The sequence below is a fragment of the Pseudomonas sp. PS1(2021) genome, assembly GCF_020405165.1.
Taxonomy (GTDB): Bacteria; Pseudomonadota; Gammaproteobacteria; order Pseudomonadales; family Pseudomonadaceae; genus Pseudomonas; species Pseudomonas aeruginosa.
This window is the reverse complement of sequence record NZ_CP084484.1, coordinates 4,049,399-4,106,361: the sequence shown is the minus strand read 5'-3', so window position 1 is coordinate 4,106,361 and position 56,963 is coordinate 4,049,399. Positions and strand designations below refer to the sequence as shown.

Below are 56,963 nucleotides of genomic sequence, written 5' to 3'. Positions count from 1 at the left end.
GGCGGTCAGGCTCAGCTCGGCGATGCCGCCGGGCATCATGCCGAGCATCAGCGACTGGTGGTCGAGGGTGGTCAGCCAGCCGAGCAACTCGGCGGCGAGCGCCGCGGCGAACATCATCCACAGCGTGCAGACCAGGGTACGACTGACGAAGGCTGGAGCGCTGCGGAAGAAACTGCGGTTGAAATGGCAACCCAGGGCGCTGCCGATCAGCCATTGGCCGACGCCGCTGGAACCGGCCGGCAGGCCGATATGCAGGTCGAAGCCGAGGCTGACGCCGGCCGCCAGCAACAGCGGGCCGAGCAGCCAGGGATTGGGTTGGCGCAACTTCTGCCAGCCCAGCGCGACCAGCGCCCCGGCCGGGAACAGCAGGGCCAGCCAGTGCCAGTCCACCGGCGCGGCCTGGTGCGGGCCTGGCTGGCCGCCGCCGAGCAGGTACTGGAACGCCGCCGGCACCAGCAGCACTACCAGCAACAGGCGCAGGCTCTGCGCTGCGGCGACGCGGCTGAGCACCGCGCCGTGGCGCTGCCCGAGGTTGACCATCTCGCTGGCACCACCGGGCATGCTGGCGAAGAACGCGGTGGCGCGGTCCTCGCCGCTGCGGCGCATGAAGGCGATCGCCAGCACGCTGGAAAGCGTGGTGGCCACGGCGCCGAAGACGATGATCACGCTATGCGCCAGCACTTGCTCGATCACTGCCGGGGTGAAGTGCAGGCCGATGCCGATGCCGACGATCCATTGCCCGCACTTGCGTGCCCCCGGCACTTCGGCCAGCGGCAGGTCGGCCAGGCAACGCACCAGCATCACCGCAAGCAGCGAGCCGATCATCCACGGCAGCGGCCAGCCGACCAGGCTTGCCAGCCAGCCGCCAAGGGCGCCCACCAGCGGCGTCGCCCAGTACAGCCTCCAGGTGACGCGCTCAGGCATCGGCCAGCCCTGTCGCGCGACGGGCCGCGCGGCGGCGCCAGGCGCGGACCAGCGGCAACAGCAGCATTACCACCACCAGCGCCCAGGTTACCAGGCTGATCGGGCTCGACCAGAGGATGCCCAGTTCACCGTTGGAGATCGACAGCGCGCGGCGCAGGTTCTGCTCCATCAGTCCACCGAGGATGAAGCCCAGCAGCAGCGGCGAGAGCGGGAAGTCGAGCTTGCGCAGGATATAGCCGATCACGCCGATGCCGACCATCAGGAACAGGTCGAAAGTGGTCGCATGCACGCCGTACACGCCGATCCCGGTGATGATCGCGATGGCCGGCACCAGGGCCCAGTTCGGCACCGCGAGGATGCGGGTGAATACGCGGACCATCGGCACGTTGAGGATGATCAGCATGACGTTGGCGATGAACAGCGAGGCGATCAGGCCCCAGACGATGTCCGGTTGCTGCTGGAACAGCAGCGGGCCGGGAGTGATGTTGTACAGGGTCAGGGCGCCGATCATCACCGCAGTGGTACCCGAGCCGGGCACGCCGAGGGTCAGCATCGGCACCATGGCGCCGCAGGCGGAGGCGCCGATGGCGGTCTCGGGAGCGGCCAGGCCGCGCATGTCGCCCTTGCCGAACTCGCCCTTGGCACCGGCCAGCTTCTTCTCGGTCATATAGGCCACCGCGCTTGCCAGGGTCGCGCCGGCGCCGGGCAGTACGCCCATGACGAAACCGAGCAGACCGCAGCGCAGGTTGACCAGGAATACGCTGGCGGCCTCCTTGAAGTTGAACAGCATGCGTCCGGTGGCTTTCACCGCCTCCTGGCCGTGGTGGGTCTTCTCCAGCAGCAGGAGGATCTCGCTGACCGAGAACAGGCCCAGCACCAGGACCACGAACTGGATGCCGTCGGCGAGGTGGATGCTGTCCCCGGTGAAGCGGTACACGCCGCTGTTGGCGTCGATCCCGACGCTCGACAGGAACAGCCCGAGCAGCGCCGCCAGCAGGGTCTTCAGCGGGCGGTCGCCGGCCATCCCGCCGAGGCAGACGATGGCGAACACCATCAGCACGAAATATTCCGCCGGACCGAAGGCGATCGCCCACTTGGCCAGCAGCGGGGCGAACAGGACCATCCCGCAGGTGGCGATGAAAGCGCCAATGAACGAACTCCAGGCCGACAGCGACAGGGCCACGCCGGCCAGGCCCTTGCGTGCCATCGGGTAGCCGTCGAGGGTGGTCATCACGGTCGAGGCTTCGCCGGGGATGTTGAGCAGGATCGAGCTGATCCGCCCGCCGTATTCGCAGCCCAGGTATACGGCGGCGAGCAGGATCAGCGCGGTTTCCGGCGGCAGGCCGAGGGCGAAGGCCACCGGGATCAGCAGTGCCACGCCGTTGATCGGACCGAGGCCTGGCAGCAGGCCTACGATGGTGCCGATCAGGGTGCCGATCAGCGCGGTGATCAGGTTGGTCGGCGTCATCGCGACGCCGAAGCCCTGGCCGAGGTAGTTCAAGGTTTCCATCACGAAGTCCTCACAGCGGCAGGAAGTCGAGAACGCCCAGCGGCAGCGGGACGTCCAGGGCGCGGTCGAACAGCCAGTAGAGGCCGATCCCGAGCAGGCTCGCGGTGACCACCGCAGGGATTGGCCGGGCGCCGTAGAGAATGGCCATGCAGGAGCCGACCAGGGCGGCGCTGAGGATGAAGCCGAGCGTTTCGAACAGGCCGGCGAACACCAGCAGCAGGGCGATGCAGGCGAGCACCTTGAGCAGCACGGCGCCGCCCAGCGGTTGTTCGTCCTCGGCGTGGCGGATCGGCGTCGGCCGCGCGATCAGCCACGCCAGGCCGGCGCCCATCAGCGCCAGGCAGAGCAGCGGGTAGGCGCGCGGGCCGACCGGTTCGTAGGAAAACGGCGCCTGGTAACGCCAGCCGGCGACCGCCAGGCCGACGCAGGCGAGCAGCCAGAGCCCGGCGAACAGGCGCTGGTACAGGTTGGAACGGGTCATGGGACGATCCTCGTGGCGCGGCCGGGGTCCGGCCGCGCGCGGGCTGGCTTACTGGATCAGGCCGAAGTCCTTGGCCAGTTGCTTGTACTGCTGGACCTGCTGCTTCACGTAGCCGTCGAGTTCCTCGCCGGTCATGGCGAAGGGGAACAGCTCGCGCTGGTCGCGCAGCTTGGCGAAGTCCTCGGAGGCCAGCAGTTGGTCGAAGGCGTTCTTCCACCAGGCGTAGTCTTCGTCGCTGACCTTCGGCCCGAGGTAGAACCCGCGAACCACCGGCCAGACGATGTCGTAGCCCTGTTCCTTGGCGGTGGGGATGTTGGCCATCGCCGCCTCTGGCAGGCGTTCTTCGGAGAACACCGCGAGCAGGCGCATGTCGCCGCTGAGGATGTGCGGCATGGAGTCGGAAATGTCGGTGCTGCCGACCTGGATGTGCCCGCCGAGCAGCGCGGTGGCGATCTCGCCGCCGCCTTCCAGGGCCACGTAGCGCAGGTCGCGCGGATTGATCCCGGCGGCCTTGGCGATCAGCGCGGTCTGCATCCAGTCCTGGCTGCCGACGGTGCCGCCGGAGCCGATCACCACCTTGCTCGGGTCGGCCTTGAGCGCCTTCACCAGGTCGTCGAGGTTCTTGTAGGGCGAGTCGGTGCGCACTGCGATGGCGCCGTAGCTGGTGCCGATGGCGGCCAGCCATTTCACCGCGTTCTCGTCGAAGCGGCCGAACTTGCCCTGGGCCAGGTTCAGCAGCGAGCCGCTGGAGAAGGCGGTGATGGTGCCGGCGTCGCCCGGGCGTTGGGCGACCACCGCGTTATAGGCGACCGCGCCGACGCCGCCGGGCATGTAGGTGACGCGCATCGGCTTGCTCAGCAGCTTGGCCTCGACCAGGGCGCTCTGGGCCAGCTTGCAGGTGAGGTCGAAACCGCCGCCGGGGGACGCCGGGGCGATGCATTCGGGACGCTTGGGTTCGGCCACGGCGGCGCCGGCCAGCAGCAGGCCGGCGGCAACCAAGGCGAGGGGACGAAAAGACAGTTTCATCATCATCGGTGCTCCTGTGGAGTTCTTGTTCTGGCTTACCAGATCGGCAGGGTATAGCTGACGATCAGGCGGTTCTCATCGATGTCGCGGGTGAAATTGGAACGGAAGGTCGCGTTGCGCCAGCGGATTCCGAGGTTCTTCAGCGCGCCGCTCTGGAACACGTACTGCAGTTCGGTGTTGCGTTCCCATTCGCGGCCTTCGCCGCTCTGCCCGGCGAGTTCGACATTGTCGCCCTTGACGTAGCGGGTCATGAAGGTCAGGCCGGGAATGCCGAGGCCGACGAAGTCGTAGTCGTAGCGCAGTTGCCAGGAACGCTCCTTGGGGCCGGCGAAGTCGTTGACCTGGACGAAGTTGACCAGGTACGGGTTGCTGCCTTCCAGGTAGGGGAAGGCGTCGTCGCCGTTCATTCGCTGCCAGGCCGCACCGAAGGCATGGTTGCCAAGGCTGTAGGTGAACATGCCGTTGAGCGACTTGTTGTCGATGCCGCCGGCCTTGGCCGAGCCGCTGTCGGTGCTGCGGGCGAAGCGCAGGTCGCTGGTCAGTTCGCCGGGACCGATCGGCCAGCTGTGCAGCAGGCCGACGAAGTGCTGGCGGTAGACGTCCTGCAGGTTGCTGTAGTGATAGCTGGCGGTGAGTTGGTCGGTGAGCTTGTAGTCCAGTCCGCCGAGGTCGAAGTGATCGGCGCTGACCCCGGCGAAGCGGCCGTTCTTGTCGTTCAGCGCGAGGTCCTCGGAGTCGCTGGAGTCGCGGATCTTGGTCTTTTCCAGGCGCCCGGCGGTGAAGCCGAGGTCCTTGATCTCCTTCGAGGTGAGCAGCGCGCCTTCGAATATCTGCGGGAAGATCCGCCCGTTGTTCGGTTGTACCGATGGCAGCTTCGGAATCAGCGTGCCGACCTTCAGCTCGCTCTGCGAGACCTTGACCTTGGCGGTCAGGCCCAGTTTCGAGTAGGTGTCCGGCGCGCGGCCGTCGGAATCCTTCGGCAGCAGTCCGGTACCGCTGCGGCCGCGGCCGGAGTCGAGCTTGACGCCGAGCATGCCCATGGCGTCGAGGCCGAAGCCGACGGTGCCCTGGGTGTAGCCGGACTGCAGGTTGAGGATGAAGCCTTGCGCCCACTCCTCGCGCTTGGACTGGCCGGGGCCGTCGCGGAAGTCGCGGTTCATGTAGAAGTTGCGGGTTTCCAGGCTGGCCTTGCTGTCTTCGAGGAAGCCGGCGGCGTTGCCCAGGGGCGCGATGCCGGCGAGCACGACGGCGGTGGTGGTCAGGGTGGTGCTGCGGGACGAACGTACAGACCTTGCGGCCTGCGGCAGGGAAGTCGACATGCAGTGGTCTCCGATTCTTGTTCTTGTACGCCGAGCACCACGCTGCAGGGCGTTTTGGCGGACGATCTGCGCCGTCCATCGACTGATCCTAAGACGCCAAGCTTTCGCCAGGCTTTCAGCAATCCCCGGTGGCAGAGAAGCCATTTACCGGAGGGTTTTCCCCGGTACACTTCGCCTCTTGTGCCCTCATCCGGTGGTGGAGAACCGTCCATGCGCATCCTTCTGGTGGAAGATCATCCGCAGCTCGCCGAAAGCGTGGTCCAGGCGCTCAAGGGCGCCGGCTGGACGGTAGACCTGCTGCAGGACGGGGTGGCCGCCGACCTGGCCCTGGCCAGCGAGGAGTACGCCCTGGCGATCCTCGACGTCGGCCTGCCGCGGATGGACGGCTTCGAGGTGCTGGCGCGCCTGCGCGGGCGCGGCAAGACCCTGCCGGTGCTGATGCTGACTGCGCGCGGCGAGGTGAAGGACCGGGTGCACGGCCTCAATCTCGGCGCCGACGACTACCTGGCAAAGCCTTTCGAACTGTCCGAGCTGGAGGCGCGGGTCAAGGCCCTGCTGCGCCGCAGCGTGCTCGGTGGCGAACAGTTGCAGCGCTGCGGCGCCCTGGTCTACGACCTCGGCACCCGGCGCTTCAGCCTCGACGAGCAGCCGCTGACCCTGACCTCGCGGGAACAGGCGGTGCTGGAAGCGATGATCGCCCGTCCGGGGCGGGTGATGAGCAAGGAGCAACTGGCCGCCCAGGTCTTCGGCCTGGACGAGGAGGCCAGCGCCGACGCCATCGAGATCTACGTCCACCGCCTGCGCAAGAAGCTGGAAGGCGGCGCCGTGCGCATCGTCACCTTCCGCGGCCTCGGCTACCTGCTGGAGGCGCAGGGTGACTGATGCCGGCAGCCTGCGCGGAAGGCTGCTGCTGTGGCTGGCCCTGCTCCTGCTGCTGGTGCTCCTGGCGAGCGGCCTGAGCGCCTACTGGAACGGTCGCGAGGTGGCCGACACCGCCTACGACCGGACCTTGCTGGCCTCGGCGCGGGCGATCGCCGACGGGCTCTACGAGAAGGACGGCACCCTGCGCGCCGACGTCCCCTACGTGGCACTGGATACCTTCGCCTACGACAGCGCCGGGCGGATCTTCTACCAGGTCAACGACATCCACGGACGGATGATCTCCGGCTACGAGAATCTTCCGGCGGCACCCGCCGATACCCTGCGCACCGACGACTACCCGGCCCTGGCCAAGTTCTATGACGGCGTCTACCAGGGCGTCGACGTACGCGTGGTGAGCCTGCTGCAACCGGTCAGCGAACCGAGCATGAGCGGCATGGCGGAGATCCGCGTGGCGGAGACCGAAGGCGCCCGCGAGCGCATGGCGCGCAGCCTGATGACCGATACCCTGCTGCGCCTGGGCGTCCTCGGCGTCGGCGCGCTGGTGCTGGTGTGGCTGGCGGTGAGCGCCGCGCTGCGTCCGCTGGATCGCCTGCGCCGCGAGGTGGAAGAGCGCCAGCCGGACGACCTGCGGCCGTTGCCGATGCTCGAGGTCCAGCATGAATTGCGGCCGCTGGTGGAGTCGCTGAACCACTTCACCCAGCGCCTGCGCAGCCTGTTCGAGCGGCAGTCGCAGTTCATCGCCGATGCCGCCCACGAGTTGCGCACCCCGCTGGCGGCGCTCAAGGCGCGCCTGGAACTGGGCCTGCGCGAGCAGGAGCCGGAAGCCTGGCGTTCGACCCTGGAGACCACGGCGAAGAACACCGACCGCCTGATCCACCTGGCCAACCAGCTGCTCTCCCTGGCGCGCATCGAAAGCGGCGCCCAGGCCATCGCCGAGGGTGGCGCCGAGCGTATCGACCTGACCGCCCTGGCCCGGGAGCTGGGCCTGGCGCTGGCGCCGCTGGCCTATGCGCGGGGAGCCTCGCTGGCGCTGGAAAGCGCCGGGCCGGTGTGGATCCAGGGTGAACCGACGCTGCTCAACGAATTGCTCAGCAACCTCCTGGACAACGCGCTGGCGCACACCCCGCAGGGCGGCAACGTGATCCTCAGGGTGCTGGAGGGGGGCGTGCTGGAAGTGGAAGACGATGGTCCGGGAATTCCCGCCGCCGACCGCGAGCGGGTCTTCCAGCGCTTCTACCGGCGCGGCGACAGCCCCGGCAGCGGCCTGGGGCTGGCGATCGTCGGCGAGGTCTGCCGGGCGCACCGGGCGCAGATCCAGCTCGACCAGGGCGAACTGGGTGGCTTGCTGGTGCGGGTGCGCTTCCCGGCGGAGTAGAGCGGGCCTATTGCAGCATGCTGGTGGCGGCTTCCAGGGCGCTGGAGAGGTCCTCGTCTTCCTTCATGTCGACGGTCGGCTCGAGGCCGAGCTTGGCGAACGCCGGGATCTGGCTCCAGTCCAGGCGGGTATAGGGATGCTCGCTGCCAAGGTAGCTCTGCAGGGTGGCGACCTGGACCAGGTCGGTATAGTCGGCGCGCGGCGAGTTGCGGGTGAAGTCCAGGTGCTGGCGCGGGACCTCGGCGATCGGCGCGGGGAAATCCCAGGCCTTGAGGATGCGCTCGCCGATCAGCGGATGGATGCGCTCGATCACGTGGCTCAGGCTGATGGAGTCCGACAGCAGCTCGTTGTGATCCTCGGCGTAGGTGAGGATCGGCAGCACGCCGATCTGGTGCACCAGCCCGGCCAGGGTCGCCTGGTCCGGCGCCAGGCGGGTGTAGTGACGGGCCAGCACGTGGCAGATGCCGGCGATCTCGGTGCTCTTGTTCCAGACTTCGCGCATCTTGCGGTCGACCACGTCGGTGGTGGCCTGGAACATCTGCTCCATGGCCAGGCCGGTGGCCAGGTTGCAGGTGTAGTTGATGCCCAACCGGCTGATCGCCATCTGCAGGTCGGTGATTTCCTTCGGGCTGCGCAGCAGCGGACTGTTCACCACGCGGATGATGCGCGCGGTCAGCGCCGCGTCGTTGCCGATCACCTTGCTCAGGGCCTGGATGCTGACATCCGGGTCCTCCGCCGCCTCGCGGACCTGCAGGGCCACTTCGGGCAGGGTCGGCAGCACCAGTTCATCCTGATCGATGGCGCGGATCAGGTCCTGTTGGACTTTGTCGGCAAGCTTGCTCATGGCATTTCCTTTGAAAACGCAATGGCCGGAGCACGCTGTACGTGCACCGGCCATGGGAATACTGGCGGGCCGTCCGCGGACGGCGAGGCACAGTTTACGGTCAGCGCTGGATTTCGCGGTCGCTGTCCAGCGTGTAAGGCAGATTGAGGAGGACGAGCGGCGCTCCTTCGGCGCTTCCGAGGCTGATCCGGCCGTCGGCGACGGCGTCGTCCTGCAGCACGGCGAGCAATTCCACGCTGTTCTCCGGCGTACGGGCGGCCAGTACCACTTCGCCGACGCTGGTGGAATGGACTGGCGAGAACAGCCCGGTGCCGGGCGCCGGCACCTCGTCTGCGTCCAGCGCCAGGCGATACAGGCGGCGCTTGAGGCGGCCGAGATACTGCATGCGGGCGACGATTTCCTGGCCGGTATAGCAGCCCTTCTTGAAGCTGACCCCGCCGACCGCCTGCAGGTTGATCATCTGTGGGATGAACAGCTCGCGGGTAGCGCCGAACACCTGGCCGATGCCTGCGCGCACCTGGCCGAGCAGCCAATCGTCGAGCGGCGCCTCGCGGCTGTGCTCGCGGAGCGTGGCAAGCACCGCCTCGGCGCGCTGCGCCGGAACCCATAGCTCGACGCGGGCGTCGCCCAGGGCGACGGCGAGCAGGTCGCCGTGGCGGGCGATCCTGCCGCTCTCCGCCGGGGTGTCTATCCCCAGGGCGCGCAGTGCCTCGCTGGCGTCGCGCAAGCCTATGCGGAGCCAGGCTGCGCTCTCGTCGGCAAGGCTGGCCTTGGAGAATACGGCGTATTTCTTCAGGTCCGCCAACTGGGCCTCGAGCAGCTCGCCGGCCATCGCCAGCAGCAGGCCGTCGCCCTCGGGCAGGATGCGGAAGCTCGATAGCAGGCGGCCCTTGATGTTGCAGCGGCCGCCGAGGCTGGAGGTCTCGTCGTTGAGGTAGGCGAGGTTGCAGGTCAGCTGGCCCTGGAGGAACTTGGCGGCGTCAGGGCCGCGGACGGCGAGGATGCCTTCATGGACTAGCGGGGTGTGGAAAGCGGGGTCGGCCATTGCGATGCTGCGCGGTCAGTCAGTCAGGACCGTCATCATAGAACTCGGTCCGAGGCTTGTCAGCGGGCAAGAATGCCTGGCGCATCCGCCTTGACGGTTGTCGGACACTTCCGAGGCCGCCGTCGGCATGGGCCTGCGGCCCGCGCGGATACCCTTGGTTTGCCGGGCAATACGACCAAGGGCGGACGCCGGCAGAGCGACGCCTCGTCATCGGGCCGCGCCATTCGAGCGCAACCGCCCTATAATGCCGGGCGTTTTCGAGGAGCCCGAACATGGCAGATGAAACCGAACTGAAACGACTCTACTGGCACAGCCGTCGCGGCATGCTGGAACTGGATGTGCTGCTGGTGCCTTTCGTGCAGGAGGTTTACCCGGGCCTGGACGCCGAGGACCAGGCGCGCTTCCGCAGGCTGCTGGAGTGCGAGGACCAGGACATGTTCGGTTGGTTCATGCAGCGCGGCGAGCCGGAAGACGCCGACCTGCGGCGGATGGTGCGGATGATCCTGGACCGTGTCCAGCCGGATTGAGCCGTTCGAATGCCGCTGGCGGGTCTCTCCGATCCTGCTGGCGGCGAGCCTGGCACTGTGGGCCCTGGCGCTGCTGTCGATCCTGCTGGCGGCGCTGCCGGTCTGGCTGAAGCCGCCGCTTGCGCTGGTCTGCCTGGCCTACGGTGCCTGGGGGCTGTACCGCCAGGTACTGCTGCGCGGCTCGCGGGCCTTCCGCGGCGTGCGCCATGACGAGCGGGGCTGGCAGCTGTGGAGCGCCGGAAGCGGCTGGCAAGCGGTGCAATTGCGCCCTGACAGCCTGGCGTTGCCCTGGCTGATCGTACTGCGCGTGCGCCTGCCGGGCCGCTGGCGCATCCTTGGCTGCTGTATCCCGGCCGATGCATTGGGCGCCGACAGCCATCGGCGCCTGCGTGTCCGCCTGCGCTTCAGTCGCCGTAGATGGGCGGCACCAGGATAGTGTCGCGGGCTTCGGGCAGCAGGTCCGGATAATCCAGCGTGTAGTGCAGGCCCCGGCTTTCGCGGCGCTGCATGGCCGAGCGGATGATCAGTTCGGCGACCAGTGCCAGGTTGCGCAACTCGATCAGGTCGCGGCTGACCTTGTAGTTGCTGTAGAACTCGTCGATCTCGCTGAGCAGCAGGCGTACCCGGTGCTGGGCGCGCTGAAGGCGCTTGTTGGTGCGCACGATACCGACGTAGTCCCACATGAAACGCCGCAGTTCGTCCCAGTTGTGCGCGATGATCACGTCCTCGTCGGAGTCGGTGACCTGGCTGGCGTCCCAGCTCGGCAGGCTTTCCGGCACGGGCGTGCCGGGCAGGCGCTGGAGCATGTCGGCGGCGGCAGAGCGGGCATAGACGAAGCATTCCAGCAGCGAATTGCTGGCCATGCGGTTGGCGCCGTGCAGGCCGGTGAAGGTGGTTTCGCCGATGGCGTAGAGGCCCGGCACGTCGGTATGCCCGTGCTGGTCGACGAGCACGCCGCCGCAGGTATAGTGAGCGGCCGGCACTACCGGGATCGGTTGCTGGGTAATGTCGATGCCGAAGTCCAGGCAGCGCTCGTAGACGGTGGGGAAGTGCGCCTTGATGAACTCGGCCGGCTTGTGGCTGATGTCCAGGTAGACACAGTCGATCCCCAGACGCTTCATTTCATGGTCGATGGCGCGGGCCACGATGTCTCGGGGCGCCAGCTCGCCACGCGGGTCGAAGCGCGGCATGAAACGCTCGCCATTGGGCAGGCGGAGCAGGGCGCCTTCGCCGCGCAATGCCTCGGTGATGAGGAAACTCTTGGCCTGCGGGTGGTACAGGCAGGTCGGGTGGAACTGGTTGAACTCCAGGTTGCCGACCCGGCAGCCGGCGCGCCAGGCCATGGCGATGCCGTCGCCGGAGTTGCCGTCGGGATTGCTGGTATAAAGGTAGACCTTGCTCGCGCCACCGGAGGCCAGCACGGTGAAGCGGGCACGGAAGGTATCGACTTCGCCGCTTTCCCGATTCAGCACGTAGGCGCCCAGGCAGCGCTTGCTCGGCAGGCCTAGCTTGCGCTCGGTGATCAGGTCGACCGCCACCCGCTGCGACAGCAACTCGATGTTCGGTCGCCGCCGGGCCTGGGCCAGCAAGGTATTGAAGATCGCGGCGCCGGTGGCGTCGGCGGCATGGATGATGCGCCGGTGGCTGTGCCCGCCTTCGCGGGTCAGGTGGTATTCGAAGCTGCCTTCCTCGTGGTTGTGCTGCTCGTCGCGGGTGAAGGGCACCCCCTGTTCGATCAGCCACTGGATCGCTTCGCGGCTATGCTCCACGGTGAAGCGCACCGCATCCTCGCGGCACAGGCCGCCACCGGCGACCAGGGTGTCCTCGACGTGGGATTCCACGGTGTCGGTATCGTCCAGCACGGCGGCCACGCCGCCCTGGGCCCAGTAGGTCGAGCCCTGCGACAGTTCGCCCTTGCTGAGGACGGCGATGCGCAGGTGTTCCGGAAGGGTCAAGGCCAGACTCAGGCCGGCGGCGCCGCTGCCGATGACCAGTACATCGTGTTGATAATGTTGGCTCATGCCCGCATTTCCCCGTGGTGGAGCCCTAGTATATAGAAGGGCCTGGCGGCACAATAGCGCACCCCCGCTGCCGGTCCGGCGGATGAGCTGCGGGCCTGTCATCGGCAGGCGTCATCAGAGCGGGGCGATGTAGTGCTGGAACTTTCTTAGACGCATCGGTTCCAAAGCAGGATGCCTGAAGACCTCGTCCGGTTGGCCTACCCAGCGGCACAGAGGCCGGGCCCTGAGCCCGATGCAATCCATTTTCGCGGGGCCCGGACACGATGTCCGGGGCCGCACGTCACGAGCGAGGAAAAAACTCGTGACGCATGCTTGGAGGGGAGAACTTTTGCAAGAAGCCCGAGTCTATCTTGGCAAGACGATTCGCTGGGACGCTCGAAGCTCCTCCAGGTTCGAAGAGGAGCTTTCATGCTAACCCAGGAACAGGATCAGCAACTGGTTGAACGGGTACAGCGCGGAGACAAGCGGGCTTTCGATCTGCTGGTACTGAAATACCAGCACAAGATACTGGGATTGATCGTGCGGTTCGTGCACGACGCCCAGGAAGCCCAGGACGTAGCGCAGGAAGCCTTCATCAAGGCATACCGTGCGCTCGGCAATTTCCGCGGCGATAGTGCTTTTTATACCTGGCTGTATCGGATCGCCATCAACACCGCGAAGAACCATCTGGTCGCTCGCGGGCGTCGGCCACCGGACAGCGATGTGACCGCAGAGGATGCGGAGTTCTTCGAGGGCGACCACGCCCTGAAGGACATCGAATCGCCGGAACGGGCGATGTTGCGGGATGAGATCGAGGCCACCGTGCACCAGACCATCCAGCAGTTGCCCGAGGATTTGCGCACGGCCCTGACCCTGCGCGAGTTCGAAGGTTTGAGTTACGAAGATATCGCCACCGTGATGCAGTGTCCGGTGGGGACGGTACGGTCGCGGATCTTCCGCGCTCGTGAAGCAATCGACAAAGCTCTGCAGCCTTTGTTGCGAGAAGCCTGACACAGCGGCAAATGCCAAGAGAGGTATCGCTATGAGTCGTGAAGCCCTGCAGGAAACTCTGTCCGCTGTGATGGATAACGAAGCGGATGAACTCGAGTTGCGGCGGGTGCTCGCAGCTTGCGGCGAGGATGCCGAGCTGCGTTCCACCTGGTCGCGTTACCAGTTGGCGCGGTCCGTCATGCACCGCGAGCCTACCCTGCCGAAGCTGGATATCGCTGCGGCGGTCTCTGCTGCCCTGGCCGACGAGGCCGCTCCGCCGAAAGCGGAGAAGGGACCGTGGCGGATGGTCGGTCGCCTGGCGGTCGCTGCCTCGGTGACCCTGGCGGTGCTGGCCGGCGTGCGTCTGTACAACCAGAACGACGCCCTGCCGCAGATGGCGCAACAGGGGACCACCCCGCAGATCGCCCTGCCTCAGGTGAAAGGCCCGGCCGTGCTGGCCGGCTACAGCGAAGAGCAGGGGGCGCCGCAGGTGATCACCAACTCCTCGTCCAGCGATACCCGCTGGCATGAGCAGCGTCTGCCGATCTACCTGCGTCAGCACGTGCAACAATCCGCCGTCAGTGGTACAGAGAGCGCGCTGCCCTACGCTCGGGCAGCCAGCCTGGAAAACCGCTGAGGAGAGACATGCGCACCACCTCCCTGTTGCTTTTGCTTGGCAGCCTGATGGCGGTTCCCGCCACTCAGGCTGCCGACGCTTCCGACTGGCTGAATCGTCTCGCCGAGGCCGATCGCCAGAACAGTTTCCAAGGCACCTTCGTCTACGAGCGCAATGGCAGCTTCTCCACCCATGAGATCTGGCATCGCGTGGAGAGCGATGGTGCGGTTCGCGAGCGCCTGCTCCAGCTCGACGGCGCGCGCCAGGAAGTGGTCCGGGTCGACGGGCGCACCCAGTGCATCAGCGGCGGCCTTGCCGACCAACTGGCCGATGCCCAGCTGTGGCCGGTGCGCAAGTTCGATCCCTCCCAGCTGGCTTCCTGGTACGACCTGCGCCTGGTCGGCGAATCCCGTGTCGCCGGCCGCCCGGCAGTGGTCCTTGCGGTGACTCCGCGCGACCAGCATCGCTACGGCTTCGAGCTGCACCTGGACCGCGACACCGGCCTGCCGTTGAAGTCGCTGCTGCTGAACGAGAAGGGGCAGTTGCTCGAGCGCTTCCAGTTCACCCAGTTGAATACCGGCGCGGCACCTGCCGAAGACCAGTTGCAGGCGGGCGCCGAATGCCAGGTCGTCGGCCCGGCCAAGGCCGACGGCGAGAAGACCGTGGCCTGGCGCTCGGAATGGCTGCCGCCAGGTTTCACCCTGACCCGCAGTTTCATGCGTCGCAGTCCGGTCACCCCCGATCCGGTCGCCTGCCTGACCTATGGCGATGGCCTGGCACGATTCTCGGTGTTCATCGAGCCGCTGCACGGTGCCATGGTTGGCGACGCGCGCAGCCAGCTCGGCCCGACCGTGGTGGTTTCCAAGCGCCTGCAGACCGATGACGGCGGCCAGATGGTGACCGTCGTCGGCGAAGTGCCGCTGGGCACCGCCGAGCGGGTGGCGCTGTCCATCCGGCCCGAGGCCGCCGCCCAGAAATGATCGAGGAGCAGGGGCGAGTGGTGGCGACCGAGCCGGGAGCGGTATGGGTCGAGACCGTGCGCCGCAGTACCTGCTCGTCCTGCTCGGCCAATGCCGGTTGCGGCCAGGGGCTGATGCAGCGCCTGGGCGTCGGCGCGGGGCGTGCCCGGGTGCGCGCGTTGAGCGACCTGAGCCTGCGGGTCGGCGATGCGGTCGTCCTAGGAATTCATGAAGACCTGTTGTTGCGCGCCTCCGTCCTCTTCTATCTTTTCCCTCTGCTCGGGTTTTTCGTGGCAGCATTGCTGGCGACCCGGGCGGGCCTTGTCGAACCTCTGATCATCGTGTCCGGGCTGGCGGGTTTGCTGGCGGCCTGGCTATTGGTGCGTCGGCATGCTCGTCGTCATGCCGATGATCCAGCCTCGCAGCCGGTGGTTCTGCGAGCGCTGATTTCCGGGCCGTCCGATTCGGCCTGAGTCTTTCTCTTCCCTCGAACATCACGGGAGCTGTAGTCGATGCATACCCTAAAACGCTGTATGGCTGCGATGGTGGCCTTGCTGGCCTTGAGCCTGGCGATGACGGCCCGGGCAGAACTGCCGGACTTCACGCCTTTGGTCGAACAGGCGTCGCCGGCGGTGGTGAATATCAGTACGCGGCAGAAGCTGCCGGATCGCGCCATGGCGCGCGGGCAGCTGTCTATCCCCGACCTCGAAGGGCTGCCGCCGATGTTCCGCGACTTCCTCGAGCGCAGCATCCCGCAGGTTCCGCGCAATCCGCGCGGCCAGCAGCGCGAGGCGCAATCGCTGGGTTCCGGCTTCATCATCTCCAACGACGGCTACATCCTCACCAACAATCACGTCGTGGCCGATGCCGACGAGATCCTGGTGCGCCTGTCCGACCGTAGCGAGCACAAGGCCAAGTTGATCGGCGCGGACCCGCGCAGCGACGTGGCGGTGCTGAAGATCGAGGCGAAGAACCTGCCGACCCTGAAACTGGGCGATTCGAACAAGCTGAAAGTGGGCGAATGGGTCCTGGCCATCGGTTCGCCGTTCGGCTTCGATCACTCGGTCACCGCCGGTATCGTCAGTGCCAAGGGGCGTAGCCTGCCGAACGAGAGCTACGTACCCTTCATCCAGACCGACGTGGCGATCAACCCGGGTAACTCCGGCGGTCCGCTGCTGAACCTGCAGGGCGAAGTGGTCGGCATCAACTCGCAGATCTTCACCCGTTCCGGCGGCTTCATGGGCCTGTCCTTCGCCATTCCGATCGATGTCGCGCTGAACGTCGCCGACCAGTTGAAGAAAGCCGGCAAGGTCAGTCGCGGCTGGCTGGGCGTGGTGATCCAGGAAGTGAACAAGGATCTCGCCGAGTCCTTCGGCCTCGACAAGCCGTCCGGCGCGCTGGTGGCGCAACTGGTGGAAGACGGCCCGGCGGCCAAGGGTGGCCTGCAGGTGGGCGATGTGATCCTCAGCCTGAACGGCCAGTCGATCAACGAGTCCGCCGACCTGCCGCACCTGGTGGGCAACATGAAGCCGGGCGACAAGATCAACCTGGACGTGATTCGCAACGGCCAGCGCAAGTCCCTGAGCATGGCGGTAGGCAGCCTTCCGGACGACGACGAGGAAATCGCCTCGATGGGCGCTCCGGGCGCCGAGCGCAGCAGCAACCGCCTGGGCGTGACCGTCGCCGACCTGACCGCCGAGCAGCGCAAGAGCCTGGATATCCAGGGCGGCGTGGTGATCAAGGAAGTCCAGGACGGTCCGGCCGCGGTCATCGGCCTGCGTCCGGGCGATGTCATCACCCACCTGGACAACAAGGCGGTGACCTCGACCAAGGTCTTCGCCGACGTGGCCAAGGCCCTGCCGAAGAACCGTTCGGTTTCGATGCGGGTGCTGCGCCAGGGACGCGCCAGCTTCATTACCTTCAAGCTGGCCGAATAAGCCGGCTGGCGAAAAAAGGGCGGTTTCCACCGCCCTTTTTCATGCCCGTCAATCCGTTACCTGCGTGACGCCTTGCCCGAGCATCAGGTAAACTCCCCGGCTATTTTTCGGCGGATTGCCGCCCTTGCCCTTTTCGAGTGTGTTGAGCCGTGAGCGACCTGAGCCATATCCGCAATTTCTCCATCATTGCCCATATCGACCATGGCAAGTCGACGCTGGCCGATCGCTTCATCCAGATGTGCGGCGGCCTCTCCGATCGCGAAATGGAGGCCCAGGTCCTGGACTCCATGGACCTGGAGCGCGAGCGCGGGATCACCATCAAGGCCCACAGCGTGACCCTGCACTACAAGGCGCAGGACGGTAAGACCTACCAGCTCAACTTCATCGATACCCCCGGCCACGTCGACTTCACCTACGAAGTCAGCCGCTCGCTGGCCGCCTGCGAGGGCGCGTTGCTGGTAGTGGACGCCGGCCAGGGCGTCGAGGCGCAGTCCGTCGCCAACTGCTACACCGCCATCGAGCAGGGGCTGGAAGTGATGCCCGTGCTGAACAAGATGGACCTGCCCCAGGCCGAGCCGGAGCGGGTGAAAGAGGAAATCGAGAGCATCATCGGCATCGACGCCACCGACGCCGTGGCCTGCAGCGCCAAGAGCGGGATGGGCGTGCTGGAGGTGCTGGAGCGCCTGGTGACCGCCATCCCCGCCCCGGAAGGCGAGATCGAGGCGCCGCTGCAGGCGCTGATCATCGACTCCTGGTTCGACAACTACCTCGGCGTGGTCTCGCTGGTACGGGTGAAGAACGGCCGGGTGAAGAAGGGCGACAAGATCCTGGTGAAGTCCACCGGCAAGGTCCACCAGGTGGACAGCGTCGGGGTATTCACTCCGAAGCACACCGAGACCGTCGACCTGAAGGCGGGCGAGGTGGGCTTCATCATCGCCGGTATCAAGGATATCCACGGCGCGCCGGTGGGCGATACACTGACCCTGAACAACACGCCGGACGTCGAGGTCCTGCCGGGCTTCAAGCGGGTCAAGCCGCAGGTCTACGCGGGCCTGTTCCCGGTCAGCTCGGACGATTTCGAGGACTTCCGCGACGCCCTGCAGAAACTGACCCTCAACGACTCGTCGCTGCAATACGAGCCGGAAAGCTCCGAAGCCCTGGGCTTCGGCTTCCGTTGCGGCTTCCTCGGCATGCTGCACATGGAGATCATCCAGGAGCGCCTGGAGCGCGAATACGACCTGGACCTGATCACCACCGCGCCCACGGTGGTCTTCGAGATCGTGCAGAAGAACGGCGAGATCATCTACGTCGACAACCCGTCCAAGCTCCCGGACCTGGCGTCGATCCAGGAAATGCGCGAACCGATCTGCCGCGCCACCATCCTGGTGCCCAAGGACCACCTGGGCAACGTGATCACCCTGTGCATCGAGAAGCGCGGCGTGCAGCGCGACATGCACTTCCTCAGCGGCCAGGTGCAGGTGGTCTACGACCTGCCGATGAACGAGGTGGTGCTCGACTTCTTCGATCGCCTCAAGTCCACCAGCCGCGGCTATGCTTCCCTGGACTACAGCTTCGATCGTTTCGAGCCGTCCAACCTGGTTCGTCTCGACGTGCTGATCAATGGCGAGAAGGTCGACGCCCTCGCCCTGATCGTCCACCGCGACAACGCCCCCTACAAGGGCCGCCAGCTGGTGGAGAAAATGAAGGAACTGATCCCGCGGCAGATGTTCGACGTGGCGATCCAGGCAGCCATCGGTGGGCAGATCATCGCCCGCTCGACGGTCAAGGCGCTCAGGAAGAACGTGCTGGCCAAGTGTTACGGTGGCGACGTGAGCCGTAAACGCAAGCTGCTGGAGAAGCAGAAGGCTGGTAAGAAAAGGATGAAGCAGGTCGGTAGCGTGGAAATTCCCCAGGAAGCCTTCCTCGCCGTGCTCAAAGTGGATAGCTAGAACCCATGACACTCAATTTCCCGTTGTTGCTGGTCATCGCCGTGGCTGTATGCGGCGCCCTGGCCCTGGTCGACCTGGTGCTGTTCGCGCCGCGTCGGCGGGCCGCGATCTCTTCCTACGAAGGGCAGGTGAACGAGCCCGATCCGGCGGTGCTGGAGAAGCTCAACAAGGAACCGCTGCTGGTGGAGTACGGCAAGTCGTTCTTCCCGGTGCTGTTCATCGTGCTGGTGCTGCGTTCCTTCCTGGTCGAACCGTTCCAGATTCCCTCGGGGTCGATGAAACCTACCCTCGAGGTCGGCGATTTCATCCTGGTCAACAAGTTCGCCTACGGTATCCGCCTGCCGGTGCTGGACACCAAGGTGATCCCGATCGGCGACCCGCAGCGCGGCGATGTCATGGTGTTCCGCTATCCCAGCGAACCTAACATCAACTACATCAAGCGCGTGGTCGGCCTGCCCGGCGACACCGTGCGCTATACCAAGGAAAAGCGCCTGTACGTCAACGGCGAGCTGGTGGCGGAGAAACTGGTCGGCGAGGAACCGGGCACCCTGGGCAGCGTGACCCTGTACCAGGAGAAGCTGGGCCAGGCCGAGCACCTGATCCGCAAGGAAATGAGCCGCTATCGCATTGAGCCCGACCGCCAGTGGACCATTCCCGCCGGCCACTACTTCATGATGGGCGACAACCGCGACAACTCCAACGACAGCCGCTACTGGAACGATCCGAAGATCCCCAAGGATCTGCTGGGCATGGTTCCGGACCGCAATATCGTCGGCAAGGCCTTCGCTGTATGGATGAGCTGGCCCGATCCGAAGATGAGCAACCTGCCGAACTTCTCCCGGGTCGGCGTGATTCACTGACCTGTGCGCAGGTTCGCCACGCGGAAGGGCGCTCCTGCTGAATAATCGCGAAGCGGGGCTGCTCCCGAGGGCAGCCCCGCTTTCACTTCCGCGAACGCCGCCGCAGGGCCCTGCCCGATGGCGTTACCGCTCGCTGGACGGAATAACTACACTGACATGAGGTCCGACATGAGGTTCGCGCGTTCGCAGAAGGGGATGTCCCTGCTGGGGTGGCTGGTGGTGCTGGGCGTGGTGGCGTTCTTCGCCAGCGCCGCGTTCAAGATCATCCCGCACTACATGGATTACTACTCGCTGGAGAAGGTGATCACTTCCGTGGAGACCGACAAGGCGGCCGAGGTGCGTTCCGTGCCGGAGTTCTACAGCTACGTCGGCAAGGGGATGCAGATCAACGGCATCCGCAACCTGGACCTGGAGAAGGCCCTGGAGGTGCAACTGGAAGACAACCAATTCCGGGCGCACCTGAAATATGAAAAACGCGAGCCACTGATCAGCAACATCGACCTGGTGGTCCACTTCGACAAAGAATTCCGTGTACGCATGCCGTGAGTAATTCGCTGGACCGACTCGAGCGCAAGCTCGGCTATACCTTCAAAGACCGGGACCTGATGGTCCTGGCCCTGACCCATCGCAGCTACGCCGGGCGCAACAACGAGCGCCTGGAGTTCCTCGGTGACGCCATTCTCAACTTCGTCATCGGCGAGGCGCTGTTCCACCACTTCCCGCAGGCTCGCGAAGGCCAGCTTTCGCGCCTGCGCGCGCGATTGGTCAAGGGCGAGACCCTGGCCCTGCTGGCGCGCGGCTTCGAGGTGGGCGACTACCTGCGGCTGGGCTCGGGCGAGCTGAAGAGCGGCGGGTTCCGCCGCGAGTCGATCCTTGCCGATGCGATGGAAGCCCTGATCGGCGCCATCTACCTGGATACCGGCATGGACTCCGCGCGCGAGCGGATCATCGCCTGGCTCGGACCGCAACTGCGCGAGCTGACCCCGGTGGACACCAACAAGGACCCCAAGACCCGCCTGCAGGAGTTCCTGCAGTCGCGTGGCTGCGACCTGCCGCGCTACGAGGTGGTGGATATCCAGGGCGAACCCCATTGCCGGACCTTCTTCGTCGATTGCGAAGTGGCCCTGCTGAGCGACAAGACCCACGGGCACGGCGGCAGCCGCCGCATCGCCGAGCAGGTGGCCGCGGCCGCCGCGCTGGTGGCCCTGGGCGTGGAGAATGGCCATGACTGACATGCACGACGACATCCCCGCCGGCAGCCGTTGCGGCTACGTGGCGATCGTGGGCCGCCCCAACGTGGGCAAGTCCACCCTGCTCAACCACATCCTCGGGCAGAAGCTGGCGATCACCTCGCGCAAGCCGCAGACCACCCGCCACAACATGCTCGGGATCAAGACCGAGGGCGAGGTGCAGGCCGTCTACGTCGATACGCCCGGCCTGCACAAGAGCGGCGAGAAGGCCCTCAACCGCTACATGAACCGTACCGCCAGCGCGGCATTGAAGGATGTCGACGTGGTGATCTTCGTGGTCGACCGCACCCGCTGGACCGAAGAGGACCAGATGGTCCTGGAGCGCGTGCAGTACGTCAGTTGCCCGGTGCTGATCGCGGTGAACAAGACCGACCGCATCGAGGAAAAGGCCGACCTGCTGCCGCACCTCGAATGGCTCACCCAGCAGTTGCCGAAGGCCGAGGTAGTACCGATCTCGGCGCAGCACGGGACCAACCTGGACGTGCTGGAGAAGCTGGTCGCCGAGCGTCTGCCGGAAAGCGAGCACTTCTTCCCCGAAGACCAGATCACCGACCGCAGCAGCCGCTTCCTGGCCGCCGAGCTGGTCCGCGAGAAGATCATGCGCCAGCTCGGCGCCGAGCTGCCCTACCAGATCACCGTGGAGATCGAGGAGTTCAAGCAGGAAGGTCGCATCCTGCATATCCATGCGCTGATCCTGGTGGAGCGCGAGGGGCAGAAGAAGATCATCATCGGCGACAAGGGCGAGCGGATCAAAAGCATCGGCCAGAACGCGCGCAAAGACATGGAAGTGCTGTTCGACTCCAAGGTCATGCTCAACCTCTGGGTCAAGGTCAAGGGCGGCTGGTCCGACGACGAGCGCGCCCTGCGCTCGCTGGGCTACGGCGACCTCTGACCGTTCCCGGCAGCCCGGCGCCAGCCGGGCGCCATCCCTCTCGCGCCCGGTCGACCCGCCATGTCCTTCGCCGCCGCCCAAGCCACCTACGTGCTGCATAGCCGGCCGTACAAGGAAACCAGCGCCCTGGTGGACTTCTTCACCCCGCTGGGTCGCCTGCGCGCGGTCCTGCGCGGCGCCCGCGGCAAGGCTGGCGCCCTGGCGCGGCCATTCGTGCCGCTGGAAGCGGAGTGGCGCGGGCGCGGCGAACTGAAGACCGTGGCCCGCCTGGAAAGCGCCGGTGTTCCCAACCTGCTCAATGGCCAGGCGCTGTTCAGCGGTCTCTACCTCAACGAGCTGTTGATCCGCCTGTTGCCGGCGGAAGACCCGCAGCCGGAAATCTTCGCCCACTACGCCGCGACCCTGCCGCTGCTGGCGGCGGGGCGCCCCATCGAACCGCTGCTGCGCGCGTTCGAATGGCGCCTGCTGGAGCAACTGGGCTATGGTTTCGCTCTCGATGTCGACATCGATGGGCGCCCGATCGAGCCGCAGGCGTTGTACCAGCTTTTGCCAGAGGCCGGCCTGGAGCCGGTGGCGCAGCTGCAACCCGGGCTGTTCCAGGGCTCCGAACTGTTATCCATGGCCGACGCCGACTGGAGCGCCCCCGGCGCCCTGGCGGCGGCCAAGCGCCTGATGCGCCAGGCGCTCGCTCCCCATCTGGGCGGCCGGCCGCTGGTCAGCCGCGAGCTGTTCATGAACCGTAAGGAGTCACCCCGTGACTGAAGCCACTCGAATTCTGCTCGGCGTGAACATCGATCACGTCGCCACCCTGCGCCAGGCCCGGGGCACCCGCTATCCGGACCCGGTGAAGGCCGCCCTGGACGCCGAGGAAGCCGGCGCCGACGGTATCACCGTGCACCTGCGCGAGGACCGCCGGCATATCCAGGAACGCGACGTGCGAGTGCTCAAGGAAGTACTGCAGACGCGGATGAACTTCGAGATGGGGGTCACCGAGGAAATGCTCGCCTTCGCCGAGGAGATCCGGCCGGCGCATAGCTGCCTGGTCCCCGAGCGCCGCGAGGAACTGACCACCGAGGGCGGCCTCGACGTCGCCGGCCAGGAACAGCGCATCCGCGACGCGGTGCGACGCCTGGCTGCGGTGGGCAGCGAAGTGTCGCTGTTCATCGATCCCGATCCGCGGCAGATCGAGGCCTCCGCCCGGGTCGGCGCGCCGGCTATCGAACTGCATACCGGTCGCTACGCCGACGCCGAAGACCCCGAGGAGCAGGCCCGTGAACTGCAGCGGGTACGCGAGGGCGTGGCCCTCGGGCGTTCCCTCGGCCTGATCGTCAACGCCGGGCATGGCCTGCACTACCACAATGTCGAGCCGGTCGCGGCCATCGACGGCATCAACGAGCTGAACATCGGCCACGCCATCGTCGCCCACGCCCTGTTCGTCGGCTTCAGGCAGGCGGTGGCCGAGATGAAAGCGCTGATGCTGGCCGCGGCGACCAAGCGCTGAGGCAATCGCGCCCCGCTTCCCGTCGACCTGCGGGGCGGATGAAAGCAAAAAAAAGCCCATCCGAGGATGGGCTTTTCCCTATTCGCTGTCAGGGCTTGCGCGCCACCAGCGTGGCGCGCATCGGTGCCGGCAGGCCTTCGACGGTTCGCGAACGGTCCTGCGGATCGAGGAATTCCGGCAGCGACTGGAAACGCATCCATTCGGTGGAGCGTTGTTCCTCGACGCTGGTCAGGCTGACGTCGACGCAGCGCGCGTCGGCGAACCCGGCGCGGCGCAGCCAGAGCTCCAGGGCTGCTACCGAGGGCAGGAACCAGACGTTGCGCATCTGCGCGTAGCGGTCCTCGGGCACCAGCACGGTGCTGGCGTCGCCTTCCACCACCAGGGTCTCCAGGACCAGTTCGCCGCCGCGCTTCAGGCAGTCCTTGAGCGCCAGCAGGTGGTCGATGGGCGAGCGACGGTGATAGAGCACGCCCATGGAGAATACCGTGTCGAAGCCTTCGAGCTTCTCCGGCAGGTCTTCCAGGGCCAGCGGCAGGTGCCAGGCCGGCAGCTCCGGCAGGTAGCGCTTGGCGGCGAGGAACTGGCAGAGGAACAGCCAGTTCGGATCGACCCCGACCACGCTTTCCGCGCCGGCGCCGAGCATGCGCCACTGGTAGTAGCCGTTGCCGCAGCCGACGTCGAGGACGCGTTTGCCACGCAGTTCGACATGTGGCGAGACACGCTCCCATTTCCAGTCGGAACGCCATTCGGTATCGACCTGTACGCCGAAGAAGTCGAACGGCCCCTTGCGCCAGGGAATCAGCCCTTGCAGCGCTTCCTTCACCTGCGCTTGCAGCGCCGCATCGTGGTCGCTGTGCAGGGCGAAGCGCTGGGCCAGTTCGACCTTCGGCGCGGGCACCTGGGGCAGGCGCTGGACCGCGCTCCACCAACGGGCCAGGTCGCCGTGGCCTTCCTCGATGCGCGCGGCGATCTGCGCGGGCAGGCTGGTCGCCCAGCCGTACAGCGGAGAGCCGGCGAGGTGTCGCTGGAGGGCGTCGAGGGCGAGGTGCTGGATCATGGCAGGGCGATCATCGAGGCGAAGTTGAGACACTGGAACCATTGGCTGACCCGGCTGAAGCCGGCGGCCAGCAGCCGTTCACGGTGTTCCTCGAAGGTGTCGGGGAGCATGACGTTTTCCAGCGCGCTGCGCTTCTGCGCGATCTCCAGCTCGCTGTAGCCGTTGGCACGCTTGAAGGCGATGTGCAGGTCGGTGAGCAGCGCGTGCTCCTGCGCATCGGCGAAGCGCAGTTTCTCCGAGAGGATCAGCGCGCCGCCGGGCAGCAGTGCCTGGCGGATCCTGCGCAGCAGGCCGAGGCGCTGGTCGGGGGCGACGAACTGCAGGGTGAAGTTCATCGCCACCAGCGAGGTGGGTTGCAGGTCCAGGGCGAGAATGTCGGCCTCGATCAGCTCGACCGGCAGCAGCTCCTGGTACATGGCGTCCTGGGCATGCAGGTATTCACTGCAGCGCTCGATCATCGCGTGCGAGTTGTCCACCCCGATCACCCGGCAGCCGTCGTTGCGGACGTGGCGGCGTAGCGACTGGGTGACCGCGCCGAGCGAGCAGCCGAGGTCGTAGAGCACGCTGTTCGGCTGGGCGAACTGCGCGCCGAGTACGCCGATGTTCTCGACGATGGTGGGGTAGCCCGGCACGGAGCGCTTGATCATGTCGGGGAACACGCGCACCACGTCTTCGTTGAACACGAAGTCGGCGACACGTTGCTGGGGTTGGGCGAACAGGCGATCGGACTCGCTCACGCGGGTGACCTCGGGCATCACGGCTTTTCAGGGGGCCGAATTGTAGCCGAGGGATGAGCGTCGCCCAACTGCGCGGCGACGATTCACCCATGCGCGCAGGCGAATCACCTGAGCTTGTCGGAGAAGTACTCTCCCGCGCCCTGCAGCGGACCCAGCGGGTTCTTCTTGTCTTCCAGGCGATGGATGTTCGGTTCGCCGTTGCTGACCTTGTGCACCAGCACGTCGTTGACGAAGACGAACACCGCCTTGAACGACCAGCCCTGCAACTCCCGTTTCTTGCGGAAGTTGAACACGTCCGCCCAGAAGCTGCCGACCCGCTGGGTGTCGGTCTTGCTGAAATCGAAGGCGTAGCCGATGCAACGGTCCTTCGCTTCCAGGCATTGCACCAGGCCGCCCGGCAGGTAATCGATGGGGATGTTCGGCTGGATGAACATGAGCCGCACGTCGATGAACGACAGCATGCGGCCGTTGCCCTGGGTCAATGGATCGAAACCCAGCCCGAACAGCTGCGAACGGGTCGTGCTGCCGGGTTGCGCCTGGGAATAGCGCAGTTCGGCATCGAGGTAGTCGACGAAGGGGGATTGGACTTCCGCTCGTTCGCTGGGCAGCAGGCTGCCGCAGGAGGAAACGAAGACAGTGGATGCCCAGAGCAGTGAGTAACGAAGAGCGGTGCCCATGACGCGCCTCCTTTCGGTGCCGTCGTAGATTGAGTAATAGACGACGCCAAAAAGGCCTGCCGGAATTTATTCAATCGGCTGAAAGCAGCGTGGTTGCTGGTCTGGCGGCGGATTTCCGGCGGCCCGGAAAGTCATTCGAAAGAAAGCCTATAGCGCTCGCCGAGGACCTTCAGGTTGCCTTCGCGACGCAGTTGGCGTAGCCCTTCGTCGAGTTCCGCGAGACGCGCGTCGACCTCCGGCAGGTGCGGGCTGAGGCCGACGTGCAGCGGCTGCCGCCCGGGTAGTTCGCCGGCGCGGCGGATCTGTCCGGCGAGCTGCGGATGATGCTCCAGGTAGTGCTCGATGATGTCGCGGTCTTCCAATAGCACGTCGATGCGGCCGAGCAGCAGTTTCTGCAGGTTGCGCGGCAGCACGCGCTCGCCGCCGAGGACCTGCAGGTGCAGGTCGTCGTCGCCGGCCTGGCTGCGCCAGGCTTCGAAGCGCGGATTGTTCACGTAGCCCTGGGCGAGGCCCAGGCGCTGGCCGAGCAGGGATGCATCGCCGGAGTAGTGCCAGTCGCTGTCGTGGCGGGTATAGAAGGCCAGCCCGACCCAGCCGATGGGCTCGCTGCCGACCCGCAGGCCGTCGAGTCCATAGGCGCCGACCAGGCCGTCGCGATGGCCGTCGCGGACCATCTGCACGGCGCGCGGCCAGGGCAGGCTGTCGAAGTGCGGTGGCTCCCGAAGGACCTGGCTGAGCGCCTCGACCAGGTAGCCGGGCCGCTGCGGCGTGCCAGGGCACAGGTAGGGGCAGCCGTCGTCGCCTGCGAAGCGCAACGGTTCGGCCAGCGAGAGCAGAGGAGCGGCGCAGGACAGGGCGAGCAGGACGAAGGAGGCGCGGAGCATGGAGTCCTCAGGGCGACGGGGCCTGTCAGGATAGGCCAGGTCGCCACGGCGCAGGACGTCGGTCTTCGTACAGAATGTGTCCGCCGCGGGCAGCGGTTTCAGCGCACCTGGATCGCGCAGGAAAAGCTTTCCGCCGGTTCCGCGTCCTTTTCCCAGGGCCGCCGGTAGACCAGTTCCAGGCGGTCGTCGCCGCTGGCGGCGACGCGGAAGCGCCAGGTCGATTCGCCGCCGTTGCCAACCAGGCCGCTGTCTTCTTCGGAATTGCTGTAGACCTCCGGGCCAAGGCGCTTGAGCACGCTGGCAGCAGGGTTGCGCAGTTCCCAGCGGAAGCCGGTGGTGGGATTGCTCGGCAGGGTCAGCACCAGTTCCTGGCCTTGCGTCAGCTTCAGCGGCGAACAGTCGTCGGCGTCTTCCAGGGTGACCACCGGCTTCTGTTGCCCGGCGCAGCCGGCCAGGACCACGATGGACAATGGCAGCAGCAGACGGGAGGGGGAAAAGGACATGCAGCGCTCCTCGGCTCGAATGGAAAGGGCGCCAGCATAAACCTTGCTGGCGCCCGAGTGCCAAGGTTGGCGCGGCGGACGGCCGAACCGGTCGGCCATCCGCCGCCGGCTCAGGCCGGGAACAGCACCTTGGCCACGTCGCCGTAGCGCTTGGCGAAATGCACGGTCAGCCCTTCCCTGAGATAGTCGGGCAACTCTTCGAAGTGGCCGCGGTTGGCTTCCGGCAGGATCAGCTCGAAGATCTTCTGCCGGCGCGCGGCGATCACCTTCTCGCGGACCCCGCCGATGGGCAGGACCTGGCCGGTCAGGGTCAGTTCGCCGGTCATCGCCACGCCTTTCTTCGGCACCTGGTTGCGCGCCAGGGAGAGCAGGGCGCTGGCCATGGTGACGCCGGCGCTGGGACCGTCCTTGGGCGTGGCACCTTCCGGCACGTGCAGGTGGACGAACGCCTGGTCGAAGAAGGTCGGGTCGCCGCCATACTTCTTCAGGTGCGAGCCGATGTAGCTATAGGCGATCTCGGCGGATTCCTTCATCACGTCGCCGAGCTGGCCGGTGAGCTTGAAGCCACGGTTCAGCGTGTGGATGCGGGTCGCCTCGATCGGCAGGGTGGCGCCGCCCATGCTGGTCCAGGCCAGCCCGGTGATCACGCCGATCCCGGAAAGCACCTGCTCGCTGCGGAACACCGGCATGCCGAGGTAGTCCTCGAGGTCCCTGGGACCGATCTTCACCTTCGACTCGGGATCCTCCAGCAGTTTGACCACCGACTTGCGCACCAGCTTGCCGAGCTGTTTCTCCAACTGGCGCACCCCGGCTTCCCGCGCATAGCCCTCGATCACCGCGCGCAGCGCGGCATCGCTGATGCTCAGGCGGCCCTTGGGTACGCCGGCCTTTTCCAACTGCTTGGGCCACAGGTGGCGCTTGGCGATGGCCAGTTTTTCCTCGGAGATGTAGCCGGACAGGCGGATCACTTCCATCCGGTCGAGGAGCGGTCCGGGGATCGAGTCGAGGGTGTTGGCGGTGCAGACGAACAGCACCTTGGACAGGTCCAGGCGCAGGTCCAGGTAGTGGTCGAGGAATTCGACGTTCTGCTCCGGGTCGAGGGTTTCCAGCAGCGCCGAGGCCGGGTCGCCCTGGTAGCTGGCGCCGAGCTTGTCGATCTCGTCGAGCATGATCACCGGGTTCATCACCTCGACTTCCTTCAACGCCTGCACCAGCTTGCCGGGCAGGGCGCCGATGTAGGTGCGGCGGTGGCCCTTGATCTCCGCCTCGTCGCGCATGCCGCCGACGCTGAAACGGTAGAACGGCCGGCCGAGGCTCTCGGCGATGGATTTGCCGATGCTGGTCTTGCCCACTCCCGGCGGGCCGACCAGGAGCACGATGGAGCCGGCGATCTCGCCCTTGAAACTACCCACGGCGAGGAACTCGAGGATGCGATCCTTGATGTCGTCGAGGCCCGCGTGATGCTTGTCGAGGACCTTGCGCGCATGCTTGAGGTCGAGCTTGTCCTTGCCGTACACGCCCCAGGGCAGGGCTGTGGCCCAGTCCAGGTAGTTGCGGGTGACGGCGTACTCGGGCGAGCCGCTCTCGAGGATCGACAGCTTGTTCAGCTCTTCGTCGATACGCTTGCGCGCCTGCTCGGGCAGCACCTTGCCTTCCAGGCGGGCGCGGAATTCGTCGGCGTCGGCGCTCTTGTCGTCCTTGGTGATGCCCAGCTCCTGCTGGATGATCTTCAACTGTTCCTTGAGGAAGAATTCGCGCTGGTGTTCGCCGATCTTGCGGTTGACCTCGGCGGACAGTTCCTTCTGCAGGCGCGCGACTTCCACTTCCTTGCGCAGCAGCGGCAAGACCTTCTCCATCCGCTTGAGGATCGGCACGGTGTCCAGCACTTCCTGCAGTTCGCCGCCGGGCGCGGTGGTCAGGGCCGCGGCGAAGTCGGTGAGTGGCGACGGGTCGTTGGGACTGAAGCGGTTCAGGTAGTTCTTCAGTTCCTCGCTGTACAGCGGATTGAGCGGCAGCAGCTCCTTGATCGCGTTGATCAGGGCCATGCCGTAGGCCTTCACTTCGTCACTGGGATCGATCGGGGTCTTCGGATAGTCCACCTCCACCATGAACGGCGGACGATGGCGCTTGATCCAGCCCCGGATACGCACCCGCGACAGGCCCTGGGCGACGAACTGCAGCTTGCCGCCCTCGCGCGAGGCATGGTGCACTCGGACCAGCGTGCCGTGCTCGGGCAGGCTGTTGACGTCGAAGTGGCGCGGGTCTTCCGGAGGATTGTCCATGAAGAACAGGGCCAGCGAATGGTGGTCGGTCTTGGCCACCAGTTCGAGGGTTTCCGCCCAGGGTTCTTCGTTGACGATCACCGGCAGCACCTGCGCCGGGAAGAACGGGCGGTTGTGGATCGGGATCACGTAGAGGGTGGTCGGCAGGGTCTGGCCGGGCAGCACCAGGCCGGTGCCGGCGGGCTGCGCGTCGCTGATGTGTTCGGGATTAACGTCCTGGTCGCTCATGAGGCACCTGACTGACTGAAACATGAGAGTCTAGATGGGGCCCCGGGGGCGGGTTTCAATCCCTGTCCGTTCAAGGATGTTGCCGAAGGTTTCCACGCAGCACGCGGTACGCGGGTACCACTTGCGGCAAGGTGCTGGGCAGCGTCGGGCAAGTCGAGTAGAGTGCGCAAAAATTGAGCAGTTGCCGTTCATGTTCGACACCCGCCTCATCCGTCTGCCCGACCAGTCGCACACCCACGCCCACGAGCATCACCAACTGGTGATGTCGCTGGCCGGGCGCGCCGAATTCGAGGTCAACGGCTGTGGCGGGGAAGTCTGCCGGATGCGCGCCTGCCTGGTGCCGGGCGAGGCGGGCCACGTGTTCGCCGGGGTGGGCGACAACCGCATGCTGATCATCGACCTGGGCGAGGACAACCCGACCCCGGAAGACCCCGACCTGCTCGCGCGCCTGTTCGAGGCGCCGCGCTACCCGACCCTGGACGCCGACTTCCAGAACCTGCTCAGCTACGCCGGCGCCGAACTGGCCCGCTACGGCAGCGACCCGCTGCTGACCCGTGCCCTCGGCGGAGTGCTGATCCGCGCCCTGCACCTGCGCCTGTTCGGCGAGCAGCAGCCCCTGGCGGCCAGCGGGCCGCTCGACCTGGAGCGCCTGGACGCGCATATCGTGCGGAACCTGGCGCGGCGCATCACGGTCGCCGAACTGGCCCAGGTCGCCTGTCTCAGCCCGAGCCATTTCCACGCGCAGTTCAAGGACAGCGTCGGCCTGACCCCGCACCAGTACCTGCTCAAGGTCCGCCTCGACTGCGCCGCGCGGTTGCTGCGGGAAAGCCGCCTGCCTCTGGTGCGGATCGCCGAGGAATGCGGCTTCTCCAGCCAGAGCGCGCTGACCACGGCGATGCGCCGCTACCTGGGGCTGACGCCGAAGTCGCTGCGCAAGGGCTGAGCGCCATCCGCCACCTTCGGCGGATAACCGCAGGCGGTTATTCGCCCTACCGGGAGTGGTGTAGGACGGATAACGGCGCGGACGTCATCCGCCGAGCGAATTCGTCCCGCACGGCCTGTCTCAGAACGCCACCTTCACCCCCGCCTCGATGCCGCGTCCCGCCGCCGGCACCCGGTCGCGCAGGATCGAACTGGCGTAGCGCACGGTCTGGTTGGTCAGGTTGGTGCCCTTGACGAAGGCCAGCCAGCGGCTCTCGCCGAGGTCGAAGTTGTAGCCGAGGCTGGCGCCGAGGGTGGTGTAGCCGTCGGTGGAGAGTTCTTCCTCCGGCACGCGGTGCTGCGAGGCGGCGTGTTCGACGTCGACCCGCGCCTGCCACTGCTGCAACTCCCAGATCAGCGCGGTGTTCAGGCGCAGCGGGGCGATGCGTGGCAGCGGTTCGCCGGTGTCCTTGTTCTTGGCGCGGGTGTAGTCCCCGGAGAGTTCCAGGTCGAAGTTGCCGTACGGGCTTTCCAGCAGGTGGATGCGGTCCTGCGCCTCGACGCCGTAGAAGTCCGCGCGAACGCCGCTGTAGAGGTATTCCGGCAGCGCCTCGTCATCGCCGGCGGCGACCACTTCGCCTTCCTCGTTGCGATGGCGACCGCTGGCGAGCAGGCCGATGTAGTTGGAGAAGCGGCTGTAGAACACCCCGACGCTGCCCTTGTGCACGCCGTTGTCGAAGCGCAGGGCGAGGTCGGTGGAGACCGCCTTTTCCTTGTCCGCGTCGGCATCGCCTACCTCGTAGGTGCCGGTGGCGGCGTGCGGACCGTTGGCGTACAGCTCGTAGAAGGTCGGGGCGCGCTCGGTGTAGCTGAGGGTGGCGGCCAGCGACCAGATCGGCGTCAGCTTGTACACCGCGCCGGTGGACAGGCTGCCGGTGGTGAAGCTCTGCGAACCGTCGTTCTCGGCGAAGCGCTCGTTGCCCTTGGCGTCGGGGTCCACGCGGGTGTGCTCCAGGCGGGCGCCGAAGCTGAGGTCGAGGCGGTCGCTGAGCTTCCATTCCTCCAGGGCGAACAGCGCGGCGCTGTCGGTTTCCGTGTGCGGCACGAAGGCTTCCTCGCCGAGGGCGGAGAAGCGGCTGTTGGCGAACTGCGCGCCGACCACCCCGTTCAGCGGGCCGAGCGGGCGGTGGCGGGCCTCGATGCGGCCTTCGTAGCCTTCGTTCTTGAAGGTGGTGCCGGTCTCGCCGTCCTCGATTTCCTTGTGCTCGTACTTGGTATAGGCGGCGTCCAGCTTCAGCGAGGTGAACGGGCCTTCGAGGTCGCGGATCTCGGAGGCGAAGGCGTAGCGGTCCTGCTGCATCTTCAGGCGCACGTCGTCCTCGGCCGGCGAGCCATAGTTGCTGTCGTAGCCGCTGTAGGAGAGGCCGGCGTAACCGTGCTCCCAGTGATAGGAGCCACCGACGGCGCCGCCGTCCTGGCGGCCGTCGCTGTTCTGCACCCGATGCTTGCCGGTGTCGCCGTCGATCTGCCGCTGGCGGCTGGAATGGGCGTAGCCGGGAATCCTGACGTCGTTGAACTCGCGGCTGGCGGCGTCCACGTGCAGGGCGAAGTTGCCGTCGCCGGCCTCCAGTGCGCCGGAGCGGCTACGGGTGGTGTCGGCGCCGCCGTAGCGCAGTTCGCCGCTGCCGTGGATGCCGTCGACGGGTTCGCTGGGGATGCGGTTGTCGAAGCTGTTCACCACCCCGCCGATGGCATTGCCGCCGTAGAGCAGGGCGGCCGGGCCGCGTACCACTTCCAGGCGCTCGACGCTGTTGGGGTCTTCCGGCACCGCGTGGTCGTAGGACAGCGACGAGGCGTCGAGCGCACCGACGCCGTTGCGCAGCAGGCGGATGCGATCACCGTCCATGCCGCGGATCACCGGTCGGCTGGCGCCCGGTCCGAAGTAGGTGGAGGACACCCCGGGCAGGCCGTTGAGGGTTTCGCCGAGGCTGCCTTTCTGTCGCAGGGTCAGCTCGTCGCCTTCGAGCACGCTGCTGGGCGTGGCGGGAGATTCGTTGCCCAGCGGGTTGGCGGTGATCACCTGGGAGGGCAATTCGCTGGGGCGGCCGTCGGCGCCGAGCGTTTCCCCCGAAACGATCAGGCAGGCCAGCGCCAGTGGCGTGAGAGGCCAGAGCGGACGGGAAGGGAAAAGGCCGGAAGAGGACATTGCGGGCTCCATGGTCATGGGTCGGACTTTTTTCAGGCCAAAGCGAACCCAGGCCCTTCCCGGAGGAAGGGCGACGGGGTCGGATCGGCGTATTTATTGGGATGTTATATTATTTCTTTTTGTGTCGGTAGACCCGCGTAGCCACTCTGCATGGCGTCGTGCCGACGTGCAGCGGCAATGTCCGCATGCCTGCCGGCGAAGAGGAACGGGAAAGTTCCGCAGCCAGGAGTTTTCCGCAAAAACTCCAGAGTCTTTCGCAAGAATCGCCCCTCTCGCAGCCACTACATTCCGCTATCCGCTGGTGCCTCGCGCCGGCGGAATGGGCCTGACCCATACTGATCCGTATTCCCGCGCCACAGGATGTGCCGCGCCGCCGGCACAACCCGCCGGCGGCGGTGCCCCGGGCAATGGACGCCTGGCCGGACTTCTTTCAATAACAATGGCTCCACAAGAGGAGGGCGTGATGTTCAAAGCCAGTCACGTCTTGCAGGGCGAGGACCAGACCCGGTCCGCAGCCGAATTCTTCCCTGTCATCAGCGCCAACTACGCGGTCGACGAGGAAGCCTACCTGGGCGAACTGCTGCAGCTCGCCGACCCCGGTCCCGACGGCATCGAGGCTATCCGCCGCAACGCCCGCGCACTGATCGAAACCGTGCGCAGCCGGGACAACGCCGTCGATACCCTCGACGCACTCCTGCGCCAATACAGCCTGGACACCCAGGAAGGCCTGATGCTGATGTGTCTGGCCGAGGCGCTGTTGCGTGTGCCTGACGCGGCGACCGCCGACGCGCTGATCCGCGACAAGCTGTCCGCCGCCGACTGGCAGCGCCATCTCGGCCAGAGCGACAACGTTCTGGTCAATTTCGCCGCCTGGGGCCTGGTGATGACCGGCAAGGTGGTGAACATCGACGAACGCACCGACGGCCGCGCCCCGAGCGTCATCAGCCGGCTGGTGCAGCGCTCTGGCGAACCGGTGATCCGCGCCGCGATGAACCAGGCGATGAAGCTGATGGGCAAGCAGTTCGTGCTTGGCCGGACCATCTCCGAAGCGCTGAAGAACGGTCGTCCATGCCGCGAGCAGGGCTACACCTATTCCTTCGACATGCTCGGCGAGGCCGCGCTGACCGCCGCCGACGCCGAGAAATACATGGCCGACTACCGCCAGGCCATCGACACCGTCGGCGCCGAGCCGCAGGTCGGTCCGGGGCCGCGGCCGTCGATCTCGATCAAGCTCTCGGCGCTGCATCCGCGCTACGAAGTGGCGCAACGCGAGCGGGTGCTCAGCGAGCTGTTCGCCAATGTCCTGGAACTGGCGGTGCGCGCGCGCAAGCTGAACGTCGGCATCACCATCGACGCCGAGGAAGCCGATCGCCTGGAGCTGTCCCTCGAACTCTACGAGAAGCTGATGCGCGACCCGGCCATCGCCGGCTGGGGCGAGTTCGGCCTGGTCATCCAGGCCTACTCCAAGCGCTGCCTGCCGGTGCTGGTATGGCTGACCCTGCTCGGCCGCGAGCTTGGCGCACGCATCCCGCTGCGCCTGGTGAAGGGTGCCTACTGGGACAGCGAGATCAAGCAGTGCCAGGTGCAGGGCGCCGATGGCTACCCCGTCTACACCCGCAAGGAAGGCACCGACACTTCCTACCTGGCCTGCGCCCGCTACCTGCTCAGCGAGCACACCCGCGGGGTGATCTACCCGCAGTTCGCCAGCCACAACGCCCACACCGTGACCGCCATCCTCGCCCTGGCCGACGAAGCCAGGGCCGCCGGCGGCGAGGAGCGCGACTTCGAGTTCCAGCGCCTGCACGGCATGGGCGACGCGCTGTACGACACGGTGATCGAAAAGTACCGCCGCAACGTGCGCATCTACGCCCCGGTCGGCGCGCACAAGGACCTGCTGCCGTACCTGGTCCGCCGCCTGCTGGAGAACGGCGCCAACTCTTCCTTCGTGCACAAGCTGGTGGACCCGCGCGTGCCGGTGGAGACGCTGATCCAGCACCCGGTTACCCAACTGCGCCAGTTCAAGACGCTGGCCAACGACCGTATCCCTCTGCCCCAGGCGATCTTCGGCGCCGGGCGGAAAAACTCCCAGGGCATCAACATGAACATCCAGAACCAGTGGAACGAGCTGGAGCTCGCCTACAAGCCGCACCTGACCCGCCAGTGGCAAGCCGCGCCGATCGTCAACGGCGAGAAGCTCTCCGGCCCGGCCCACGAAGTGCGTTGCCCGTACGACCTGGAGAGGCTGGTCGGCAGCGTCCAGTACGCGTCCGCCGAGCAGGCCGGCAAGGCCCTCGACGTGTTGCAGGCGGCCTGGCCGCGCTGGAGCGCCACCCCGGTGGACGAGCGTGCCGGCATCCTCGAGCGTCTCGCCGACCTGCTGGAAGCCCAGCGCGGCGAGCTGATGGCGCTGTGCACCCTGGAAGCCGGCAAGTCGTTGCAGGATGGTATCGACGAGATCCGCGAGGCGGTCGACTTCTGCCGCTACTACGCCCAGCAGGCCCGCCAGCGCCTGGTCCGCGAGGAACTGCGCGGCCCGACCGGCGAGCGCAACGAGCTGTTCTACGAAGGCCGCGGCATCTTCGCCTGCGTCAGCCCGTGGAACTTCCCGCTGGCGATCTTCCTCGGCCAGATCAGCGCCGCGCTGGTGGCCGGCAACACCGTGCTGGCCAAGCCGGCCGAGCAGACCAGCCTGATCGCCGCGCGCACCGTCGAACTGATGTTCGAAGCCGGCCTGCCGAAGGACGTTATCGCCCTGCTGCCGGGCGACGGCGCCACCCTCGGCGGCGTGTTCTGCCGTGACGCGCGGGTCGCCGGGGTGGCCTTCACCGGCTCCACCGACACCGCCCGCATCATCAACCGCCAACTGGCCGAGAAGCCCGGCGCCATCGCCACCCTGATCGCCGAGACCGGCGGGCAGAACGCGATGATCGTCGATTCCACCGCTTTGCCGGAACAGGTGATCAAGGATGCGGTACAATCCGCGTTCACCAGCGCCGGCCAGCGCTGCTCCGCGCTGCGCGTGATGTACGTGCAGCAGGACATCGCCGAGCGGGTGATCGAGTTGCTGAAGGGCGCCATGGCCGAGCTGAAGGTCGGCCCGACCGAGGTGCGCGTCAGCGACGTCGGCCCGGTGATCGACGCCGAGGCCAAGGCCGGCCTGGAGCAGCACATCGCCGCGCTGAAGGCCGCCGGCAAGCTGATCGCCGAGACCAAGGTGCCGGGCAACCTGAACGGTCACTTCGTCGCTCCCGTCGCGTTCGAGATCAGCGGCATCGACGAGCTGAAGAAAGAGAACTTCGGCCCGGTGCTGCACGTGGTGCGTTATGCCGCGCAGGACCTGGAAAAGGTCGTGCAGGCGATCAACGCCACCGGTTTCGGCCTGACCATGGGGGTCCATAGCCGCAACGAGGAAACCGCCCGTCGCATCGAAGAGCTGGCGCGGGTCGGCAACCTCTACATCAACCGCAACCAGATCGGCGCGGTGGTGGGCGTGCAACCGTTCGGCGGCCACGGCCTGTCCGGCACCGGTCCCAAGGCCGGCGGGCCGAACTACCTGCTGCGTTTCGTCAGCGAGCGCACCACGTCGGTGAACACCACCGCGGTGGGCGGCAACGCGTCGCTGCTGTCGCTGGCCGACGCCGAGTGATACTCCGTTCCCGGGCGCCTTGGCGCCCGGGTCGGTTTCCGGGGTTCGCCGCAGCGAACGCCGAGGGAAATGACCGCCGTTCCGGTGCGTGCCCGGAACGGACCATAAAGGACGATTTTCCCTGCCCGACAGGGGAGGGATCGTGAGGCGTGGGCCTGTTCGGACTCGTTTGAGGCCACCCACGTTTCCGGCTTGCTCCGGCAAGCGCTCACGGAGTGACGCCACAAGCGCCATTCTGCCAACCAAGGGCCCGCTACCCGTTGCTTGCACACGCAAGGGCCCGGATAAAAACAAGCAATAGGGGAGTCCCTATGAGTGTCAATACGCCCACGCTGATCACCTTCGTGATCTACATCGCGGCCATGGTCCTGATCGGCCTGGCGGCATATCGCTCCACCAACAACTTCTCCGACTACATCCTCGGTGGCCGCAGCCTCGGCAGCTTCGTCACGGCGCTGTCCGCCGGCGCCTCCGATATGAGCGGCTGGCTGCTGATGGGCCTGCCCGGCGCGGTGTACCTGTCCGGCCTGTCCGAAAGCTGGATCGCCATCGGCCTGATCGTCGGCGCCTACCTCAACTGGCTGTTCGTCGCCGGCCGCCTGCGGGTGCAGACCGAGCACAACGGCAACGCGCTGACCCTGCCCGACTACTTCACCAACCGCTTCGAGGACAACAGCCGCCTGCTGCGGATCTTCTCGGCCCTGGTGATCCTGGTGTTCTTCACCATCTACTGCGCTTCCGGCATCGTCGCCGGTGCGCGCCTGTTCGAGAGCACCTTCGGCCTCTCCTACGAGACCGCGCTGTGGGCCGGCGCCGCGGCGACCATCGCCTACACCTTCATCGGTGGCTTCCTCGCGGTGAGCTGGACCGACACCGTGCAGGCCTCGCTGATGATCTTCGCGCTGATCCTCACCCCGGTGATCGTGATGCTCGCCACCGGCGGCGTCGAGCCGACCTTCACCGCCATCGAGCTGAAGGACGCGACCAGCTTCGACATGCTCAAGGGCGCCTCCTTCATCGGCGTGATCTCGCTGATGGCCTGGGGCCTGGGCTACTTCGGCCAGCCGCACATCCTGGCGCGCTTCATGGCCGCCGACTCGGTGAAATCGATCCCGGCCGCGCGCCGCATCTCCATGACCTGGATGATCCTCTGCCTCGGTGGCGCCGTGGCCGTGGGCTTCTTCGGCATCGCCTACTTCCAGGCGCATCCGGAGCAGGCCGGCGCGGTCAGCGAGAACCCCGAGCGGGTATTCATCGAGCTGGCCAAGATCCTGTTCAACCCGTGGATCGCCGGCGTGTTGCTGTCCGCCATCCTCGCCGCGGTCATGAGCACCCTGAGCTGCCAGCTGCTGGTCTGCTCCTCGGCGCTCACCGAGGACTTCTACAAGGCCTTCCTGCGCAAGGGCGCCAGCCAGCTGGAACTGGTCTGGGTCGGTCGCGCCATGGTGCTGCTGGTGGCGGTGATCGCCATCTGGCTGGCCTCCAACCCGGAAAACCGCGTGCTCGGCCTGGTGTCCTATGCCTGGGCCGGCTTCGGCGCCGCCTTCGGCCCGCTGGTGCTGTTCTCCCTGCTGTGGAAGCGGATGACCCGCAACGGCGCGCTGGCCGGCATGATCGTCGGCGCGGCGACGGTGATCCTGTGGAAGAACCTGTTGGGCTGGACCGGCCTGTACGAGATCATCCCCGGCTTCCTCTTCGCCAGCGTCGCCATCGTCGTCTTCAGCCTGCTCGGCAAGGCGCCTTCGACGAGCATGCTCAAGCGCTTCGACGATGCGGAGCAGGAGTACCGCGAGGCGCACCAGGGCTCCGCCGCTCCGGTAACCCAGCGCTGATCGAGCCTGCGGGCGGGTAAAGCGCCCGCGCATGGAGACGGCCCGCCCCGCAAGGTGCGGGCCGTCGTTTTTTCCGGCGGCTGCTGCGCCTCTCCGCGCAGGACGGATAACGGCAGCCGCGTTGTCCCTGTCCCGCCGCGCCGCTCAGGCGTCCCGCTCCAGCCGGCAAGCGTGCCCCGACTGTCGTGCCTCCAGCCTCAGCCATTCGAAGAATGCCTTCACCGGCGGATGACGTTCCCGTCCGGGCACGCATAGCGCGCTGTAGCCGGCGCCGTCGACACTGATATCCGCTCTGTAGGGTTGCAGCAGGCCGCTGGCGACGCTTTCCGAAACCAGGATCGAACTGGCCAGCACCAGTCCCTGGCCGGCGATGGCCGCCTGCAGGGCATAGTGCTCCTCGTCGTACTGGCGGATCACCGGCTGGCCCTCCATCCAGTCTTCGCCGGCCTGCGCGCACCAGGCCTCCCAGCCGTGGGCGTAGAGCCTGGAGTTGTGCCAGCGCACGCTGATCAGGGTCGGCTGCCGTTCTGCGGCCAGGGCGACCTGGGCCGGCGAGCCGTAGACCGCGAAGCATTCGTCGAACAGGCAGAGACCGTAGAAGTTCGGATGGTCGTCGAGGCTGTAGCGGATCACCAGGTCGATGCTGGCGTCCTGGTGCAGGTCGAGGACTTCGCAGTTGGTGTCCAGGCGCAGGTTGATCTGCGGGTGCGCGGCGTAGAAGCGGCCGAGACGCGGCACCAGCCAGAGGGCGGCGAAGGCCGGGGTGGTGGAGACCGTCAGGTTGCCTACGCTGCGCTGCGGACGCAGCGTGTCGACGCTCTGCGAAATTTCCAGCAGGGCCCCGTGCAGGCTGCGGAACAGCCGTTCGCCGCAGTCGGTCAGGCGCACTTTCCGTGGCAGGCGCTGGAACAGCGGAACGCCGAGCCAGGCTTCCAGCGAACGGATCTGGTGGGAAACCGCGGTTGGCGTTACCGCAAGCTCCTCGGCGGCGGCCTTGAAGCTCGACTGGCGGGCCGCCGATTCGAAGGTGCGCAACGCGGTCAGCGGCAGGGAAGCGAACATTGGAATCTCCATGGGTGAACTGAATTCACCCTGAACAACTATTGCTCATTTGTCGGGAACCCCCGCTGCCAATAATTTCTGGCTCCAGGAGAAGGGCCTTGAGGCCATTCGAGTCTAGCCGAATCCAAGGAGATACAGATGAGTAGAATTCTTGCAGTGCATGCCAGTCCGCGAGGCGAGCGCTCGCAGTCCCGGCGTCTCGCCGAGGTTTTCCTGGCGGCCTATCGCGAAGCCCATCCGCAGGCCCGCGTGGCGCGCCGCGAAGTCGGCCGGGTACCGCTTCCGGCGGTCACCGAGGCCTTCGTCGCCGCCGCCTTCCATCCCCAGCCGGAACAGCGTTCGCTGGCGATGCAGGCCGACCTGGCGCTGAGCGACCAACTGGTCGGCGAACTGTTCGACAGCGACCTGCTGGTGATCTCCACGCCGATGTACAACTTCAGCGTGCCCAGCGGCCTGAAGGCCTGGATCGACCAGATCGTGCGCCTCGGGGTGACCTTCGATTTCGTCCTCGACAATGGCGTCGCCCAGTACCGGCCGCTGCTGCGTGGCAAGCGTGCGCTGATCGTCACCAGTCGCGGTGGCCATGGCTTCGGCCCGGGCGGCGAGAACCAGGCGATGAACCACGCCGATCCCTGGTTGCGCACCGCGCTGGGTTTCATCGGCATCGACGAGGTCACGGTGGTCGCGGCGGAAGGCGAGGAATCCGGCGGCAGGTCCTTCGAGGACTCCTGCGCCGAGGCGGAACAGCGCCTGCTGGCGCTGGCGCGGTCGGCCTGAGGAGCCGCCATGGCCTGGTTCCATCTGCTGGTGGCGGCGGCCTTCGAGGTCGCCTTCGCCATGGGCATGAAGTTCTCCAACGGCTTCGGCAGACTCTGGCCGTCGTTGCTGACGGTGGTCGCGGCGATCGGCGGGATCTATTTCCTGACCCTGGCGCTGCGCGAGTTGCCGGTCAGCGTCGCCTATCCGATCTGGACCGCGATCGGCTCGCTGGGCACGGTGTTCCTCGGCGTCCTGCTGCTTGGCGAGAGCCTGACGGCGGTGAAGCTGGTTTCTGTCGGGTTGATCGTCGCCGGGGTGGCCGGGCTCAAGTAAGCGATGCGGCATTTGGCCTACAATCGGCCGCGTTTCCGTTCCTTCGAGAGCAGCCATGCTGACCACCCTGGCGGTGTCCAACTACCGCACCCTGCGCGACCTGGTGATGCCGCTGCGGCGCCTGAACCTGATCACCGGCGCCAACGGCGCCGGCAAGTCCAACGTCTACCGGGCCTTGCGCCTGCTGGCGGACAGCGCGCGCGGCGAAGTGATCCCGTCGCTGGCGCGCGAGGGCGGCCTGCCATCGACCCTGTGGGCGGGACCGGAGGACATCAGCCGGGCCATGCGCAGTGGCGCCCAGCCGATCGAAGGCAGCGTGCGCCGGCAGTCGGTGAACCTGCGCCTGGGCTTCGCCGGGGAGGATTTCGGTTATTGCATCGACCTCGGCCTGCCGGAGCCAAGCCAGAGCAAGTTCGGTCTCGACCCGGTGATCAAGCGCGAATGCATCTGGGCCGGCCCGTTCCTGCGCCCGGCCAATGTCCTCGTCGACCGTCGCGGGCCGTTGTTGCGCGCACGCGGCGGCGGCGGTCGCTGGGAAGTGGCGGCGCAGCACCTCGCCACCTTCGACAGCATGCTGGGCGCGGCGGTGGACCCGCGACAGGTGCCGGAACTGCTCGGCCTGCGCGAGCGGATCCGCTCCTGGCGCTTCTACGACCATTTCCGCAGCGACGCCGAGGCACCGGCGCGGCGGCCGCAGATCGGCACCCATACGCCGGTGCTGGGCGCCGACGGCGCCGACCTGGCCGCGGCCCTGCAGACCATCCGCGAGATCGGTGATGCGGCGGCGCTGGACGAGGCGGTGGACGATGCCTTTCCCGGCAGCCGCCTGCACATCGACAACCCGGGAGGGCGCTTCGAAGTGCTGATCGAGCAGCCCGGCCTGCTGCGGCCGCTGCGCACCGCGGAGCTGTCGGACGGCACCCTGCGCTACCTGCTGTGGATCGCCGCCCTGTTGTCGCCGCGGCCGCCGGCGCTGCTGGTGCTCAACGAACCGGAAACCAGCCTGCATCCCGACCTGCTGCCGGCCCTCGGGCGCCTGGTCGGCCAGGCCGCGCAGCACTCCCAGGTGCTGGTGGTGTCGCACGCCGCGCGGCTTGTCGCGACGCTCGAAGAGCACCCGGAATGCCATTCGCTGGGGCTGGAGAAGGACTTCGGCGAGACCCGCATCCAGGGGCTGCGCGAGCTGGACCGACCGGCCTGGTACTGGCCGGTGCGCTGAACCGCTACAGGCGGCCGATCTGTTGCGGCGACAACGGTACCTGGCAGCGGGTGGCGGTGCGTGGGTCGAGGTAGTCCCTGAGGAGCGGTGCCATGCCCTTGAGTACCTGCACTGGCAGGGCCGAGGTGAACTTGAACTGGCTCGACTCGCTGCCGTCGACGTAGGCGGTGAGGGTACCGAAGTGCCGCGGGCCGATGTAGAAGACGAAAGTGGCGGTGCGGTTCAGTGCCTTCGAACTGCGCACGTGGCCGCCGGCGCTGAAGGTCTGCAGGCGGTTGTCGCCGGTGCCGGTCTTGCCGCCCATCACCAGTGGCGCGCCGTCCGGACGGCTGAAGGTGCCTTGCAGGCGCCGCGCGGTGCCGGCGTCGACCACCTGGGACAGCGCGTTGCGCAGGGTCGTGGCGACCTCCGAGGTCATCACCCGCTGGCCGAGGGTGGCTTCCGGGGCGAAGCGCGTCTCGTAGGGCGTACCCAGGGCGAAGTCGAGGTGCTCCAGGCGCAGGGTCGGCATGCGCACGCCATCGTTGACGATGATCCCCATCAGTTCGGCCAGCGCCGCCGGGCGGTCGCCGGAGCTGCCCAGGGCGGTGGCGTAGGAGGGCACCAGGTGATCGAAGGGATAGCCGAGTTTCTTCCATTGCTGGTGCAGGTCGAGGAAGGCCTCCACCTCCAGCAGGATGCGGATGCGCTTGTCGCGGGCGTTCTTGTGCCGCGACTTGAACAGCCAGCCGTAGACCTCCTTGCGCTCGGCGCCGCTGGCCGCCACCGCCTCGCCGAAGGTCGCCTGCGGCTGCTTCTGCAGATAGCCGAGCAGCCATAGCTCCAGCGGGTGCACGCGGGCGACGTAGCCCTGGTCGTTGAGGTTGAACTTGCCCGGGCCGTAGCGCTCGTACAGCTCGGCGGCGCGCTTGTCGGTCAGGCTGCCGCGGGGCAGGCGTTCGCGGAGGAAGGCGCTGAAGCTCGCCAGGTCTGCCTGTGGCTGCAGGTAGCGGTGGATCGCGGCCAGCCGCACCGGCCAGGGACGCAGGCCGTCGAGGAAGGTCTCCAGGCGCTGGTTGGCGTCCTTGTCGCGGTACTTGACCCAGAAGCGGCGCAGGTAGACCTGGCTTTCCTTGTCGACGAAACGGTCGAGGTAGTCGGCGCGGCGCGGGTCCTTGTCGTCGGCCAGCAACTGCACCTTGCTCCCGGCGTTCTGGTAGATATCGTGGCGGATCAGGTCGCGCAGCAGGCGCACGAAGGGCAGGTTGATCGATTCGCGCAGGGCTTCCAGCAGCATCGGCCGGCGGCCGTTGTCTTCCTTGCGGAAGTTGTTGAAGGTGTGCAGCCCGCCGCCGGTGAAGAAGCTCTCGTAGGGGCTGGCCGAATAGCGCCGTTCCATGGCCGCCTGGAGCATCGCGGAAAGATCGCGGTCGCGGCTGGCGACCAGGTAGTCGATGCCCCAGCGGAGGATGAAATCGAGCGGCTCCACTTCCACCTTGCGCAGCTCGGCGACGCTCATGCCGCCATAGTCGCGGTGGATCTGCGCGACGGTCTCCAGGTAGCTGGCCAGCACCCGTAGCTTGGCGGTGGAGCCCAACTCCAGCTTGCTGCCTTCGTTGATGTCGAAGGGCTGGTCGGTGTTGTCGGTCTGCACCCGCACCTGGTTGCCGCTCGGCGTACGTTCGAACAGGGTGAAGCTGTAGCGTACCGAGCGGGTCGAGGTCGGGGTCAGCAGGCGTTCGCCGATCAGCCCGAGCTGGGCGGCGTAGTCCGGGTCGGCGAGTTTCTGCAAGTAGGCGGTGACGCTTTCCTGCAACTCGTGCTGGAGGGTGGTATTGGCCCGCAGGTCGAGACGGTCGAGGTCGTAGAGTGGCACGCCGAGCATCCCGGCCAGGCGGGTGCGAGCCAGGGTCACGCCCTTGTTGGTCGGCAGCGGTTGCACCGTCGGCTGGCTGCGTGGGTCGCGGAACGCCAGCTTCTGCGCCAGCGCCGCATCGCGTAACGGCGCCTCGATGACGCCGGCCTGGGTCAGGACCCGCAGGTGGCTGTCGGTCATCCGGTCCAGCTCGTCGCGGCCGCGCGGCGCCAGATAGAAGGAAGGCCGGCGGTGGGCGATCATCAGCGCCAGCACCTGGCGCAGGGCCAGGCCCTGGGCGGCGAGTCCGGCCTTGCCGTCGAGTGCCTCGCCGACCTGCCGGTAGTCGGCGCCGTACCAGACCCACAGGCCATCGGCCAGGCCGGTGACCTCGCCGTAGCCCGGCGCCGCCGACAGCGGCACCGAGTTGAGGTAGGTGAGCACGATGTCCTGGCGCGCGGCGAAGTTGGCCGGGCCTTCGCGATAGCTGCGTACGCTGGCCGAGAGCATCTGCCGCAGCTTGTCGCCGATGCTGCCGGTGCGCCCTTCGGCAGAGTGGCGGTATTTCTCGATCTGGGTCGCCAGGGTGCTGCCGCCGGAGGAGTGCGCGCTGAAGCCGAGCATCTTGCCGACCTGCGACAGCGCCGCCTGGGTGAAGCGACCCCAGTCCACCGCCGGGTTGAGGTAGGGGCGTTCGTGATCGAGCAGGTCGCGGTTCTCGATGAACAGCAGGCTCTGCACCACCAGCGGCGGCAGGCTGGCGAAGTTCGCGTAGCGCCGTTGCGGATAGCGGAAGTCGTAGATCGGCACGCCGCGGCAATCGGCGATGTCCAGCCCGGCCTGGGCCTTTTCCGCGTAGGGCGGGAACAGCCGGTGTTCGGCGTAGCGCATCAGTGCCGGGGAGAAGTGCGCCTGGCGGGTGATGGCGTAGTCGCGGTCGTACAGGCGCTGCATGAACGAAGGCAGCAACTGGTAGCCGAGGCGGCGGTCGAAGGGGCCGTCCGCCGGGAACAGGATGGCCTCGCTGGGACCCTGGCGCACCTCGTAGTCCAGGGTCGCGGCATAGCGTGCCAGCTCGCGTGCCTGCAGCCGCGAGGTGTGCGCTTCGTGAAGTACCACGATGCCCACCGCGGCGAGGATCGGCAAGGCGAAGCCGATCAGCATCAGGCGTTGGCGGAGACGGCTTTTTCGAGGAGAAGCGGAGGCAGGGAGACTGCAGGGTTGCAGCTCGGAAGGGTCGTTCGTGGATCGTTCTGATGCACCCATGCTCGCACCGCCTGTAGCTGCGCAATTCATCCGCACCTGGGGGGAAGTCTAGTTGTCCCGCTGCAACCCTGCTGTCATTCGTGCAAGGAAAATCTCCCCGGCGGCAATCGGACGACCGAGGATTGGAGCGGCGTGGCGCAGGGGTTAGAGTGTCTGTCTGAGTTCCTTGTGTTTCGGGTCCGGAATGTCGATGCGCACACTTTTCTCCCTTCTCGTCGGTGTCGTCCTGGCGGGTTTCTCCGGCCTCGCGGCGCAGGCCGCGCCGGCGCCCTTCTACAAATGGCAGAGCAAGCTCGACGGTCAGGTCGCCTGCATGCAGACCTCGCCGGGAGACGGCTGGGTCAGGCTCGACGGCCCCTACCGCGATCTCCGCTGCCGCGAACCCCTGCGCTGACCCCATGCAGCGCAGCCGGCTGCTCGAGCGCAGCTGGCGCCTGCAAGGCCAGCGCGAAACCGTCCACTCCCGGCTCGGCCGGCCGCTGTCCCTGCTGCCGCGCGCGCGGCCCAGGGAGTGAATCCATTCAGCGTTGGCGGTCCTTACGCCTTTGGTCCAGTTGCCCCATCGCGGGGCATGACGGCCTTGAAATCTTGTGTAAAACTCCGGCCCGACCTCAGTTGTAGTCGACTCCCGCAATGCCCACGTTCGCTCCACGAGAGCGGACAGCCTCTTCCGGTGTGCAGTCCTGGAACCTATGACGCCCCGTCGTCGCCCGCTGTGCGGTATCGCGCAGGGGCCGCGCCGTTGGCGAAATCCGCTTCCCTACCCCGACCGCACGAGCGAGTCCGCAACTGATCTATCTCAATAACAAAATGAGGTTGTTCCCATGTCGTCTGTCGGCGAACAGAAGGTTCAAGACGGCTCCCTGAAGCGCGAGCTCGGTGAGCGACACATCCGCCTGATGGCGCTCGGCGCCTGTATCGGCGTCGGCCTGTTCCTGGGCTCGGCGAAGGCCATCCAGATGGCCGGCCCGGCCATCATGATCTCCTACATCCTCGGCGGCCTGGCGATCCTGGTGATCATGCGCGCCCTCGGCGAGATGGCGGTACACAATCCGGTGGCCGGTTCCTTCAGCCAGTACGCCAAGGACTACCTGGGCCCGCTGGCGGGCTTCATCACCGGCTGGAACTACTGGTTCCTCTGGCTGGTGACCTGTGTCGCCGAAATCACCGCCGTCGCCGTCTACATGGGTATCTGGTTCCCCGACGTGCCGCGCTGGATCTGGGCCCTGGCGGCCCTGGCGAGCATGGGCACGATCAACCTCATCGCGGTGCGTGCCTTCGGCGAGTTCGAGTTCTGGTTCGCCCTGATCAAGATCGTCACCATCCTGGCGATGGTGGTGGTCGGCATCGGCATGATCGCCTTCGGCTTCGGCAACGACGGCATCGCCACCGGCATCTCCAACCTCTGGGCCCACGGCGGCTTCATGCCCAATGGCATCCAGGGCGTGCTGATGTCGCTGCAGATGGTGATGTTCGCCTACCTCGGGGTGGAAATGATCGGCCTCACCGCCGGCGAAGCGCGTAACCCGACCAAGACCATTCCCAGCGCGATCAACTCGGTGTTCTGGCGCATCCTGCTGTTCTATGTCGGCTCGCTGTTCGTGATCATGTCGCTCTATCCGTGGAACGAGATCGGCACCCAGGGCAGCCCCTTCGTGATGACCTTCGAGCGCATGGGCATCAAGACCGCCGCCGGGATCATCAACTTCGTGGTGATCACCGCCGCACTGTCGTCCTGCAATGGCGGCATCTTCAGTACCGGGCGCATGCTCTACAGCCTGGCCCAGCATCGCCAGGCCCCGGCCTTCTTCGGCAAGGCCTCGCGCAGCGGCGTACCGCGCCGGGCGCTGATCCTGTCGATCCTGGCGCTGCTGCTGGGCGTGTTGCTGAACTACCTGGTGCCGGAGAAGGTATTCGTCTGGGTGACTTCCATCGCCACCTTCGGCGCGATCTGGACCTGGGCGATGATCCTGCTGGCCCAGTTGCGCTTCCGCAAGACGCTCAGCCCGGCCGAGTGCGACAAGCTGCAATACCGCATGTGGCTGTACCCGGTCAGTTCCTACCTGGCGCTGGCGTTCCTGGTGATGGTGGTGGTGCTGATGGCCTTCTTCGAGGACACCCGCATCGCCCTCTACATCGGCCCGCCGTTCATCCTGCTGCTGACCGTCCTGTACTACGCCTTCAACCTGGCGCCGAAGGAGCCTGCCGGCACCGGCTCGGTAAGCCGCGCGGCGTCCTGAGCGGTGTAGCGCCGGAAAAGAAAAGGGGCCTCGGACGAGGCCCTTTTTTCGTTGCGCCGATATCCGGTCCGGTGCATCCGGCGGATAACGCCGTTGGCGTTATTCGCCCTACCCAGGCTGGGGCATCAGCCCGCCAGCATGCTCAGCATCACCGCCGCCAGCAGGCCGACGTACACCCGTGCATGCAGCGCATCGGGAATCCGCCCGATCAGCGGGGTCGCCAGGCGGATGCCGAGCCAGCCGCCGCCGGCCAGGGTGGCGAAGGCCAGCAGGTCGATGTAGCCGACGAAGCCTCGGCCCAGGCCTTGCTCCTGGTAGCCGGCCAGGACCAGGTAGGTAAGGGTGCCGCCAAGAGCCACCGGCAGGCTCAGCGGGTTGGCCATGGAGGTCGCCTGGGTCATGCTCAGCCCGCAGCGGCGCAGCAGTGGTACGGTCATCACGCTGCCTCCGACGCCGAGGAAGGTGGCGATCGCACCGATCAGCGTTCCGCCCAGGCGCGTCTCGCCGACGCCCAGCGGCCGCGCCTGGCGCTCCTCGGCGCGGCTGAGGAAGCCGCGACGCAACAGGCAGTCGAGGATGGTGATGGCGAGGTAGGCGACGAAGGCCAGGCGAATGAAGTCGCCGCTGGCCAGGCCGACCAGCGCCGCGCCAAGCACCGCGCCGATACCGATGTACCCGCCCAGCGGCCAGACATAGGCGCGCAGCAGGCTGCCGGCGCGCCGGTGGCGATAGGTGGCGAGGGCAGCATTGACGATCATCACGCAGGTCGAGGTGGCCACCGCGACCTGCATGGCCGCCTGGGCCAGCGGGTCGTCGGCGGCGCGACCGAGTTGCAGCAGGTGATAGAGCAGCGGCACCACCACGAAGCCGCCGCCAAAGCCGAACAACACGGCGCTGACCCCGGTGAGGCAGCCGCAGAGAAAGAGCAGGAGATAGAACATGGCGGGTTTCCGGAGCGAGAGCGGAAGGCCAGCTTAGGCGTCCCGGGACTGGCCCGCTTCGCGAGGTTGGCCAATACTATTCGCGTTTCGGCCAGGTGCTTCGACCATGCGCAACGCTTCCATCGAGCAGTACGACGCCACGCCCCGGGCCGTGGTGGCCATGGGTACCGACTATCCCGACGGCTACCTGCTGCCGCGCCATCGGCATCGTCGCGCGCAATTGCTGTACGGTGCCAGCGGGGTGATGCAGGTGCGTACCGGCGACGCCGGTTGGGTGGTGCCGCCACAGCGCGCAGTGTGGATTCCGCCGGGCGTCGAGCACGAGGTGCGAATGCTCGGGGTGAGCACCCGCAGCCTGTACATCGAGCCCGGCAGCGCCATGGCGATGCCGGCGCACTGCCAGGTGCTGGCTGTGTCGCCGCTGCTGCGGCAACTGTTGCTGGCGGCGGTGGACATGCCCCTGGAATACGACACCGAAGGTCGCGACGGCGCGTTGGCGACGCTGTTGCTCCATGAGCTGGCGGCGGCCGAGACGCTGCCGCTGCACGTGCCCTTGCCGCCCGAGCCGCGCTGGCTGGCGCTCTGCGAGGCGTTCCTCGTCGAGCCCGACATCCGCGCCAGCGCCGAACGCTGGGCCGGGTTGCTGCATACCAGCCTGCGCAGTTTCAACCGCACCTTCCGTCGCTACACCGGCCTCAGCTTCGGTGCCTGGAAGCAACGCGCCTGCGTGGTGCAGGCACTGGCGCGGCTGGCCGGCGGCGAAACGGTCACCGCCATCGCCCTGGACTGCGGCTACCAGAGCCCGGCAGCCTTCTCGACCATGTTCCGCCGGGTCCTCGGCCAGCCGCCCAGCGCCTTCCAGGCGGGCGCGCTCAGATCGCCAGGAGGTCCATGAAGCGGTTCACCGGCGTGGCTTCCAGCGATGCCTGGTGGCTGCACAGGTCGAAGATCCTCTGGCAGCGCTGCGGCGGGAAGCGCGTGGCCAGGTTGGCCTTGAACTTCTCCTGCAGCAGCGGAATGCCTTCGGCGCGCCGGCGGCGATGGCCGAGCGGGTACTCCACGGCGACCTGGCCGGTGCTGCTGCCGTCGTCGAAGAACACTTCCACGGCGTTGGCGATGGAGCGCTTGTCCGCCTCCAGGTATTCACGGCTGTAGCGCGGCTCCTCGACGATCTCCATTTTCTCGCGCAAGCGGTCGATCAGCGGGTGGGCGGCGTGGAAGGCGTCCTCGTAGTGCTCGGCCACCAGGTCGCCGAAGATCAGCGGCACGGCGGTCATGTACTGCAGGCAATGGTCGCGGTCGGCGGGGTTGGCCAGCGGGCCGACCTTGGAAATGATGCGGATCGCCGACTCGTGGGTGGTGATGACGATGCGGCTGATCCGTTGCAGGCGGTCCTTCACCAGCGGATGCAGGCGCACGGCGGCCTCGGCGGCGGTCTGCGCGTGGAATTCGGCGGGGAAGCTGATCTTGAACAGCACGTTTTCCATCACGTAGCTGCCGTAGCCCTGGGGGAAGCTGAAGCGCCGCTTGTCCTCGGGCTTGGTCGCCAGGTCCTTGCTGGTGTGGCTGAACAGGACATCGTAGAAACCCCACTGCGGCGCGCTGAGCACGCCGGGAATGCCCATCTCGCCGCGCAAGGCGATGTCCGCCAGGCGCACGCCGCGGCTCGTCGCGTCGCCAGCGGCCCAGGACTTGCGCGAGCCGGCGTTCGGTGCGTGACGGTAGGTGCGCAGGGCCTGGCCGTCGACGAAGGCGTGGGAGAGGGCGGCCAGCAGTTGCTCGCGGTCGGCCCCCATCAGCTTGGCGCAGACGGCGGTGGACGCGACCTTGACCAGCAGCACATGGTCGAGGCCGACGCGATTGAACGAGTTCTCCAGGGCGATCACGCCCTGGATCTCGTGGGCCATGATCATCGCTTCCAGTACCTGGCGCATGCTCAGCGGCGCTTCGCCGTTGGCCAGGCGTTTCTGCGAGAGGTGGTCGGCGACGGCGAGGATGCCGCCGAGGTTGTCCGAGGGATGGCCCCACTCGGCGGCCAGCCAGGTGTCGTTGTAGTCCAGCCAGCGGACGATGCAGCCGATGTCCCAGGCGGCCTTGACCGGGTCGAGCCGGAAGGAGGTGCCCGGCACCCGCGCGCCGTGCGGGACCAGGGTGCCCTCGACCAGCGGGCCGAGGTGCTTGGTGCATTCCGGGAAGCGCAGCGCCAGCAGGCCGCAGCCGAGGGTATCCATCAGGCAGTTGCGGGCGGTGTCCAGGGCCTCCGTGGAATCGATGCGGTAGTCCAGCACGTAGTCGGCTATGTCCTGCAGGACGGCGTCGTAGTCGGGACGTTGGTTGAGATCGACGTTGGCACTCATCGCGTACTCCAGTGGTTCGTAAGTGGTGGGTTTCCTCTCGGGTCAGGCTGGTTCGGGGATGGTTTTTCTTGTCGTGGCTGCAAGACGCCCCGGCCTTTCGCGGTGGCGGAAGGCCGGAGCAAGGATAGGTCGGTTCAGAAGGCGTCGCCGGGTACGCGCACCCAGCCTTCCATGAGGATTCGCGCGCTGCGGCTCATGATCGCCTTGGTCACCGTCCATTCGCCGTTCGCCTGGCTGGCCTCGGCGCCCACTCGCAGGGTGCCGGAGGGATGGCCGAAGCGTACCGCGCTGCGTTCGCCGCCGCCGGCGGCGAGGTTCACCAGGGTGCCGGGAATGGCTGCGGCGGTGCCGATGGCCACCGCCGCGGTACCCATCATCGCGTGGTGCAGCTTGCCCATGGACAGCGCGCGGACCAGCAGGTCGATATCGCCGGCCGCCACCAGCTTGCCGCTGGCGGTGCGGTAGTCGCGGGGCGGGGCGACGAAGGCGATCTTCGGCGTGTGCTGGCGGGTCGCGGCTTCCTCGGGGGTCTTGATCAGGCCCATGCGCAGGGCGCCGGCGACGCGGATCCGTTCGAAGCGCGCCAGTTGCTGCGGGTCTCCGTTGATCTCTTCGCGCAGCTCGGTGCCGCGGTAGCCGATCTCCTCGGCATTGACGAACACCGTGGGAATCCCGGCGTTGATCATGGTCGCCTTGAAGGTACCGACCCCCGGCACCTCCAGATCGTCCACCAGGTTGCCGGTGGGGAACATGGCGCCGCCGTCCTCGCCGTCGTCGGACGGGTCGAGGAACTCCAGCACGATCTCGGCCGCCGGGAAGGTCACTCCGTCCAGCTCGAAGTCGCCGGTTTCCTGGACTTGGCCGCCGCTCACCGGCACGTGGGCGATGATGGTCTTGCCGATATTGGCCTGCCAGATGCGCACCTCGCAGATGCCGTCTTCCGGTATCCGCGCCGGATCCACCAGCCCGGCGTGCAGGGCGAAGGCGCCGGCCCCGGTGGAGAGGTTGCCGCAGTTGCCGCTCCAGTCGACGAAGGGCTTGTCGATGGAGACCTGGCCGTAGAGGTAGTCGACGTCATGGCCCGGCTGGCTGCTCTTCGAGAGGATCACGCACTTGCTGGTGCTGGAGGTGGCGCCGCCCATCCCGTCGATGTGCGCGGCATAGGGGTCGGGGCTGCCGATCACCCGCATGAACAGCCGATCGCGCGCCTCGCCGGGGACCCGGCAGGATTCCGGCAGGTCTTCCAGGCGGAAGAACACGCCCTTGCTGGTGCCGCCGCGCAGGTAGGTGGCGGGGATGCGGATCTGGGGTGGGTGGGCCATGCGTCGTCGTCCTCGGCAATCGAATTCAGGGGCAGCGGCTGCGTTCGACAGCCGCTGCCGGTCGTCGGCGGATGACGCTATGCGTCGTCCGTCCTACCAGGGTGTTTCGCCGGCACCATCAGGCGCCGGCCGCCTCCAGGAAGTCCTGGGCGAAGCGTTGCAGTACGCCGCCGGCTTCGTAGATGGAGACTTCCTCGTCGCTGTCCAGGCGGCAGGTCACCGGCACTTCGAGCCGCTCCCCGTCGCGCCGGTGGATGACCAGGGTCAGGTCGGCGCGCGGCCGGCGAGCGCCGAGCACGTCGAAGGTCTCGCTGCCGTCGATCCCCAGGGTCAGGCGGGTGGTACCCGGCTTGAACTCCAGCGGCAGCACGCCCATGCCGATCAGGTTGGTGCGGTGGATGCGCTCGAAGCCCTCGGCGACGATCGCCTCCACCCCGGCCAGGCGCACGCCCTTGGCTGCCCAGTCGCGCGAAGAACCCTGCCCGTAGTCGGCGCCGGCGACGATGATCAGCGGCTGCTTGCGCTCCATGTAGGTCTCGATGGCTTCCCACATGCGCATCACCTTGCCTTCCGGCTCGACCCGCGCCAGCGAACCCTGCTTCACGCTGCCGTCGGCGTTGCGCACCATCTCGTTGAACAGCTTCGGGTTGGCGAAGGTCGCGCGTTGTGCGGTGAGGTGGTCGCCGCGGTGGGTGGCGTAGGAGTTGAAGTCCTCCTCGGGCAGGCCCATTTTCGCCAGGTATTCGCCCGCCGCGCTGTCGGCGAGGATCGCGTTGGACGGCGACAGGTGGTCGGTGGTGATGTTGTCCGGCAGCACCGCCAGCGGGCGCATGCCGCGCAGGGTGCGTTCGCCGGCGAGGGCGCCTTCCCAGTACGGCGGGCGGCGGATGTAAGTGCTCGTCGGGCGCCAGGCGTAGAGCGGGTCGACCTTCTCGCGCTCGCCGTGGGTGATGTCGAACATCGGGATGTAGACCTGGCGGAACTGCTCGGGCTTCACCGCCGCCCTGACCACCGCGTCGATCTCCTCGTCGCTCGGCCAGAGGTCCTTCAGGCGGATCTCCTTGCCGTCCACCACGCCGAGCACGTCGCGCTCGATGTCGAAGCGGATGGTCCCGGCGATGGCGTAGGCCACCACCAGCGGCGGCGAGGCGAGGAAGGCCTGCTTGGCGTAGGGGTGGATGCGCCCGTCGAAGTTGCGGTTGCCGGAGAGCACCGCGGTGGCGTACAGGTCGCGCTCGACGATCTCCTGCTGGATCGCCGGGTCGAGGGCGCCGGACATGCCGTTGCAAGACGTGCAGGCGTAGGCCACCACGCCGAAGCCGAGGGCTTCCAGGTGCGGCAGCAGGCCGGCTTCGCGCAGGTATTCGGTGACCACCTTGGAGCCGGGTGCCAGCGAGGTCTTCACCCATGGCTTGCGGACCAGGCCGAGGCGGTCGGCGTTGCGCGCCAGCAGGCCGGCGGCGATCACGTTGCGCGGGTTGCTGGTGTTGGTGCAACTGGTGATCGCGGCGATGATCACCGCGCCGTCCGGCATCAGGCCCTCGGCTTCCTCGGCGCGGGCCCGCTCGAGGTTGCCGGCGATGCCTTTCGCCGCCAGTTCGCTGGTGGCGACCCTGGCGTGCGGATTGGACGGGCCGGCCATGTTGCGCACCACGCTGGACAGGTCGAACTTCAGTACCCGCTCGTACTCGGCGTCGACCAGGCTGTCGGCCCAGAGTCCGGCGGTGCGCGCATAGGCCTCCACCAGGGCGACCTGCTCGTCGTCGCGGCCGGTGAGGCGCAGGTAGTCGATGGTCTGCTGGTCGATGGCGAACATCGCCGCGGTGGCGCCGTATTCCGGAGCCATGTTGGAGATGGTCGCGCGGTCGCCGAGGGTCAGGCTGGAGGCGCCTTCGCCGTAGAACTCCAGGTAGGCGCCGACCACCTTCTGCTTGCGCAGGAACTCGGTCAGGGCCAGCACCACGTCGGTGGCGGTGATGCCCGGCTGGCGACGGCCGCTCAGCTCGACGCCGACGATGTCCGGCAGGCGCATCCAGGAGGCGCGGCCGAGCATCACGTTTTCCGCTTCCAGGCCGCCGACGCCGATGGCGATCACGCCCAGGGCGTCGACGTGCGGGGTATGGCTGTCGGTGCCCACGCAGGTATCGGGGAAGGCCACGCCGTCGCGCGCCTGGATCACCGGCGACATTTTCTCCAGGTTGATCTGGTGCATGATGCCGTTGCCCGGCGGGATCACGTCGACGTTGCGGAAGGCCTGCTTGGTCCAGTCGATGAAGTGGAAGCGGTCCTCGTTGCGGCGGTCCTCGATGGCGCGGTTCTTGGCGAAGGCCTCGGGGTCGTAGCCGCCGCATTCCACCGCCAGCGAGTGGTCGACGATCAGTTGCACCGGCACCACCGGGTTGACCTGGGCCGGGTCGCCGCCCTTGTCGGCGATGGCGTCGCGCAGGCCGGCGAGGTCGACCAGCGCGGTCTGCCCGAGGATGTCATGGCAGACCACCCGCGCCGGGTACCAGGGGAAGTCGAGGTCGCGCTTGCGCTCGACCAGTTGGCGCAGCGAAGCCTCCAGGGTCGCCGGGTCGCAGCGGCGCACCAGGTTCTCGGCGAGCACGCGGGAGGTATAGGGCAGCTTGGCGTAGGCACCGGGCTGGATCGCCTCGACCGCCTCGCGGGCGTCGAAGTAGTCCAGGCGGGTGCCGGGGAGCGGTTTGCGGTGTGCGCTGTTCATGGCTCGGACTCAATCACGGGGTGTTCGGAAGCGTGTCGCTCGCGCCGTGGCGCAGCCCACGCCGGTCTTTCGAATTCTGGGTGCGGCAACCGTCCGGCGCGCTCGCGTTCGGCGCGCCGGACGGCGTGGATCAGCGTTGCTCCAGCGGCACGAACGCGCGCTGCTCGACGCCGGTGTACTCGGCGCTCGGGCGGATGATGCGGTTGTTGGCGCGCTGTTCGAAGACGTGGGCGGTCCAGCCGCTGGTCCGCGAGCAGACGAAGATCGGCGTGAACAGCTTGGTCGGGATGCCCATGAAGTGATACGCCGAGGCGTGGTAGAAGTCGGCATTGGGGAACAGCTTCTTCTGCTCCCACATGGTCTTGTCGATGGCTTCGGAAACCGCGAACAGGACCTTGTCGCCGACCTCGTCGGCGAGCTGCTTCGACCAACCCTTGATCACTTCGTTGCGCGGGTCGGAATCCTTGTAGATGGCATGCCCGAAGCCCATGATCTTGTCCTTGCGCTCGAGCATCTTCAGCAGCTCGGCGGTGGCTTCCTGCGGCGAAGAGAAGCGTTCGATCAGTTCCATCGCCGCCTCGTTGGCGCCGCCGTGCAGCGGGCCGCGCAGCGAGCCGATGGCGCCGGTGACGCAGGAGTACAGGTCGGACAGGGTCGAGGCGCAGACCCGCGCGGTGAAGGTGGATGCGTTGAACTCGTGCTCGGCGTAGAGGATCAGCGAGACGTTCATCACCTTCACGTGCAGCTCGCTGGGCTTCCTGCCGTGGAGCAGGGCGAGGAAGTGCCCGCCGATGGTCGGCTCGTCGCTGTTGCAGTCGATGCGCTGGCCTTCGTGGGTGAAGCGGTACCAGTAGGTCATGATCGCCGGGAAGGCGGCGAGCAGGCGGTCGGCGACGTCGCGCTGCTGGTCGAAGCTCAGCTCGGGTTCCAGGGTGCCGAGGACCGAGGCGCCAGTGCGCATCACGTCCATCGGGTGGGCGTCCTTGGGAATCCGTTCGAGAACTTCCTTCAGCGCCTGCGGCAGGTCGCGCTGGCCCTGGAGCTTCTTCAGGTAGGCGTCGAGCTGTTGCTTGTTCGGCAGTTCGCCGTAGAGCAGCAGGTAGGCGACTTCCTCGAAGATCGCCGCCGCCGCCAGGTCGCGGACGTCGTAGCCACGGTAGGTCAGGCCGGCGCCTTCCTGGCCGACGGTGGACAGGGCTGTCTGACCGGCCACCTGGCCACGCAGGCCGGCGCCACTCAGTACTTTTGCTTCAGCCATTGCTCTCTCCTTTCTTGAACTTTTTCTGGATGCTGCAACTCGGTTTCACGGGGTTCGCGGACCGGCGCTCAGGCGCACGCCGGGCTCGATGTTCAGGCGTTCTTCTTCTGCGCGAAGAGCGCGTCGAGCTTCTGCTCGAAGCTGTGGTAATCGATGCGATCGTACAGCTCCATGCGGGTCTGCATGGTATCGATCACATTCTTCTGGGTGCCGTCGCGACGGATCGCGGTGTAGACGTTCTCCGCCGCCTTGTTCATGGCGCGGAAGGCCGACAGCGGGTAGAGCACCAGGGACACGTCGGCGGAGGCCAGTTCGTCGGTGGTGAACAGCGGGGTGGCGCCGAACTCGGTGATGTTGGCCAGCACCGGCACCTTCACCGCGGCGGCGAATTCCTTGTACATGGCCAGTTCGGTCATGGCTTCCGGGAAGATCATGTCGGCACCGGCCTCGACACAGGCGCAGGCGCGGTCGATGGCGGCCTGCAGGCCTTCCACGGCCAGCGCGTCGGTGCGCGCCATGATCACGAAGGAGTCGTCGCTACGGGCATCGACGGCGGCCTTGATGCGGTCGACCATCTCCTGCTGCGAGACGATCTCCTTGTTCGGCCTATGGCCGCAGCGCTTGGCGCCGACCTGGTCCTCGATATGCATCGCGGCGGCGCCGAACTTGATCATCGACTTCACCGTGCGGGCGACGTTGAACGCCGAGGAGCCGAAGCCGGTGTCGACGTCCACCAGCAGCGGCAGGTCGCAGACGTCGGTGATCCGGCGCACGTCGGTGAGCACGTCGTCGAGGCCGCTGATACCCAGGTCCGGCAGGCCCAGGGAACCGGCGGCGACGCCGCCGCCGGACAGGTAGATGGCCTTGAAGCCGGCGCGCTTGGCCAGCAGGGCGTGGTTGGCGTTGATGGTGCCGACCACCTGCAGCGGGTGTTCGGTGGCCACGGCTTCGCGGAAGCGCTGGCCGGGGGTAAGGGACGTCTGGCTCATCACGGACCTCTTAGACGGTGGAGGAAGCGGAGGCGAGCTTCGCCGGCTGGGGTTCCAGCTGGCGCTCGATATTGCGGCGCGACGCACTGATGTGGCGGCGCATCAGCAGCTCGGCCAGTTCGCCGTCACGGTCGGCGATGGCGTCGAGAATGCGGTGGTGTTCGGCGAAGGCCTGGCGCGGCCGGTTCGGCGTGGTCGAGTACTGGATGCGGTACATCCGCACCAGTTGGTAGAGCTCGCCGCAGAGCATGCGGGTGAGAGTGGCGTTGCCGCTGCCCTGGATGATCCGGTAGTGGAAGTCGTAGTCGCCTTCCTGCTGGTAATAGCCGCGCCCGGCCTGGAACGCCTCGTCGCGCTCGTGGGTGTCGAGCACTCGGCGCAACTCGTCGATCTCGGCCTGGCTCATGCGCTCGGCGGCCAGTCGGCAGGCCATGCCTTCCAGGGACTCGCGGATCTCGTAGAGCTCGATCAGCTCGGCGTGGCTCAGCGACACCACCCGCGCCCCGACATGCGGCACCCGCACCAGCAGGCGCAGGCCTTCCAGGCGGTGGATCGCCTCGCGCAGCGGGCCGCGGCTGATGCCGTAGGTGCGCGCCAGCTCCGGCTCGGAGATCTTGCTGCCCGGCGCGATCTCGCCGCTGACGATGGCGCTCTGGATCTTGCGGAAGACGTGTTCCGACAAGGTCTCTCCGTCGTCATGGGCAATCTCGAGAGGGGGCGGGTTCTGGGTCATGGTACTGGCTGTCCGGGTCGATGTGTCGACAATGTTTGCGAAAGCTACCGCCTGGATTGCGTGGG

49 protein-coding genes (1 of these 49 cut by a window edge) are annotated in these 56,963 nt (G+C 66.9%); 25 read left to right on the top strand and 24 right to left on the bottom strand.

The features are described from left to right. The 5 genes in view from LE197_RS19745 to LE197_RS19725 are tightly spaced (at most 48 nt apart) and all read right to left on the bottom strand, a layout consistent with a single transcriptional unit that may run on beyond the window. A protein-coding gene (locus LE197_RS19745) for an AbrB family transcriptional regulator (protein WP_003114172.1) crosses the window boundary here: on the bottom strand, positions 1-924 show its 5' portion. The gene continues 114 nt to the left of window position 1, outside the view; only the first 924 of its 1,038 coding nucleotides appear in the window; the start codon lies at positions 922-924; the stop codon falls past the left edge of the window. Next, positions 917-2,434: a tripartite tricarboxylate transporter permease gene (locus LE197_RS19740; RefSeq protein WP_003120784.1), complete on the bottom strand. Its 1,518-nt coding sequence runs from the start codon at positions 2,432-2,434 to the stop codon at positions 917-919. Before LE197_RS19740 ends, LE197_RS19745 begins: the two co-directional genes overlap by 8 nt. 10 nt (positions 2,435-2,444) lie before the next feature. Beyond that, positions 2,445-2,915, bottom strand: a complete 471-nt coding sequence (locus LE197_RS19735) for a tripartite tricarboxylate transporter TctB family protein (protein WP_003101933.1) — start codon at positions 2,913-2,915, stop codon at positions 2,445-2,447. Positions 2,916-2,963: 48 nt separating this feature from the next. Beyond that, complete coding sequence (locus tag LE197_RS19730) at positions 2,964-3,947, bottom strand: tripartite tricarboxylate transporter substrate binding protein (RefSeq protein ID WP_003085519.1); 984 nt, start codon at positions 3,945-3,947, stop codon at positions 2,964-2,966. Between the two features lie 29 nt (positions 3,948-3,976). Then, on the bottom strand, positions 3,977-5,260 hold the full coding sequence (locus tag LE197_RS19725) for an OprD family porin (protein WP_003114177.1): 1,284 nt from the start codon (positions 5,258-5,260) through the stop codon (positions 3,977-3,979). A gap of 210 nt (positions 5,261-5,470) precedes the next feature. On the opposite strand from LE197_RS19725, the gene LE197_RS19720 reads away from it, so the two are divergent. Next, entirely contained in the window at positions 5,471-6,142 is a 672-nt protein-coding gene (locus LE197_RS19720) for a response regulator (RefSeq protein ID WP_003085524.1), read from the top strand. Then, on the top strand, positions 6,135-7,517 hold the full coding sequence (locus tag LE197_RS19715) for a sensor histidine kinase (protein WP_003101943.1): 1,383 nt from the start codon (positions 6,135-6,137) through the stop codon (positions 7,515-7,517). The genes LE197_RS19720 and LE197_RS19715 overlap by 8 nt, the downstream gene beginning before the upstream one ends. Positions 7,518-7,524: 7 nt before the next feature. Here LE197_RS19715 and LE197_RS19710 read toward each other — a convergent pair whose 3' ends face one another. Both LE197_RS19710 and LE197_RS19705 read right to left on the bottom strand, forming a co-directional pair. Continuing rightward, positions 7,525-8,361, bottom strand: coding sequence for an HDOD domain-containing protein (locus LE197_RS19710; protein ID WP_003085528.1), 837 nt, complete (start codon positions 8,359-8,361; stop codon positions 7,525-7,527). 100 nt (positions 8,362-8,461) lie between these two features. Continuing rightward, a complete protein-coding gene (locus LE197_RS19705; RefSeq protein ID WP_003101947.1) occupies positions 8,462-9,406 on the bottom strand; it encodes a YgfZ/GcvT domain-containing protein in 945 nt (314 codons plus the stop codon). Positions 9,407-9,678: 272 nt separating this feature from the next. Here LE197_RS19705 and LE197_RS19700 point away from each other — a divergent pair, with 272 nt between their 5' ends. Next, on the top strand, positions 9,679-9,933 hold the full coding sequence (locus LE197_RS19700) for a succinate dehydrogenase assembly factor 2 (RefSeq protein WP_003145753.1): 255 nt from the start codon (positions 9,679-9,681) through the stop codon (positions 9,931-9,933). Continuing rightward, a complete protein-coding gene (locus tag LE197_RS19695; RefSeq protein WP_003114181.1) occupies positions 9,917-10,369 on the top strand; it encodes a protein YgfX in 453 nt (150 codons plus the stop codon). Before LE197_RS19700 ends, LE197_RS19695 begins: the two co-directional genes overlap by 17 nt. Here LE197_RS19695 and nadB read toward each other — a convergent pair. Further along, on the bottom strand, positions 10,338-11,954 hold the full coding sequence (gene nadB / locus LE197_RS19690) for an L-aspartate oxidase (protein ID WP_003101954.1): 1,617 nt from the start codon (positions 11,952-11,954) through the stop codon (positions 10,338-10,340). The two genes, LE197_RS19695 and nadB, sit on opposite strands and share 32 nt — an antisense overlap. A 408-nt stretch (positions 11,955-12,362) precedes the next feature. Here nadB and rpoE point away from each other — a divergent pair, with 408 nt between their 5' ends. From rpoE to pdxJ, 12 genes are all read left to right on the top strand, one after another. After that, complete coding sequence (gene rpoE, locus LE197_RS19685; RefSeq protein ID WP_003085543.1) at positions 12,363-12,944, top strand: RNA polymerase sigma factor RpoE; 582 nt, start codon at positions 12,363-12,365, stop codon at positions 12,942-12,944. A gap of 31 nt (positions 12,945-12,975) precedes the next feature. Then, positions 12,976-13,560: an anti-sigma factor MucA gene (mucA, locus tag LE197_RS19680; protein ID WP_003101958.1), complete on the top strand. Its 585-nt coding sequence runs from the start codon at positions 12,976-12,978 to the stop codon at positions 13,558-13,560. An 8-nt stretch (positions 13,561-13,568) separates the two neighbouring features. Further along, complete coding sequence (mucB, locus tag LE197_RS19675) at positions 13,569-14,519, top strand: sigma factor AlgU regulator MucB (RefSeq protein ID WP_003101960.1); 951 nt, start codon at positions 13,569-13,571, stop codon at positions 14,517-14,519. Beyond that, positions 14,516-14,971 carry an alginate biosynthesis regulator MucC gene (gene mucC, locus LE197_RS19670; RefSeq protein WP_003110245.1) on the top strand — a complete coding sequence of 152 codons (456 nt, stop codon included), beginning with the start codon at positions 14,516-14,518 and terminating at the stop codon, positions 14,969-14,971. The genes mucB and mucC overlap by 4 nt, the downstream gene beginning before the upstream one ends. 39 nt (positions 14,972-15,010) lie before the next feature. Then, entirely contained in the window at positions 15,011-16,435 is a 1,425-nt protein-coding gene (gene mucD / locus LE197_RS19665) for a serine protease MucD (protein ID WP_003114183.1), read from the top strand. 149 nt (positions 16,436-16,584) lie between these two features. Continuing rightward, positions 16,585-18,384: a translation elongation factor 4 gene (gene lepA / locus LE197_RS19660; RefSeq protein ID WP_003085555.1), complete on the top strand. Its 1,800-nt coding sequence runs from the start codon at positions 16,585-16,587 to the stop codon at positions 18,382-18,384. Between the two features lie 5 nt (positions 18,385-18,389). Further along, positions 18,390-19,244, top strand: a complete 855-nt coding sequence (gene lepB / locus LE197_RS19655; RefSeq protein ID WP_003101969.1) for a signal peptidase I — start codon at positions 18,390-18,392, stop codon at positions 19,242-19,244. Positions 19,245-19,412: 168 nt separating this feature from the next. Next, entirely contained in the window at positions 19,413-19,790 is a 378-nt protein-coding gene (locus LE197_RS19650; RefSeq protein WP_003085562.1) for a DUF4845 domain-containing protein, read from the top strand. Further along, the gene (gene rnc, locus LE197_RS19645) at positions 19,787-20,476 is read left to right on the top strand and encodes a ribonuclease III (protein WP_003085565.1); all 690 of its coding nucleotides are present in this window, start codon (positions 19,787-19,789) and stop codon (positions 20,474-20,476) included. Before LE197_RS19650 ends, rnc begins: the two co-directional genes overlap by 4 nt. Beyond that, positions 20,469-21,386: a GTPase Era gene (gene era, locus LE197_RS19640; protein WP_003085566.1), complete on the top strand. Its 918-nt coding sequence runs from the start codon at positions 20,469-20,471 to the stop codon at positions 21,384-21,386. The genes rnc and era overlap by 8 nt, the downstream gene beginning before the upstream one ends. Positions 21,387-21,446: 60 nt before the next feature. Beyond that, a complete protein-coding gene (gene recO / locus LE197_RS19635; RefSeq protein ID WP_003101972.1) occupies positions 21,447-22,148 on the top strand; it encodes a DNA repair protein RecO in 702 nt (233 codons plus the stop codon). Further along, positions 22,141-22,887: a pyridoxine 5'-phosphate synthase gene (pdxJ, locus tag LE197_RS19630; RefSeq protein WP_003101974.1), complete on the top strand. Its 747-nt coding sequence runs from the start codon at positions 22,141-22,143 to the stop codon at positions 22,885-22,887. Before recO ends, pdxJ begins: the two co-directional genes overlap by 8 nt. Positions 22,888-22,975: 88 nt before the next feature. On the opposite strand, the gene cmoB is transcribed toward pdxJ, so the two are convergent. The 6 genes from cmoB to lon all read right to left on the bottom strand — a co-directional run bounded on the left by cmoB (position 22,976) and on the right by lon (position 29,255). Next, the gene (gene cmoB, locus LE197_RS19625) at positions 22,976-23,944 is read right to left on the bottom strand and encodes a tRNA 5-methoxyuridine(34)/uridine 5-oxyacetic acid(34) synthase CmoB (RefSeq protein WP_003085573.1); all 969 of its coding nucleotides are present in this window, start codon (positions 23,942-23,944) and stop codon (positions 22,976-22,978) included. Next, positions 23,941-24,681 carry a carboxy-S-adenosyl-L-methionine synthase CmoA gene (cmoA, locus tag LE197_RS19620; RefSeq protein WP_003123029.1) on the bottom strand — a complete coding sequence of 247 codons (741 nt, stop codon included), beginning with the start codon at positions 24,679-24,681 and terminating at the stop codon, positions 23,941-23,943. Before cmoA ends, cmoB begins: the two co-directional genes overlap by 4 nt. Positions 24,682-24,785: 104 nt before the next feature. Further along, a complete protein-coding gene (locus LE197_RS19615) occupies positions 24,786-25,358 on the bottom strand; it encodes a hypothetical protein (protein ID WP_003085577.1) in 573 nt (190 codons plus the stop codon). Between the two features lie 131 nt (positions 25,359-25,489). Next, positions 25,490-26,242, bottom strand: coding sequence for a substrate-binding periplasmic protein (locus LE197_RS19610; RefSeq protein WP_226033696.1), 753 nt, complete (start codon positions 26,240-26,242; stop codon positions 25,490-25,492). Between the two features lie 98 nt (positions 26,243-26,340). Continuing rightward, entirely contained in the window at positions 26,341-26,745 is a 405-nt protein-coding gene (locus LE197_RS19605) for a protease inhibitor I42 family protein (protein ID WP_023109144.1), read from the bottom strand. 110 nt (positions 26,746-26,855) lie between these two features. Further along, positions 26,856-29,255 carry an endopeptidase La gene (gene lon / locus LE197_RS19600; RefSeq protein ID WP_003101982.1) on the bottom strand — a complete coding sequence of 800 codons (2,400 nt, stop codon included), beginning with the start codon at positions 29,253-29,255 and terminating at the stop codon, positions 26,856-26,858. A 190-nt stretch (positions 29,256-29,445) separates the two neighbouring features. Between lon and LE197_RS19595 the strand changes: the two genes are divergently transcribed. Then, positions 29,446-30,198: an AraC family transcriptional regulator gene (locus LE197_RS19595; RefSeq protein WP_003085585.1), complete on the top strand. Its 753-nt coding sequence runs from the start codon at positions 29,446-29,448 to the stop codon at positions 30,196-30,198. Between the two features lie 120 nt (positions 30,199-30,318). On the opposite strand, the gene LE197_RS19590 is transcribed toward LE197_RS19595, so the two are convergent. Continuing rightward, positions 30,319-32,382, bottom strand: coding sequence for a TonB-dependent receptor (locus LE197_RS19590; protein WP_003101985.1), 2,064 nt, complete (start codon positions 32,380-32,382; stop codon positions 30,319-30,321). A gap of 463 nt (positions 32,383-32,845) precedes the next feature. On the opposite strand from LE197_RS19590, the gene putA reads away from it, so the two are divergent. Then, positions 32,846-36,028, top strand: coding sequence for a bifunctional proline dehydrogenase/L-glutamate gamma-semialdehyde dehydrogenase PutA (gene putA / locus LE197_RS19585; protein WP_003114187.1), 3,183 nt, complete (start codon positions 32,846-32,848; stop codon positions 36,026-36,028). A 311-nt stretch (positions 36,029-36,339) separates the two neighbouring features. Further along, entirely contained in the window at positions 36,340-37,860 is a 1,521-nt protein-coding gene (putP, locus tag LE197_RS19580; protein WP_003103073.1) for a sodium/proline symporter PutP, read from the top strand. A 144-nt stretch (positions 37,861-38,004) separates the two neighbouring features. Here putP and LE197_RS19575 read toward each other — a convergent pair whose 3' ends face one another. Further along, the gene (locus LE197_RS19575) at positions 38,005-38,934 is read right to left on the bottom strand and encodes a LysR substrate-binding domain-containing protein (protein ID WP_003123025.1); all 930 of its coding nucleotides are present in this window, start codon (positions 38,932-38,934) and stop codon (positions 38,005-38,007) included. Positions 38,935-39,060: 126 nt separating this feature from the next. Here LE197_RS19575 and azoR1 point away from each other — a divergent pair, with 126 nt between their 5' ends. From azoR1 to LE197_RS19560, 3 genes are read left to right on the top strand one after another with little or no spacing between them, the layout of a single operon-like run. Next, a complete protein-coding gene (azoR1, locus tag LE197_RS19570; RefSeq protein ID WP_003120774.1) occupies positions 39,061-39,699 on the top strand; it encodes an FMN-dependent NADH-azoreductase AzoR1 in 639 nt (212 codons plus the stop codon). 9 nt (positions 39,700-39,708) lie between these two features. Then, a complete protein-coding gene (locus tag LE197_RS19565; protein WP_003103070.1) occupies positions 39,709-40,014 on the top strand; it encodes a DMT family transporter in 306 nt (101 codons plus the stop codon). Positions 40,015-40,069: 55 nt separating this feature from the next. Beyond that, positions 40,070-41,233, top strand: a complete 1,164-nt coding sequence (locus LE197_RS19560; protein ID WP_003109755.1) for an AAA family ATPase — start codon at positions 40,070-40,072, stop codon at positions 41,231-41,233. Between the two features lie 4 nt (positions 41,234-41,237). Here the strand turns inward: LE197_RS19560 and LE197_RS19555 are convergent, their stop codons facing one another. Beyond that, positions 41,238-44,363, bottom strand: a complete 3,126-nt coding sequence (locus LE197_RS19555; RefSeq protein WP_003123023.1) for a transglycosylase domain-containing protein — start codon at positions 44,361-44,363, stop codon at positions 41,238-41,240. Between the two features lie 154 nt (positions 44,364-44,517). On the opposite strand from LE197_RS19555, the gene LE197_RS19550 reads away from it, so the two are divergent. Further along, positions 44,518-44,727 carry a hypothetical protein gene (locus LE197_RS19550; RefSeq protein WP_003147247.1) on the top strand — a complete coding sequence of 70 codons (210 nt, stop codon included), beginning with the start codon at positions 44,518-44,520 and terminating at the stop codon, positions 44,725-44,727. Positions 44,728-45,157: 430 nt separating this feature from the next. Then, entirely contained in the window at positions 45,158-46,573 is a 1,416-nt protein-coding gene (locus tag LE197_RS19545) for an amino acid permease (protein WP_003103066.1), read from the top strand. Between the two features lie 125 nt (positions 46,574-46,698). On the opposite strand, the gene LE197_RS19540 is transcribed toward LE197_RS19545, so the two are convergent. Further along, positions 46,699-47,514, bottom strand: a complete 816-nt coding sequence (locus tag LE197_RS19540) for a sulfite exporter TauE/SafE family protein (RefSeq protein ID WP_003145750.1) — start codon at positions 47,512-47,514, stop codon at positions 46,699-46,701. Between the two features lie 106 nt (positions 47,515-47,620). On the opposite strand from LE197_RS19540, the gene LE197_RS19535 reads away from it, so the two are divergent. Continuing rightward, complete coding sequence (locus LE197_RS19535) at positions 47,621-48,409, top strand: AraC family transcriptional regulator (protein ID WP_003103062.1); 789 nt, start codon at positions 47,621-47,623, stop codon at positions 48,407-48,409. On the opposite strand, the gene prpD is transcribed toward LE197_RS19535, so the two are convergent. The 6 genes from prpD to LE197_RS19505 all read right to left on the bottom strand — a co-directional run bounded on the left by prpD (position 48,387) and on the right by LE197_RS19505 (position 56,898). Continuing rightward, positions 48,387-49,871: a 2-methylcitrate dehydratase gene (prpD, locus tag LE197_RS19530; protein ID WP_003103059.1), complete on the bottom strand. Its 1,485-nt coding sequence runs from the start codon at positions 49,869-49,871 to the stop codon at positions 48,387-48,389. The genes LE197_RS19535 and prpD overlap by 23 nt on opposite strands. Before the next feature lie 134 nt (positions 49,872-50,005). Then, positions 50,006-51,193 (bottom strand): 2-methylaconitate cis-trans isomerase PrpF, encoded by a 1,188-nt coding sequence (gene prpF, locus LE197_RS19525; protein WP_003103056.1) that lies wholly within the window; start codon positions 51,191-51,193, stop codon positions 50,006-50,008. 118 nt (positions 51,194-51,311) lie between these two features. Next, a complete protein-coding gene (acnD, locus tag LE197_RS19520) occupies positions 51,312-53,918 on the bottom strand; it encodes a Fe/S-dependent 2-methylisocitrate dehydratase AcnD (protein ID WP_003085627.1) in 2,607 nt (868 codons plus the stop codon). 130 nt (positions 53,919-54,048) lie between these two features. Further along, entirely contained in the window at positions 54,049-55,176 is a 1,128-nt protein-coding gene (gene prpC, locus LE197_RS19515; RefSeq protein ID WP_003085628.1) for a 2-methylcitrate synthase, read from the bottom strand. A gap of 92 nt (positions 55,177-55,268) precedes the next feature. Continuing rightward, the gene (gene prpB, locus LE197_RS19510) at positions 55,269-56,165 is read right to left on the bottom strand and encodes a methylisocitrate lyase (RefSeq protein WP_003103044.1); all 897 of its coding nucleotides are present in this window, start codon (positions 56,163-56,165) and stop codon (positions 55,269-55,271) included. Positions 56,166-56,175: 10 nt separating this feature from the next. Further along, a complete protein-coding gene (locus LE197_RS19505) occupies positions 56,176-56,898 on the bottom strand; it encodes a GntR family transcriptional regulator (RefSeq protein WP_003085635.1) in 723 nt (240 codons plus the stop codon). Positions 56,899-56,963 lie beyond the last annotated feature (65 nt).

Bases quoted from the DNA above. Each gene is read 5' to 3' on its own strand.
- LE197_RS19740 (WP_003120784.1), bottom strand. From the start codon at position 2,434: ATGGAAACCTTGAACTACCTCGGCCAGGGCTTCGGCGTCGCGATGACG.
- LE197_RS19735 (WP_003101933.1), bottom strand. From the start codon at position 2,915: ATGACCCGTTCCAACCTGTACCAGCGCCTGTTCGCCGGGCTCTGGCTG.
- LE197_RS19730 (WP_003085519.1), bottom strand. From the start codon at position 3,947: ATGATGATGAAACTGTCTTTTCGTCCCCTCGCCTTGGTTGCCGCCGGC.
- LE197_RS19725 (WP_003114177.1), bottom strand. From the start codon at position 5,260: ATGTCGACTTCCCTGCCGCAGGCCGCAAGGTCTGTACGTTCGTCCCGC.
- LE197_RS19720 (WP_003085524.1), top strand. From the start codon at position 5,471: ATGCGCATCCTTCTGGTGGAAGATCATCCGCAGCTCGCCGAAAGCGTG.
- LE197_RS19710 (WP_003085528.1), bottom strand. From the start codon at position 8,361: ATGAGCAAGCTTGCCGACAAAGTCCAACAGGACCTGATCCGCGCCATC.
- LE197_RS19705 (WP_003101947.1), bottom strand. From the start codon at position 9,406: ATGGCCGACCCCGCTTTCCACACCCCGCTAGTCCATGAAGGCATCCTC.
- LE197_RS19700 (WP_003145753.1), top strand. From the start codon at position 9,679: ATGGCAGATGAAACCGAACTGAAACGACTCTACTGGCACAGCCGTCGC.
- nadB (WP_003101954.1), bottom strand. From the start codon at position 11,954: ATGAGCCAACATTATCAACACGATGTACTGGTCATCGGCAGCGGCGCC.
- rpoE (WP_003085543.1), top strand. From the start codon at position 12,363: ATGCTAACCCAGGAACAGGATCAGCAACTGGTTGAACGGGTACAGCGC.
- mucA (WP_003101958.1), top strand. From the start codon at position 12,976: ATGAGTCGTGAAGCCCTGCAGGAAACTCTGTCCGCTGTGATGGATAAC.
- mucB (WP_003101960.1), top strand. From the start codon at position 13,569: ATGCGCACCACCTCCCTGTTGCTTTTGCTTGGCAGCCTGATGGCGGTT.
- mucC (WP_003110245.1), top strand. From the start codon at position 14,516: ATGATCGAGGAGCAGGGGCGAGTGGTGGCGACCGAGCCGGGAGCGGTA.
- mucD (WP_003114183.1), top strand. From the start codon at position 15,011: ATGCATACCCTAAAACGCTGTATGGCTGCGATGGTGGCCTTGCTGGCC.
- lepB (WP_003101969.1), top strand. From the start codon at position 18,390: ATGACACTCAATTTCCCGTTGTTGCTGGTCATCGCCGTGGCTGTATGC.
- LE197_RS19650 (WP_003085562.1), top strand. From the start codon at position 19,413: ATGAGGTTCGCGCGTTCGCAGAAGGGGATGTCCCTGCTGGGGTGGCTG.
- era (WP_003085566.1), top strand. From the start codon at position 20,469: ATGACTGACATGCACGACGACATCCCCGCCGGCAGCCGTTGCGGCTAC.
- recO (WP_003101972.1), top strand. From the start codon at position 21,447: ATGTCCTTCGCCGCCGCCCAAGCCACCTACGTGCTGCATAGCCGGCCG.
- cmoB (WP_003085573.1), bottom strand. From the start codon at position 23,944: ATGATCCAGCACCTCGCCCTCGACGCCCTCCAGCGACACCTCGCCGGC.
- LE197_RS19615 (WP_003085577.1), bottom strand. From the start codon at position 25,358: ATGGGCACCGCTCTTCGTTACTCACTGCTCTGGGCATCCACTGTCTTC.
- LE197_RS19610 (WP_226033696.1), bottom strand. From the start codon at position 26,242: ATGCTCCGCGCCTCCTTCGTCCTGCTCGCCCTGTCCTGCGCCGCTCCT.
- LE197_RS19605 (WP_023109144.1), bottom strand. From the start codon at position 26,745: ATGTCCTTTTCCCCCTCCCGTCTGCTGCTGCCATTGTCCATCGTGGTC.
- lon (WP_003101982.1), bottom strand. From the start codon at position 29,255: ATGAGCGACCAGGACGTTAATCCCGAACACATCAGCGACGCGCAGCCC.
- LE197_RS19595 (WP_003085585.1), top strand. From the start codon at position 29,446: ATGTTCGACACCCGCCTCATCCGTCTGCCCGACCAGTCGCACACCCAC.
- LE197_RS19590 (WP_003101985.1), bottom strand. From the start codon at position 32,382: ATGTCCTCTTCCGGCCTTTTCCCTTCCCGTCCGCTCTGGCCTCTCACG.
- putA (WP_003114187.1), top strand. From the start codon at position 32,846: ATGTTCAAAGCCAGTCACGTCTTGCAGGGCGAGGACCAGACCCGGTCC.
- putP (WP_003103073.1), top strand. From the start codon at position 36,340: ATGAGTGTCAATACGCCCACGCTGATCACCTTCGTGATCTACATCGCG.
- LE197_RS19575 (WP_003123025.1), bottom strand. From the start codon at position 38,934: ATGGAGATTCCAATGTTCGCTTCCCTGCCGCTGACCGCGTTGCGCACC.
- azoR1 (WP_003120774.1), top strand. From the start codon at position 39,061: ATGAGTAGAATTCTTGCAGTGCATGCCAGTCCGCGAGGCGAGCGCTCG.
- LE197_RS19565 (WP_003103070.1), top strand. From the start codon at position 39,709: ATGGCCTGGTTCCATCTGCTGGTGGCGGCGGCCTTCGAGGTCGCCTTC.
- LE197_RS19560 (WP_003109755.1), top strand. From the start codon at position 40,070: ATGCTGACCACCCTGGCGGTGTCCAACTACCGCACCCTGCGCGACCTG.
- LE197_RS19555 (WP_003123023.1), bottom strand. From the start codon at position 44,363: ATGAATTGCGCAGCTACAGGCGGTGCGAGCATGGGTGCATCAGAACGA.
- LE197_RS19550 (WP_003147247.1), top strand. From the start codon at position 44,518: ATGTCGATGCGCACACTTTTCTCCCTTCTCGTCGGTGTCGTCCTGGCG.
- LE197_RS19545 (WP_003103066.1), top strand. From the start codon at position 45,158: ATGTCGTCTGTCGGCGAACAGAAGGTTCAAGACGGCTCCCTGAAGCGC.
- LE197_RS19540 (WP_003145750.1), bottom strand. From the start codon at position 47,514: ATGTTCTATCTCCTGCTCTTTCTCTGCGGCTGCCTCACCGGGGTCAGC.
- LE197_RS19535 (WP_003103062.1), top strand. From the start codon at position 47,621: ATGCGCAACGCTTCCATCGAGCAGTACGACGCCACGCCCCGGGCCGTG.
- prpD (WP_003103059.1), bottom strand. From the start codon at position 49,871: ATGAGTGCCAACGTCGATCTCAACCAACGTCCCGACTACGACGCCGTC.
- prpF (WP_003103056.1), bottom strand. From the start codon at position 51,193: ATGGCCCACCCACCCCAGATCCGCATCCCCGCCACCTACCTGCGCGGC.
- acnD (WP_003085627.1), bottom strand. From the start codon at position 53,918: ATGAACAGCGCACACCGCAAACCGCTCCCCGGCACCCGCCTGGACTAC.
- prpC (WP_003085628.1), bottom strand. From the start codon at position 55,176: ATGGCTGAAGCAAAAGTACTGAGTGGCGCCGGCCTGCGTGGCCAGGTG.
- prpB (WP_003103044.1), bottom strand. From the start codon at position 56,165: ATGAGCCAGACGTCCCTTACCCCCGGCCAGCGCTTCCGCGAAGCCGTG.
- LE197_RS19505 (WP_003085635.1), bottom strand. From the start codon at position 56,898: ATGACCCAGAACCCGCCCCCTCTCGAGATTGCCCATGACGACGGAGAG.